At 39.7% G+C, this 57,353-nt stretch carries 55 protein-coding genes and 1 tRNA gene (1 of these 56 only partly in view); 27 read left to right on the forward strand and 29 right to left on the reverse strand.

Annotated elements, in window-relative coordinates; all coding sequences use genetic code 11:
- Positions 1-280: 280 nt before the first annotated feature.
- From ACM44_RS07140 to ACM44_RS07165, 6 genes are all read right to left on the reverse strand, one after another.
- Entirely contained in the window at positions 281-616 is a 336-nt protein-coding gene (locus tag ACM44_RS07140; protein WP_048499350.1) for a hypothetical protein, read from the reverse strand.
- Positions 617-790: 174 nt separating this feature from the next.
- On the reverse strand, positions 791-2,587 hold the full coding sequence (gene lepA, locus ACM44_RS07145) for a translation elongation factor 4 (RefSeq protein ID WP_048499351.1): 1,797 nt from the start codon (positions 2,585-2,587) through the stop codon (positions 791-793).
- Positions 2,588-2,648: 61 nt separating this feature from the next.
- Positions 2,649-3,650, reverse strand: coding sequence for a hypothetical protein (locus tag ACM44_RS07150; RefSeq protein ID WP_048499352.1), 1,002 nt, complete (start codon positions 3,648-3,650; stop codon positions 2,649-2,651).
- Positions 3,651-3,740: 90 nt separating this feature from the next.
- Positions 3,741-4,253: a hypothetical protein gene (locus ACM44_RS07155; RefSeq protein ID WP_048499353.1), complete on the reverse strand. Its 513-nt coding sequence runs from the start codon at positions 4,251-4,253 to the stop codon at positions 3,741-3,743.
- 12 nt (positions 4,254-4,265) lie between these two features.
- Positions 4,266-4,928 carry a hypothetical protein gene (locus ACM44_RS07160; protein WP_048499354.1) on the reverse strand — a complete coding sequence of 221 codons (663 nt, stop codon included), beginning with the start codon at positions 4,926-4,928 and terminating at the stop codon, positions 4,266-4,268.
- A gap of 27 nt (positions 4,929-4,955) precedes the next feature.
- On the reverse strand, positions 4,956-5,507 hold the full coding sequence (locus tag ACM44_RS07165; protein ID WP_048499355.1) for an RNA polymerase sigma factor: 552 nt from the start codon (positions 5,505-5,507) through the stop codon (positions 4,956-4,958).
- A gap of 91 nt (positions 5,508-5,598) precedes the next feature.
- Here ACM44_RS07165 and ACM44_RS07170 point away from each other — a divergent pair, with 91 nt between their 5' ends.
- From ACM44_RS07170 to porW, 4 genes are all read left to right on the forward strand, one after another.
- A complete protein-coding gene (locus ACM44_RS07170; RefSeq protein ID WP_048499356.1) occupies positions 5,599-6,351 on the forward strand; it encodes a Rossmann-like and DUF2520 domain-containing protein in 753 nt (250 codons plus the stop codon).
- Complete coding sequence (locus ACM44_RS07175) at positions 6,341-6,859, forward strand: KdsC family phosphatase (protein WP_048499357.1); 519 nt, start codon at positions 6,341-6,343, stop codon at positions 6,857-6,859. The genes ACM44_RS07170 and ACM44_RS07175 overlap by 11 nt, the downstream gene beginning before the upstream one ends.
- Positions 6,860-6,903: 44 nt before the next feature.
- The gene (locus ACM44_RS07180; RefSeq protein WP_048499406.1) at positions 6,904-7,461 is read left to right on the forward strand and encodes a Maf family nucleotide pyrophosphatase; all 558 of its coding nucleotides are present in this window, start codon (positions 6,904-6,906) and stop codon (positions 7,459-7,461) included.
- A gap of 92 nt (positions 7,462-7,553) precedes the next feature.
- Entirely contained in the window at positions 7,554-10,058 is a 2,505-nt protein-coding gene (porW, locus tag ACM44_RS07185; RefSeq protein WP_048499358.1) for a type IX secretion system periplasmic lipoprotein PorW/SprE, read from the forward strand.
- Positions 10,059-10,072: 14 nt separating this feature from the next.
- Here porW and tsaB read toward each other — a convergent pair whose 3' ends face one another.
- The 7 genes from tsaB to rpiB form a co-directional block, all read right to left on the reverse strand.
- Positions 10,073-10,753, reverse strand: coding sequence for a tRNA (adenosine(37)-N6)-threonylcarbamoyltransferase complex dimerization subunit type 1 TsaB (gene tsaB / locus ACM44_RS07190; RefSeq protein ID WP_048499359.1), 681 nt, complete (start codon positions 10,751-10,753; stop codon positions 10,073-10,075).
- 116 nt (positions 10,754-10,869) lie between these two features.
- Positions 10,870-11,622: an SDR family NAD(P)-dependent oxidoreductase gene (locus ACM44_RS07195; protein ID WP_048499360.1), complete on the reverse strand. Its 753-nt coding sequence runs from the start codon at positions 11,620-11,622 to the stop codon at positions 10,870-10,872.
- Positions 11,623-11,831: 209 nt separating this feature from the next.
- Positions 11,832-12,203, reverse strand: a complete 372-nt coding sequence (locus ACM44_RS07200) for a YraN family protein (protein ID WP_048499361.1) — start codon at positions 12,201-12,203, stop codon at positions 11,832-11,834.
- Between the two features lie 62 nt (positions 12,204-12,265).
- On the reverse strand, positions 12,266-13,192 hold the full coding sequence (locus ACM44_RS07205) for a S66 peptidase family protein (protein WP_048499362.1): 927 nt from the start codon (positions 13,190-13,192) through the stop codon (positions 12,266-12,268).
- Positions 13,192-13,872, reverse strand: coding sequence for a LysE family translocator (locus tag ACM44_RS07210; protein ID WP_048499363.1), 681 nt, complete (start codon positions 13,870-13,872; stop codon positions 13,192-13,194). Before ACM44_RS07210 ends, ACM44_RS07205 begins: the two co-directional genes overlap by 1 nt.
- 100 nt (positions 13,873-13,972) lie before the next feature.
- On the reverse strand, positions 13,973-16,126 hold the full coding sequence (gene rnr / locus ACM44_RS07215) for a ribonuclease R (RefSeq protein ID WP_048499364.1): 2,154 nt from the start codon (positions 16,124-16,126) through the stop codon (positions 13,973-13,975).
- 94 nt (positions 16,127-16,220) lie between these two features.
- Positions 16,221-16,652, reverse strand: a complete 432-nt coding sequence (gene rpiB, locus ACM44_RS07220) for a ribose 5-phosphate isomerase B (protein ID WP_048499365.1) — start codon at positions 16,650-16,652, stop codon at positions 16,221-16,223.
- Positions 16,653-17,319: 667 nt separating this feature from the next.
- On the opposite strand from rpiB, the gene ACM44_RS07225 reads away from it, so the two are divergent.
- Positions 17,320-18,510, forward strand: a complete 1,191-nt coding sequence (locus ACM44_RS07225; protein WP_048499366.1) for a phosphoglycerate kinase — start codon at positions 17,320-17,322, stop codon at positions 18,508-18,510.
- A 60-nt stretch (positions 18,511-18,570) separates the two neighbouring features.
- Here ACM44_RS07225 and ACM44_RS07230 read toward each other — a convergent pair whose 3' ends face one another.
- The 7 genes from ACM44_RS07230 to ACM44_RS07260 all read right to left on the reverse strand — a co-directional run bounded on the left by ACM44_RS07230 (position 18,571) and on the right by ACM44_RS07260 (position 28,269).
- Positions 18,571-19,662 carry an acyloxyacyl hydrolase gene (locus ACM44_RS07230; protein ID WP_048499367.1) on the reverse strand — a complete coding sequence of 364 codons (1,092 nt, stop codon included), beginning with the start codon at positions 19,660-19,662 and terminating at the stop codon, positions 18,571-18,573.
- Positions 19,663-19,718: 56 nt separating this feature from the next.
- Positions 19,719-20,537 (reverse strand): class I SAM-dependent methyltransferase, encoded by an 819-nt coding sequence (locus ACM44_RS07235; RefSeq protein WP_048499368.1) that lies wholly within the window; start codon positions 20,535-20,537, stop codon positions 19,719-19,721.
- A gap of 81 nt (positions 20,538-20,618) precedes the next feature.
- Positions 20,619-22,481, reverse strand: coding sequence for a tRNA uridine-5-carboxymethylaminomethyl(34) synthesis enzyme MnmG (mnmG, locus tag ACM44_RS07240; protein ID WP_048499369.1), 1,863 nt, complete (start codon positions 22,479-22,481; stop codon positions 20,619-20,621).
- Between the two features lie 187 nt (positions 22,482-22,668).
- Positions 22,669-23,076 carry an rRNA maturation RNase YbeY gene (ybeY, locus tag ACM44_RS07245; protein WP_048499370.1) on the reverse strand — a complete coding sequence of 136 codons (408 nt, stop codon included), beginning with the start codon at positions 23,074-23,076 and terminating at the stop codon, positions 22,669-22,671.
- 4 nt (positions 23,077-23,080) lie between these two features.
- Entirely contained in the window at positions 23,081-25,240 is a 2,160-nt protein-coding gene (locus ACM44_RS07250; protein ID WP_048499371.1) for a patatin-like phospholipase family protein, read from the reverse strand.
- On the reverse strand, positions 25,240-27,684 hold the full coding sequence (locus ACM44_RS07255; RefSeq protein WP_048499372.1) for a bifunctional UDP-N-acetylmuramoyl-tripeptide:D-alanyl-D-alanine ligase/alanine racemase: 2,445 nt from the start codon (positions 27,682-27,684) through the stop codon (positions 25,240-25,242). The genes ACM44_RS07250 and ACM44_RS07255 overlap by 1 nt, the downstream gene beginning before the upstream one ends.
- Positions 27,685-28,269 carry a thymidine kinase gene (locus tag ACM44_RS07260; protein ID WP_048499373.1) on the reverse strand — a complete coding sequence of 195 codons (585 nt, stop codon included), beginning with the start codon at positions 28,267-28,269 and terminating at the stop codon, positions 27,685-27,687. It abuts the gene before it with no gap.
- A gap of 57 nt (positions 28,270-28,326) precedes the next feature.
- Between ACM44_RS07260 and ACM44_RS07265 the strand changes: the two genes are divergently transcribed.
- Genes ACM44_RS07265 through ACM44_RS07285 form a run of 5 tightly spaced genes read left to right on the forward strand, consistent with a single transcriptional unit; the run spans position 28,327 to position 33,590 of the window.
- Positions 28,327-29,334: a hypothetical protein gene (locus ACM44_RS07265; protein ID WP_241477152.1), complete on the forward strand. Its 1,008-nt coding sequence runs from the start codon at positions 28,327-28,329 to the stop codon at positions 29,332-29,334.
- A gap of 25 nt (positions 29,335-29,359) precedes the next feature.
- Positions 29,360-30,736 (forward strand): UDP-N-acetylmuramate--L-alanine ligase, encoded by a 1,377-nt coding sequence (locus tag ACM44_RS07270; RefSeq protein ID WP_048499375.1) that lies wholly within the window; start codon positions 29,360-29,362, stop codon positions 30,734-30,736.
- Between the two features lie 37 nt (positions 30,737-30,773).
- Positions 30,774-31,508 carry a 16S rRNA (cytidine(1402)-2'-O)-methyltransferase gene (rsmI, locus tag ACM44_RS07275; RefSeq protein WP_048499376.1) on the forward strand — a complete coding sequence of 245 codons (735 nt, stop codon included), beginning with the start codon at positions 30,774-30,776 and terminating at the stop codon, positions 31,506-31,508.
- 11 nt (positions 31,509-31,519) lie between these two features.
- Positions 31,520-32,263 (forward strand): 3-oxoacyl-[acyl-carrier-protein] reductase, encoded by a 744-nt coding sequence (gene fabG, locus ACM44_RS07280; protein WP_048499377.1) that lies wholly within the window; start codon positions 31,520-31,522, stop codon positions 32,261-32,263.
- Position 32,264: 1 nt separating this feature from the next.
- Positions 32,265-33,590 carry a hypothetical protein gene (locus tag ACM44_RS07285; RefSeq protein ID WP_048499378.1) on the forward strand — a complete coding sequence of 442 codons (1,326 nt, stop codon included), beginning with the start codon at positions 32,265-32,267 and terminating at the stop codon, positions 33,588-33,590.
- A 41-nt stretch (positions 33,591-33,631) separates the two neighbouring features.
- Here the strand turns inward: ACM44_RS07285 and ACM44_RS07290 are convergent, their stop codons facing one another.
- A complete protein-coding gene (locus ACM44_RS07290) occupies positions 33,632-35,425 on the reverse strand; it encodes a DUF885 domain-containing protein (protein ID WP_048499379.1) in 1,794 nt (597 codons plus the stop codon).
- Between the two features lie 167 nt (positions 35,426-35,592).
- On the opposite strand from ACM44_RS07290, the gene ACM44_RS07295 reads away from it, so the two are divergent.
- The 11 genes from ACM44_RS07295 to ACM44_RS07345 all read left to right on the forward strand — a co-directional run bounded on the left by ACM44_RS07295 (position 35,593) and on the right by ACM44_RS07345 (position 42,812).
- Positions 35,593-36,054: a hypothetical protein gene (locus ACM44_RS07295; protein ID WP_048499380.1), complete on the forward strand. Its 462-nt coding sequence runs from the start codon at positions 35,593-35,595 to the stop codon at positions 36,052-36,054.
- A 195-nt stretch (positions 36,055-36,249) separates the two neighbouring features.
- A complete protein-coding gene (locus ACM44_RS07300; RefSeq protein WP_048499381.1) occupies positions 36,250-36,933 on the forward strand; it encodes a MotA/TolQ/ExbB proton channel family protein in 684 nt (227 codons plus the stop codon).
- A 3-nt stretch (positions 36,934-36,936) separates the two neighbouring features.
- Positions 36,937-37,335: an ExbD/TolR family protein gene (locus tag ACM44_RS07305; RefSeq protein ID WP_048499382.1), complete on the forward strand. Its 399-nt coding sequence runs from the start codon at positions 36,937-36,939 to the stop codon at positions 37,333-37,335.
- A 6-nt stretch (positions 37,336-37,341) separates the two neighbouring features.
- Complete coding sequence (locus ACM44_RS07310) at positions 37,342-38,217, forward strand: hypothetical protein (RefSeq protein ID WP_048499383.1); 876 nt, start codon at positions 37,342-37,344, stop codon at positions 38,215-38,217.
- Positions 38,217-39,488 carry a bifunctional folylpolyglutamate synthase/dihydrofolate synthase gene (locus tag ACM44_RS07315; protein WP_048499384.1) on the forward strand — a complete coding sequence of 424 codons (1,272 nt, stop codon included), beginning with the start codon at positions 38,217-38,219 and terminating at the stop codon, positions 39,486-39,488. The genes ACM44_RS07310 and ACM44_RS07315 overlap by 1 nt, the downstream gene beginning before the upstream one ends.
- A gap of 36 nt (positions 39,489-39,524) precedes the next feature.
- Positions 39,525-39,599, forward strand: a tRNA-Val gene (locus ACM44_RS07320).
- Positions 39,600-39,782: 183 nt separating this feature from the next.
- Entirely contained in the window at positions 39,783-40,079 is a 297-nt protein-coding gene (locus ACM44_RS07325; RefSeq protein ID WP_048499385.1) for a 2TM domain-containing protein, read from the forward strand.
- A gap of 37 nt (positions 40,080-40,116) precedes the next feature.
- The gene (locus tag ACM44_RS07330; RefSeq protein ID WP_048499386.1) at positions 40,117-41,442 is read left to right on the forward strand and encodes a 2TM domain-containing protein; all 1,326 of its coding nucleotides are present in this window, start codon (positions 40,117-40,119) and stop codon (positions 41,440-41,442) included.
- A gap of 7 nt (positions 41,443-41,449) precedes the next feature.
- Complete coding sequence (locus ACM44_RS07335) at positions 41,450-41,731, forward strand: 2TM domain-containing protein (RefSeq protein WP_048499387.1); 282 nt, start codon at positions 41,450-41,452, stop codon at positions 41,729-41,731.
- On the forward strand, positions 41,718-41,996 hold the full coding sequence (locus tag ACM44_RS07340; RefSeq protein WP_241477153.1) for a 2TM domain-containing protein: 279 nt from the start codon (positions 41,718-41,720) through the stop codon (positions 41,994-41,996). Before ACM44_RS07335 ends, ACM44_RS07340 begins: the two co-directional genes overlap by 14 nt.
- A gap of 72 nt (positions 41,997-42,068) precedes the next feature.
- A complete protein-coding gene (locus tag ACM44_RS07345; RefSeq protein ID WP_083993667.1) occupies positions 42,069-42,812 on the forward strand; it encodes a LytR/AlgR family response regulator transcription factor in 744 nt (247 codons plus the stop codon).
- 70 nt (positions 42,813-42,882) lie between these two features.
- On the opposite strand, the gene mnmA is transcribed toward ACM44_RS07345, so the two are convergent.
- Positions 42,883-44,070, reverse strand: coding sequence for a tRNA 2-thiouridine(34) synthase MnmA (gene mnmA / locus ACM44_RS07350; protein ID WP_048499388.1), 1,188 nt, complete (start codon positions 44,068-44,070; stop codon positions 42,883-42,885).
- Between the two features lie 127 nt (positions 44,071-44,197).
- Between mnmA and ACM44_RS07355 the strand changes: the two genes are divergently transcribed.
- Complete coding sequence (locus tag ACM44_RS07355; protein WP_048499389.1) at positions 44,198-44,737, forward strand: hypothetical protein; 540 nt, start codon at positions 44,198-44,200, stop codon at positions 44,735-44,737.
- Between the two features lie 143 nt (positions 44,738-44,880).
- Here ACM44_RS07355 and ACM44_RS07360 read toward each other — a convergent pair whose 3' ends face one another.
- Together ACM44_RS07360 and ACM44_RS07365 are read right to left on the reverse strand one after the other, a co-directional pair.
- Positions 44,881-45,522 (reverse strand): hypothetical protein, encoded by a 642-nt coding sequence (locus ACM44_RS07360; protein WP_048499390.1) that lies wholly within the window; start codon positions 45,520-45,522, stop codon positions 44,881-44,883.
- A 139-nt stretch (positions 45,523-45,661) separates the two neighbouring features.
- Complete coding sequence (locus tag ACM44_RS07365) at positions 45,662-47,866, reverse strand: TonB-dependent receptor (protein WP_048499391.1); 2,205 nt, start codon at positions 47,864-47,866, stop codon at positions 45,662-45,664.
- A gap of 149 nt (positions 47,867-48,015) precedes the next feature.
- Between ACM44_RS07365 and ACM44_RS07370 the strand changes: the two genes are divergently transcribed.
- Positions 48,016-48,519, forward strand: a complete 504-nt coding sequence (locus ACM44_RS07370; protein ID WP_048499392.1) for a superoxide dismutase family protein — start codon at positions 48,016-48,018, stop codon at positions 48,517-48,519.
- Positions 48,520-48,616: 97 nt separating this feature from the next.
- On the opposite strand, the gene ACM44_RS07375 is transcribed toward ACM44_RS07370, so the two are convergent.
- The gene (locus ACM44_RS07375; RefSeq protein ID WP_048499393.1) at positions 48,617-51,136 is read right to left on the reverse strand and encodes an ATP-dependent Clp protease ATP-binding subunit; all 2,520 of its coding nucleotides are present in this window, start codon (positions 51,134-51,136) and stop codon (positions 48,617-48,619) included.
- Positions 51,137-51,299: 163 nt separating this feature from the next.
- Between ACM44_RS07375 and ACM44_RS07380 the strand changes: the two genes are divergently transcribed.
- From ACM44_RS07380 to ACM44_RS07395, 4 genes are all read left to right on the forward strand, one after another.
- The gene (locus ACM44_RS07380) at positions 51,300-51,518 is read left to right on the forward strand and encodes a hypothetical protein (protein WP_048499394.1); all 219 of its coding nucleotides are present in this window, start codon (positions 51,300-51,302) and stop codon (positions 51,516-51,518) included.
- An 85-nt stretch (positions 51,519-51,603) separates the two neighbouring features.
- Complete coding sequence (locus ACM44_RS07385; protein ID WP_048499395.1) at positions 51,604-52,692, forward strand: glycosyltransferase family 4 protein; 1,089 nt, start codon at positions 51,604-51,606, stop codon at positions 52,690-52,692.
- A 53-nt stretch (positions 52,693-52,745) separates the two neighbouring features.
- The gene (locus ACM44_RS07390) at positions 52,746-53,165 is read left to right on the forward strand and encodes a SufE family protein (protein ID WP_048499396.1); all 420 of its coding nucleotides are present in this window, start codon (positions 52,746-52,748) and stop codon (positions 53,163-53,165) included.
- Complete coding sequence (locus tag ACM44_RS07395) at positions 53,162-54,127, forward strand: glycosyltransferase family 9 protein (protein WP_048499397.1); 966 nt, start codon at positions 53,162-53,164, stop codon at positions 54,125-54,127. The genes ACM44_RS07390 and ACM44_RS07395 overlap by 4 nt, the downstream gene beginning before the upstream one ends.
- 35 nt (positions 54,128-54,162) lie before the next feature.
- Here the strand turns inward: ACM44_RS07395 and ACM44_RS07400 are convergent, their stop codons facing one another.
- From ACM44_RS07400 to ACM44_RS07415, 4 genes are all read right to left on the reverse strand, one after another.
- The gene (locus ACM44_RS07400; protein ID WP_241477154.1) at positions 54,163-55,245 is read right to left on the reverse strand and encodes a mannose-1-phosphate guanylyltransferase; all 1,083 of its coding nucleotides are present in this window, start codon (positions 55,243-55,245) and stop codon (positions 54,163-54,165) included.
- A 2-nt stretch (positions 55,246-55,247) separates the two neighbouring features.
- Positions 55,248-55,838: a SprT-like domain-containing protein gene (locus ACM44_RS07405; RefSeq protein ID WP_083993668.1), complete on the reverse strand. Its 591-nt coding sequence runs from the start codon at positions 55,836-55,838 to the stop codon at positions 55,248-55,250.
- A gap of 110 nt (positions 55,839-55,948) precedes the next feature.
- Positions 55,949-57,298, reverse strand: a complete 1,350-nt coding sequence (locus ACM44_RS07410) for a TolC family protein (protein WP_048499398.1) — start codon at positions 57,296-57,298, stop codon at positions 55,949-55,951.
- A gap of 40 nt (positions 57,299-57,338) precedes the next feature.
- Positions 57,339-57,353, reverse strand: partial view of a hypothetical protein gene (locus ACM44_RS07415; protein WP_048499399.1) — the final stretch only. 378 nt of this gene lie beyond the right edge of the window; the window shows 15 of its 393 coding nt (coding positions 379-393); the start codon falls outside the window, past its right edge; its stop codon occupies positions 57,339-57,341.

Here is a 57,353-nt window from a genome sequence, read left to right on the forward strand (position 1 = left end):
ATTTTTTAGGATGCGGCAAAACTTTACGCAAATCAAATTCGAATTAAGCAAAACTGACGATCCCGAAAAATACATCAAAAAGGTCAAAAGCAAGTCAATGCGTCATTCACAGATTTACAATTCTGAAAATTTTGGCTCTCCAATAGCAATCGCTTCTCATTCTTTTAAAATGTCGTTCAAAGCATTGGAAATGTTAATTAGAAAAAAAATTTAAAAAAGACAATAAAAAATTCCCGAAAAAAATCGGGAATGATGATAAATTTACGCAGAAAAATAGGTCTTATTTTTTCTGATCACCTTTCTTCTTGCCTTCTGAGGATAAACTCAAAGCATTTCTTCCGTCCATTTCTCCCCTTTTATAGCCTGCAGAATATTCTTTTTTTACTTGCAATTCGTCGAGGTTGGTAAGCGTTTCGCCCCTTCTTTCATAACTTAAAAATTTGGTGTCCGTACTCAAATTGGTTGCACTCCAATTCAAATTTGTCGGAATGGATGTTGGTTTGGTTTTAGTCACTGAAAAATACCCTCTCACATAACCTTCTTCGAAGCCACCCATCATCTGGCTGAAAATAAGACCAGAGATGAGCAAAGTTCCTAATAACAATACTTTTTTCATAATTCGAAGTTTAAAATTAGATTGATAATTATTGGAAATCAGCTTATTGGAAATCCTATTTTCAAATATAGTAAAATAATCTCAATAAAATATAATTAAAAAAAAATCCCGAAAAATCTCGGGAATTTACTTTTTTTCAAGAGCAACGCGCAAAGTCGCATCTCTAAATTGGGGTTAATCATTCAGCTTCAGTACTGCCATAAATGCGGATTGCGGCACTTCTACCCTACCGATTTGCTTCATTTTTTTCTTACCTTCTTTCTGCTTTTCTAGGAGTTTTCGCTTTCTGGAAATATCTCCTCCATAACATTTTGCAGTCACGTCTTTTCTTAATGCTTTGATGGTTTCTCTCGCAATCACTTTAGCTCCTAAAGCCGCCTGTACAGCGATATCAAACTGCTGTCTCGGGATCAGTTCACGAAGTTTTTCGCACATTCTTTTTCCGATATAATAGGCATTGCTGTCGTGAATCAAAGAAGATAGTGCATCCACCATATCACCGTTGATCAGAATATCCATTTTAACGAGTTTGGACGGTCTGAAACCAATTGGGTGGTAATCGAAAGAAGCATAACCTTTGGAAATAGATTTCAAACGGTCGTAAAAATCGAAAACCACTTCTGCGAGCGGCATGTTGAAAACAAGTTCTACACGGTCTGCAGTCAGATAACTTTGGTTCACGATTTCGCCGCGTTTTTCGATACATAAAGTCATTACCGGACCCACGAAATCGGATTTGGTAATAATCGACGCTTTGATGTAAGGTTCCTCCACACGGTCGAGCAACACCGGATCTGTCATTTCCGATGGATTGTTAATGAGGATCATCTTGTCCGGATCCTTTTTGGAATAACCGTGGTAAGAAACGTTGGGAACCGTGGTAATCACATCCATATTAAATTCCCTGTCGAGTCTTTCCTGAACGATTTCCATGTGAAGCATTCCGAGGAATCCGCAACGGAAACCAAAACCCAGTGCTGCAGAACTTTCCGGTTCGAAAACCAAAGAAGCGTCATTCAGTCTCAGTTTTTCCAGTGAAAATCTAAGTTCTTCGAAATCCTCAGCTTCAATAGGATAAATTCCGGCAAAAACCATAGGCTTTACTTCTTCGAAACCTTCAATCGGAGCCTCAGCGCCGTTTTCAAAAGTCGTAATGGTATCTCCCACTTTTACTTCGCGGGCATCTTTAATCCCGGAAATAATATAGCCTACATCTCCGGTGAGAATTTCTTTTTTAGGTTGCTGTTTCAGCTTTAAAGTTCCCACCTCATCAGCTTCGTACATTTTCCCGGTCGCCATGAATTTGATTCGCTGGCCTTTTTTAATGCTTCCGTTCACGACCTTGAAATAGGCTTCAATTCCGCGGAATGGGTTGTAAACAGAGTCGAAAACTAAAGCCTGCAAAGGCGCTTCAGGATCCCCAACCGGAGCTGGAATTCTCTTGACAATCTCCTCTAAAAGCTCGTGAACACCTTCGCCGGTTTTTCCGGAAACGCGTAAAACGTCTTCGTATTCGCAGCCAATCAGGTTCATGATTTCGTCTGTAACTTCCTCGGGATTTGCTGAAGGCAAGTCGATTTTATTAAGGATTGGAATGATGGTTAAATCGTTTTCCAAAGCCAGGTAAAGGTTGCTTATCGTTTGTGCCTGAATACTTTGAGCGGCATCTACAATGAGAAGCGCACCTTCGCAGGCAGCAATGGAGCGGGAAACTTCGTAGGAAAAATCTACGTGCCCCGGAGTGTCGATAAGATTCAGTACATATTTTTCGCCGTTGAGTTCATAATCCATCTGGATGGCGTGAGACTTTATGGTAATTCCGCGTTCTTTTTCCAGATCCATATCGTCCAAAGTTTGAGATTGTAACTCTCTCTGTGTCACGGTATTGGTATATTCCAAGAGCCGATCTGCCAAAGTGGACTTACCATGGTCGATATGTGCGATGATGCAGAAGTTTCGTATGTTTTTCATTAAGATTTTTGATAGACTGCAAAGATAAAAAAAACAAGAGAATTTCTGTTTTCTTAAAAACTTACTTTGTAAAGCTGTAATCGCCGGTAAGGAAATCCAGATAAATCTTATTTTTAATACCTTCCGCGGCATTCTGGTGTTTGGCCGCTACTGTGATTCCAGCGGCAATTCCACCAACTGCCCCGAAAAAGAAAAAAACTGGCGAGACCTTTATTTCCTCAGGAAAAAGTGCAAGTCTATTTGACATGATAAAATATCCTCTGTCATCTTTTTCTAAAGGGAGAAACCCAATATTTGTATTCTTGAACGCTTTACCTTGATCTACGTAAATAAATATTTTTCTTTGAGCCAATTTTCCATTAGTTCCCACAGCTTCCACTTTTCCATTTTCTTTGGTATTTAATTGATAGCCTTCTAGCGGTTTCTGTGAGAAAAAGTCTTCGGAATTCAAATAAACACCATCATTTAAGGCATTTTCGGTGAAAGCCGGCTTTGAAATTTTCAGGATATTTTCATAATTTGCAAGTTCTTCTTTCGGAATACTTTGTTCAATGGACTTTGCCCGATAGGAATCGAAGAGGAGCTTCTGAATGACTTTCCCAATATTTTCTTCAAAAATACTGGAAATGTTTCCATAATCTTTGTTGCTGAGTCGCAGAATATTGTCATATCGGTCCAGGAAATAATAGCCGTTTCCGTCACTGACAAATGTGCTCACTTTAAAATCCAGCACACAGAAAATCTCATCGTTTTCCACTTCATCTTTAACTTTCAGTTTCTCAAGATAAAGAATCAAATCCCTTTTTCCCTTTTTTCTGTTTTTGTTAAACCTTTCAAACCAATTCTGTATGTCTTCCACAGGATCTTCCGTGGGAAAACGCAGCTGATAGGTTTGTCCTCTGGAAACGAACTGCCCGATGTTTTTATCCGGTCTTCCATCAATGACTTTAAGACTATTTGTGGTTCCGGAATAATCCTTCACCGGATAGTTTAATGAAATTTCCTTCCTGATTTGCCCGATGAAAATGAGGGGCAAAAACAGTAATGCTATTACTTTTTTCATATAATGCGAAGATAATAAAACAAAATTTCAAAAGAACGACCTCCACAAAAAAATCTGTAGAGGTCGCTCAAACATTAAAAAAATAAACTATTATGGTCGCCTGCGCTGCGGAACGGAATTACCCGATCCGTCTTGTTTTCGGTCCAAAATCTTGTTGCGGATCTTGCCTTCGGTTTGGTACATCTGCAACAGTTGTTGGGGGCTGATTACTTTCAGAAACTTTTGTGCATATGCTTTACGGTTGTCTAGTAGTTGCTGCCCCACTTCAAAACTCAGATTGAGTTGTTTTTTTGCCTCTTCATCGCTCATATTGTCGTACTCCTGATTAGAGTTGAATTTGCTTTTGATCTCATTTTGCTTGTCCTGATATTCAGCATAAAGCGTCTTGAATTCTGGCTGGTCACTTTGCGGCACATCAAGCTGGGAAACAATCATGTTTTCTCTGAACTGTTTCAGCAAAGACATCCTCTCCTGTGGACTCATCTTTTGGATGATCTGTTTCCGCTGGTCGGGTTTCATGGTTTTCCAGTCGTATTTTTGTTCTTGGGCAAATACGCTTTGTCCTGCAAAGATCGCTATCAGAAGTATGGTAATCTTTTTCATGCGCGGTTTTTCTTAATTATATAAGTCCAGATAAAGGTCTTGCTCTGCATTTCTGCCAACTGTTGCCAATTCAGACATGCTGAAATCTGACAGGATCTGATCCACCTGAAATTCTGGATTTTGATCCGCCATTGCAGGTTTTTGTGCTGCCAATCCGGCATGGTCTTGCGATGCAATCTTCGTAGGTTTAGCGGGCATTTCTGGTTTTTCATCAGGCACGGTTTTCATGTCCTGTTTCAAAACTTCGTATGCTACTGCCGCTTCCTTTTGTGGCCTATTCTCCTGAACCGCAGAACCGGAAGCTGTATTTTCTATATTTGCGATTGCCGTTTCATTTCCAATTATAGAGGTTCCCTCATTTTGATCAGTATTCACAAAATAAATCAACCCGAAGAATACCGTAATTGAAGCTGCCGCCGCATACATCCAATTCATCCGCACAAGCTTTCCACTTCTTTTGCCAATGCTCGGTGTTACTTGCTGCATCACATTTTGCTGCACCTCATCAAAGAAACCTGTTGGTGTGGCATAAATGTTCTTTCGTTCTAAATTTTCGATGTCTTGGGAAAAAGGTCCAATCTTCTGCAAGACATTTTCCTGCAGTTGGTCTAGAAATCCTTCCGGAGTTTTATAGACGTTTCTTCTTTCCAAATTTTCTATATCAAAATTTTTCATCAGCTTAATTCTTAATTTCCCGATTTGTCAATCCGAAAAATTTTCTTTTACATAACTTTCTACTTTTTGTTTGGCGTAGTGATAATTTGTTTTCAGTGTACCGACGGACATATCCAGGATTTTCGAAATCTCTTCGTAGGGAAGGTCTTCGTAATACCTCATCGTAAATACCAGTTTTTGCTTTTCGGGCAAAGTTTGAATTGCCTTTTGAAGCAGTATCTGGATTTCTTCGGCTTCGGTTTCCACGTTTTCTGCCACCAGATTTTGAAGATAAATTTCGGCATCCTGATCCGTTTTCTGCATTTTCTTCATCTTGTTCAGCTGCTGCAGTGATTCGTTCGTCGCAATTCGATACAGCCAGGTGTATAATTGGCTGTCCTGCTTGAACTGGTGGAAGTTTTGATAGGCTTTGATAAAAGTATCCTGCAAAACATCCTGTGCCAAATCATGATCTACAATCAATCTTCTGATATGCCAATACAACCTGCTCTGATAAGCATCCATCATCAACCGAACCCCGCTGTCGCGTGATTTTTCGCTGGACATCAGCTCGATAATTTCAGTTTCCTTGATTTTCATCCGGATGCTCAATGTTTTGATGGTAAATTTATTAAAAAGTTAAATAACAATTTCAATTTTCAGTCCAAACCTAAATCAATATCTTTGTTACATGAAAATCGTAATCATCGGTTCCGGAAATGTTGCCTATCATTTGGCAAAAGCTTTTCATCGAAATCAAATGGCGATTTCGCAGATTTTTGGTAGAAACGAAACTGATTTGAAATCGATTTCAGCTGAGCTCCAAATTCCGTTTTCCACCACAAGTTTAATGGATGCCGATTTGTACCTGATCTGCGTTAATGACGATTCCATCGGGGAAGTTTCCCAAATTATTTCTAAAGAAAACTGTTTGGTGGCGCACACTTCCGGTTCTTTGCCAAAAGAAGCATTAAGAGGAAAATTCCGAAAAGCAAGTTTTTATCCCTTACAGACTTTCTCAAAATCCAAAGCGTTGGACTATTCCAAAATACCTTTCTTCGTGGAAGCAGAAAATAGAGAAGACTCGGAACTCCTGAAAAATATCGCCCTTAAAATTTCAAAAAACGTAATGGAATCAGATTACGAAAAAAGAAAATATATCCATTTGACCGCGGTTTTCTCCTGTAATTTCGTGAATCACCTTTTTGCCAGAGCCAAAGAAGTTTCGGATTCGCAAAATATTCCTTTTGATTATTTTTTACCCTTGATAGACGAAACTGTTTCGAAAATCCACGAAATGGAACCAAAACTCGCTCAAACGGGACCTGCAGTGCGAAACGACGAACGGGTTTTGCAGATTCACGAAGCATTAATTAATGATGAGGAGCATTTGAAAATCTACCGAACCATGAACGAATCGATAAAAAAAATGTATGAGTTATAAATCGAATTTAAAAAATATAAAGGCGTTTGTCTTTGATGTGGACGGTGTTTTCACCGATGGAAGTGTTTACCTGATGCCGGACAAAAACATGTGCCGGGTGATGAACGTGCTCGATGGTTACGCGGTAGTAAAAGCCATCAAAGAAAATTACAAAATCTGCGTAATTACCGGCGGCGATGATCCCATGGTGAGAAACCGCATCAATTATTTGGGAATCACCGATTACTATGCAAAGATTTCAAACAAACTCGAAAAATTTGAAGAATTCAAACAAAAATACAATCTCGCAAACGAAGAAATTCTGACGATGGGAGATGATTTGCCAGATATTTCGATGATGAAAATATCCGGAATTTCAGCATGTCCCCAAAATTCGGTCGCGGAAGTGAAAGCATTGTCCGATTATATTTCGCCAATCCAAGGCGGAAAAGGTGCCGTTCGGGACGTGATCGAACAGGTAATGAAGGTGCAGGGAAAATGGATTTTGGATGACACGAAAAGCACTTGATTCATTTTGAATAAATCTTTTTTATGCTATTTTCTAAACAAAAAATGAAGATTTTACTCGCCTCCAATTCGCCAAGAAGAAAAGAATTGCTGCAGAATCTGGGTTTTGATTTTGATGTTATTTCTGTGGACTGCGAGGAGGTTTATCCCGATGATCTTCCGACTGAAAAAGTGGCGGAATACCTTTCGGAATTGAAAGCGAACTCTTTTAGAAATTTGGAAAAAGGAGAAGTCCTTATCACGGCAGATACCGTGGTTTCCATCGGTGATGAAATTTTAGGAAAGCCCGGAAATGCTAAAGAAGCCAAAGAAATGCTTCAAAAACTTTCGGGGAAAACACACCGGGTTTTCACCGGAATCACCATCAGGACTTTAGACAAAACCATCTCAAAGACTGATGTGGCAGAAGTGGAATTTGAAATCATAAACAGCTTGGAATCTGAATATTATGTAAAAAATTTCCGGCCGTTTGACAAAGCGGGAAGTTACGGTATCCAGGAATGGTTGGGAATGGCAAAAATCAAAAGCCTCCATGGCAGCTTTTACACCATCATGGGTTTGCCGACACATCTGGTTTACGCAATTTTAAAAGATTTGGAATAAGTCTCCATCCAATTTAAAAAATCATTATTTTTACGGAAAATAATCAAATCTTTTCTACAATAAAATGCAGATTTGAAAGTTATATTTGAATAATGAAAAAAGCTATATTTATCCTTTTGGCAATTACCGTTCTAAGTTCCTGTTCATCAAGGAAAAAAACGAACAATTCTACATTTCTAAAGGGATTTTTCACGTATTACAATACGCTTTTTAACAGCAAAGATGCCCTGCAAACCGAGCTTAAAAATCGGGACAGATCGCACAAAGATAATTTCTACGATCCCTATATTCCGCTGCTTACATACGAAGATCAACCACTGGGAACCGATTTGGGTTCAAGCGGGAGTTTCGGCAGTGAGGGCCGTGCAGGAACGGCGGGAAGTTTTGGTCCGGGAGTTCCGGGAGGCGGAGTGCGACCAACCGATAATGCGGGTAACAAAACCGGTGCAACTATTCTGGAAATTTCTGAAGCGAAAGCATTAAAAGCGATCGCAAAATATTCTGTGATGAAAGGCGGAGTAGAGAAAAATAAGGCGATGTTTGATGCCAATATTTTGTTGGCCCAATCCCGACTTTACCGCGGAAAAGCCCTGGAAGCTTTAGACGGCCTAAACTATATTTTTTCTAATATGCCGAAAGATAAAAGAATTCCTTTGGCGAAAATTTATCAGGGACTCGCCTACTCCAAAATGGGCGACTTTTCCCGTGCCGGAGAACTTTTTTCTGAATTGAAAAAAGATAAAATCAAGAAAGATTACCAGAAATTATTAAGCGTCTATTATTCCGAAATGTTACTTCAGGCAGGGAAAAAAGATCAGGCGGTAGATGAACTTTCAAACGCTTATGCATTAAACAAAAACAGGAAATTGCGAAGCAGAATCGCATTTCTGAGAGGACAAATTCTGAATAATCTGGGGAGAAGTGAGGAAGCAAGAGAAAGCTTCACAAGTGCATACAAAAATGCCAACGATTTCGAATTCGAGGTGAAATCCCAAATCGAAATCGCAAAAACCTTCAATGGAAAAGGGGACGATTACGAAGGTGCAAAAACATATCTGGAAAAAATTGGCAAGAAGGGAACTTATGCTTCCCGAAAAAATGAATTCCTTTATGCTTTAGGTTTAATGGCAAATAAAGCCGGGAAAAAAGACGAAGCTCAGGAATATTTTGCCCAATCCCTGAAAGAAAAAATGTCTGATCCCCAAATTCGCGGACTCGATTATTATGAAATCGGAAAAGGACATTTTGAAAAAAGCGATTACCTCGCAGCAGGTGCTTATTACGATTCTGCACTTTCTGTCATGACTTACGAACCATCTAAAATTTTATTGGAAGAACAGTCCAGGAACATCAAACAGGTTTCTGCCAATTATTTCCTGGTCAAGAAAAATGACAGCATCATCGCATTGACCAAGATGCCGGAAAACGAAAGAATCGCCTATTTTACTAAGGTCATCGATCGAATCAAAGAAAAGGAGGCAAGAGAGGAATTGATCCGAAAACAAGCCGAAAGGAATAAAGGATTTGATACCGGAGATTACGGCGCAAATTCTATTTTTGCCGGAAATACAGGTGGATTCCAAGATTTCACTGATCCCGGAAAAGGCGGTTTCTATTTTGCCAATATGAGCACGGTTTCCAAAGGGGAATCCACTTTTAAACAAATTTGGGGAAATCGTTCTTTAGCTGACAACTGGCGAACTTCGGCAAGAAGTACTTCCATCGAAGACCTGAAAAATGAAGCGATGGGAATTGCATCTGCTCCAGATCCCCGAAGACTGGAACCCAGTTTCTACATTGAAAAAATTCCAACCGACGCAGCAGATATTTTAGCCCTGAAAAAAGCACGAGACACCGCAAGTTTAGGATTGGGAAGAATGTATGACGCCTTTTTCTCTGACACGCCACTTGCCACAAAAACGCTATACGATTTGGTGGACAACAAACCTGTGGAAGAAGTGGAACTTCCTGCACTTTACCAGATTTTCGTGATGAATTATGAAAAAAATCCTGGTGCCGCAGAACGGGCAAAACAGAAAATTTTGACAGATTTCCCTTATACTTCTTACGCAGAATTTGTGAAAAATCCGAAAAACACTAAGTTTTCTGCATCCGCACCCGAAGTTGAAAAAGCTTATTCCGAAGCTTATGACCTCTATGCCGCCGAAAAATATGACCAAAGTAAAGCCTCCATAGAAACGTCATTGGGAAAATATCCAAATGATGCGCTGGTTCCCAAATTTGCATTGCTGAATGCTTTCAATACCGGGAAAACTGCCGGAAAGGAAATCATGATCCTGCAACTGGAACAAATTGCCCTGAATTACGCCAAAACGCCTGAAGGTGAAAAAGCAAAGGAAATGCTGAAATACCTGAAAAGCGAGCTGGAACTGCAAAAAACAGACGAAGAAGGAAATGTGATCAACGAAAATAAGGTGCAGACCGCAAAATCCACACCGGAACCTATTAGGAGTAATCCTAGACAGGAAGCGCCCGTGCAAATGTCCGCAGAACCAGCAGCTCCAGGTACGAATATTCCTCCGACAGTTCAAAAGGGCGAAGAACAAAAAGTAAAGGGCGAAATAAAAACTCATTAATGAAAAAGCGAAGATTATTCTTCGCTTTTCTTTTTCTTAACTCCTTGAAAATCCTTCAGATAAAACGGCTCGAAATAGGCGATATCCTCGAAATCCTTCTGATTGAATTTCTGGACTGATTTCCGGATCAAATATTTTGCAGAAGGAAAAACATCTTCCTTAAATTCAGCATTTTCCACTTGCAAGAGGTCTTTGGCTTTTTTTGCTCCGTCACCGATAAAGATGATTTTTTTACCAACAAAATCCCGGAAAGAACTTTCATCCAAAATTTTGGCTTCGGTTTCTGAAATCATTTCCCCCGAAATACCGTCGAAAACGGCGCAATAAACCTCCATTCTTCTTGCATCGACCAACGGAATGATCAAGTCGTAATTTTGATTTAAAAACGGCTCAATCATCGTTTCTAAGGAGTTCACCGCAATCATTGGAATTTTCAGTCCATAGCAAAATCCTTTCGCAGAAGCGGCTCCTATCCGAAGTCCGGTGTAGGAACCAGGTCCTTTGCCTACAGAAACGGCATCCAAATCGCCCAATGAAATTTCTGCACCTTGCAAAGCCCATTCCACAAAGGTGTGCAGCGATTCGGACTGTTTGTAATTTTCTGAAATTTCTTCGCAAAGACACAGCAGTTTTTCACCGTCTGAAATGGCGACAGAACAGTTTTTTGAGGAAGTTTCTAAGTGGAGGATTTTCATGATGTTGATGCGGTAATTGATTGATTGGCTATGGTACAGATTGGCAGCGAACGATAATTCACAATTTCTTTATTTTGCAAAGATAATCATCAGTACCTCAACGGATCAACTAATGATCAAACTTTCCGGTGGATTGTTCGCGGTTCGCTTTGTGCGCTCGGATAAATGGTGAGGTCGGAAATCGTGACATGACTCGGCGCGTTTACGCAATAGGCGATAGCATCTGCGATGTCTTCTGCTTTCAGCGGTTCATAACCAGCGTAAACAGTTTTTGCACGCTCTTCATCTCCTTTGAAACGGATTTTGGAGAAGTCGGTTTCCACAGCTCCGGGTTGAATGTTGGTGACTTTGATCCCAAATTCGGTGAGTTCCAAACGCATCCCTTCGGAAATTACATCTACAGCACGTTTTGAGGCGCAATACACCACACCATTCGCATAAGTTTGTCTTGCGGCAACCGAGGAAATATTCACGATATGACCGGATTTTCTTTCTTTCATTCCGGGGATGATCATTTTGGAGACGTAGAGCAGTCCTTTCACATTTCCGTCAATCATGGCGTCCCAATCATCGGTTTTTCCTTCGGATAAAGGTTCTAAACCGTGTGCATTTCCTGCGTTATTGATGAGGACATCGATGTTTTTCCAATTTTCTGGAAGGGAACTGATTGCATTTTCAACCTCTGCGAGATTCCTCACGTCGAAGTTTAAACTAAAGGTTTCGGTGAGCTTGGAGAGTTCTTTTTTCACTTGTTCCAAAACGTCTTTCCTTCTGCCGCAAACGATGATTCTGTACCCTTGATTTGCGAGTAATTCTGCGGTGGCTTTTCCGATTCCGGAAGTTGCGCCCGTGATGAGTGCTGTTTTCATGTTAATTTTAGAAATAAATCAATTCGTTGAGAAAACCATTGCCATATCTAAAAAACAACGAATTCTTCTGGTTCAAACTTTCTCTGACTTTTTGATAAATCGCCAGTAATATTTTGCAGAATTCATCTTGTTTCTTCAGTGATTTCTCTCATTTTAATTGGATCGTAAAATTACAAAAATTATCCCCTAAGAAAGCTTTTTTTAATTCATTATCCGCCATCAAAAACCTGAAACGCATCCTCAATATGTGTGATCTGCAAAACTCCAGCTTTATCGGGAAGCACGGTGATAATGTCGAAACGGACTTCTTTGTCGATTTCATTTTCGCTCATGAAAAAATCGGCACAGGTGATGATGGATTTAATCTTCTTTTTGGTTACGGCTTCTTGTGGCTCGATCAGCGTATCGTAACTTCTTGCTTTCACTTCGGTCACCACGATTAAATCCTCAAACTCAGAAACAATATCGATTTCCAACCGTTCGAAACGGAAGTTTCTTGCCAAAATCTTATGTCCTTTTTTAGCTAAAAAATCTGCAGATAAATCTTCCGCCAGTTTTCCTAAATCGTTGTGTTCAGCCATAACTACATTTGTTTGAAATTTCAGGTTTCAAGTTTCAAGTTTCAGGTTTCAAGTTTCCGGTTTTAAAATTCGATCTTAACCTTTTCCTTAATCTCAACCTTGATATTTCCACCAATAATCAGCGGTCGGTTGTCATAAATATGCCCATTCGGAAAGCCGAAAACAGTTGGAAAATCGTATTTCGCGATTCGCTCGGAAATGATTTTATACGCCAACTCATCAAAACTTTCTTCGTAGTTTTTGTTGTCTTTTTCATCGCCCATATTGGTCATTCCACCGATAACGAGTCCTTTAATTTTTCTGAAAACTCCCGCCAAATCCAGCGATTTCAACATTCGGTCTAAAGCATAAAAATGCTCGCCGATATCTTCAATGAATAGGATTTTATCTTTAAAATTAAAGGAGTAGGGGGTTCCCAAAAGTGCATAAATCAACGCCAGATTTCCGCCGACCAATTCACCTTCCGCTTTTCCGTTTTTGTTGAAATCGTTTTTAGCAATGCTGTATTTCGGAAGTTTTCCTTTCAGAATGTCGAAAGTCAAGTCATAGCTTTCATCGGTCACTCCAAAACTTGATGTCTTGATGGTTTGTCCATGAATGGAGGCAAAACCGTTTTTCAACAAAAAACTCTGAATCACCGTGTTGTCCGAATATCCGATATACCATTTCGGGTTTTTTCTGAACTTTGAAAGCTTCAAATGTCTAAGCAAATGCTGACAACCGTAACCTCCTCTTGAAGCCCAAATCGCGGATATTTCCTCATTATTTAAAGCCCAGTTCAGATCCGAAATTCTTTCTTTTTCGGTTCCGGCATAATTGTACCCGTTTGGAAATTTCGTGTAGAGATGTTTTCCCAGAACGGGTTCAAAACCTTTGGATTTGATCATTTCCAAGCCTTTCTGCAATTGGGATTCTTCCACAGCTCCCGCCGGAGAAATAATGGCGATTCGGTCGCCTTTTTTCAATGCTTTTGGAAATATGGGATTCATCAGTGCATTTGTTTTTGTTCGGTTTTTTCAGCCTGCTCCAGTTTCTTGTCGAATTGGTTAAATTTTTTGAAACTTTGAAGAAAAATAAAGATGCTGAACGCTACCAAAATAAAACCAACGCCTCTTCGAATGGTGTTTGCGATGCGTTGGTTGAGTTTATCGTGAAATTGTTTGGCAAGGGAAATTTTCAGGAAATCGATGAGTAAATAGGTTCCCACAACCAATCCCATATAAAGCAGAAAATCCCTAATATCCGGATAAGCATTTCTCACGGAAACCACGGTAACCAACCAAAAAAGTACCACTCCGATGTTTAAAATATTAAATAAGAAGCCATTCAAAAATGTTCTGCCATAATTTTGGCTGATGATTTTTTCTTCCCCGTGAAGATGCATTTTTGTGCGGGAAACCATCATATAAAGGGCATAAATAAAGATGATGAAAGCTGTAATTCTGTAAAATCCTGGATGTTTGTCAATAATTTCGACCAAATCAGCGCTGGCAAAATAGGAGGCGACAATACATAATATATCTGCTACAACCACGCCTAAATCAAGAGCAAGTGCATGTTTGGGACCTCGGGAAAAACTGGTTTCGATCAACAAGAAAAAAATGGGTCCGATGAAAACCAGACTCAGCATAATTCCCAAGCCAACAGAAGAGAATATAAGTTCAAACATATTGCAATAATTCTTAACGTATTTTGGACGAAGGCTTCATTTTACTCCGTGCAAATATACATTTTAAGATTTATCTGGAAATTTCAATGCGCAAAAATCCCTATTTCACGATCTTGAAATCCAGCTGTTTTTGAACCAGATTTGCCTTCATCACCTTGATTTTCACCTCATCTCCCAATTGATATTGATTACCGGATCTTGTTCCGTAAACCAGGTGATTTTTGGCGTCATACATATACGAATCATCCATTAAGTCGCGTAATTTGATCAGTCCTTCTGCGCCGTTTTCAGGAATTTGAACCCAGAAACCAAATTCGGCGACACCGGAAATCACACCGGTGAATTCTTCGCCCAAATGTTTTTCCATGAACTTCACTTGCATAAACTTGATGGAATCCCTTTCAGCATCAGCTGCAAGTCGCTCCATACTACTACAATGTTTACATTTTTCTTCGTATTCCTGTTTATTTACGGATTTTCCACCATCCAGATAATGTTGCAAAAGCCGGTGCGCAATCAAATCGGGATATCGGCGAATCGGTGAGGTGAAATGGGTATAAAATTCGAAACCAAGTCCATAATGTCCGATGGGATCTGTGGAATATATTGCTTTACTCATCGAGCGCATCGCCAAAGTTTCAATCATGTTTTCTTCTCCTTTTCCCTGCACGTCCTTCAACAGTTTATTTAGTGATTCCGCCACTTTTTTGGTATTTGCCAAATTCAGCTGGTAACCAAAAGTCCCGACAAATTCTCGCAATGCCTCCAATTTTTGCGGATCCGGATCATCGTGGATTCTGTATATAAATGTCAGGTTCGTTGGTTCGCCTTTTCCGCTCAATGAAACATATTCCGAAACTTTCCGGTTTGCCAGAAGCATAAATTCCTCGATCAGGTGGTTGGAATCTTTGCTCATTTTAAAATAAACTCCGATGGGTTCGTTGTTTTCATCCAAATTGAATCGTACTTCACTTCGGTCAAAAGTAATCGCACCTTTGTTGATTCGATCTCTTCGCAAAATCTTTGCAAGCCGGTCCAATGTGAGTATTTCTTCGCTCAAATCTCCATTTTTCGTCTCTATTCTTTCCTGTGCATCTTCATAGGAAAGCCTTCTGTCTGAATGGATTATGGTTCTACCAAACCACTGTTTCAATACATTTGCATTATCATCCAGTTCAAAAACTGCTGAAAACGTGTATTTATCCTCATTTGGACGAAGCGAGCAGACATCATTGCTCAACACTTCCGGCAGCATTGGAACCACTCTGTCAACCAAATAAACAGAGGTAGCGCGGTTGTATGCTTCTTCATCAATTATGGTTCCTGGAGTCACGTAATGGGAAACATCTGCGATGTGCACTCCAATTTCCCAGTTTCCGTTTTCTAATTTTTGGATGGAGAGGGCATCATCAAAATCTTTAGCATCTTTTGGATCGATGGTTAAAGTCAAGACATTTCGCATATCTCTTCTTTTTGCCACTTCATTATCGTTGATTTTGCGGTCGATCTCATTGGCTTCTCTTTCAACTTCTTCGGGAAAACTATAAGGTAATCCGTATTCTGCCAAGATCGAGTGGATTTCAGTTTCATGTTCTCCCGGAGCACCCAAAACATTGATAATTTCGCCTTCTGGATTTTTGGAATCGGAATCCCATTTCAGCATTCTTACCACCACTTTGTCTCCATCACGGGCATTAAGCATTTTTCCTTTTGGAACAAAAATATCGGTATTGAGGTGCTTTTTGTCGCTTACCACGAAACCAAAATCTTTGTGCTTGATGAGCTGAAAAGTTCCCACAAATTCCTGGCGGCTCCTTTCGATGACTTCTAAAACCGAACCTTCCAGCTTTTTTCCTTTGAAATGATAGGTCACAATCAGCACGGTATCACCTTGCAATGCATGTTTCACATTTTTGGCGTGAATGAAGATATCGTCCTCCAAACCTTCCACTTTCACATAGGCATTTCCGGTTTGATTAAAGTCGATAACTCCGGTCAAAGTACCTTCAATCTTAAGGTTTACGATGTATTTTCCCTGTTCCACTTCCTTAACTCTATCCTCTGCGCGAAGTCTGTGCAAAGCTTGAACAACCAGTTCTCTTTGGCGCGGATTCCGGTAATCGATTCCCTCTGCAATCTGCTTGTAGTTATAAATTTTAGTGGATTTCTCATTCATAAAACGCAGAATCAGACGACCCAATTCTTGCAGTTTATGGTTGTTTTTATGGGATATGAAATTTGATTTTTTTGGCATAAATGGTTGATGTTTTTGTTAAATTACAAAAATGAGGAACTCAACTCGAATAAATTCCCCGATATGATCTGATCAAGTGGATGGTAGCGGAGTGCTAAACACAGGAAATTTTTTCCACTCTCTTTTCATGTCTTCCCCCTTCAAAAGGTGTTTCCAAGAATTTCTCCACAATTTCGAGTGCGAGTTCTTTGGCAATAAATCTCGCCGGAATGGCCACCATATTGCAATTGTTGTGTTTTCTCGCAAGTGAGCCCAATTCCGGCATCCAACATAACGCACACCGAATTTTCTGGTGTTTGTTGGCAGTCAGCTGAACACCTTGTCCGCTGCCGCATATCAAAATTCCCAATTCATTTTCACCGTTCTCAACCGAAGTCGCGGCTGGATGAACAAAATCCGGATAATCCACAGAATCCAGGGAATTGGTTCCGAAATCCTGTATTTCATATTGGGAAGAAAGTTGATTTTTCAGGTATTCTTTATATTCGAAACCGGCATGGTCACAAGCGATAGCTATTTTTTTCATTTTATGGAGGGATTTGTGGGTGTGTTTACAAATTTAAGATTAATAAAATAAAAATGGATTGATTAAATTTTAAATATAAAACTGGTCATGCTAAAAATTTCCCTTCTTTGATCCTTATCAATTGATTTACTTAACTTTATCAACTAATTATTTAATAATTTCAAAAATTTTAGAAAGATAAAGCTCAAAAAATACCACTGTCTAAAATAGGTGCAAAATCTAGTGAAAGGATGTGGATAACTTTGTGAAAGAATTGTTTTTTTAATTCATATTTAATTCATATTGCAGAAAAATTCCAATTGGTTTCCGAAATAAGTTTGAAAAGTTTTGGTGTGGAAATGATGACGTTCTCCATATCGCGGTTCCAAGTAAATGCGCTGCAAAGGAATTATCAACAATTGTTAATAACAGTTAAAAACAGTTAAAAATCAAAGTGTTAAAATGTGTATTTAATATGAATTGAGTTTTAACTAAATGTTACGAAAAAAGAGAAAATTTCTTTTCCACAATATCCACATTTACAACAACAGCATTCATATTCTTATTTATAAAAAAAGAAAGTAATGTTGGGTAAATGAGATTTGCCAGTTTGTGGAATTTTATCCGTGATTTAATTTTTAGTCGTGGGATTAAATCTTAAATTTGTGAAACCAAAATCAAGCCATTTATGAAGACCATTCTAGATTTTAATTTTAGGGATCAAAAAGCGTTGGTACGTGTGGATTTCAATGTTCCGCAAAATGCAGATCTAAAAGTAACTGATAATACCAGAATTCAGGCAGTGAAGCCTACGGTTGACAAAATTTTGAGTGATGGTGGATCCGTCATCCTCATGACGCATTTGGGAAGACCAAAAGGAAAGTTTTCTGCGGAGTTTTCATTGAAGAACATTGTTCCTGAGATCGAGAAAGTTTTTGGCAAAGAGGTTAAGTTTTGTCCGGATTGTGTTGGAGAAGAAGCTGTGAATATGGCTAAAAATTTACAAGCGGGTGAGATTTTATTGCTGGAAAATTTAAGGTTTTATAATGAAGAGGAAAATGGCGACCAAGTTTTCGCTGAAAAATTGTCAAAGCTGGGTGATGCCTATGTAAATGATGCATTTGGAACTGCTCACAGAGCACATGCTTCCACGGCGGTGATTGCACAGTTTTTTCCTTCAACTAAATTTTTCGGTTTATTGATGGCTAAAGAACTTGATGCGATTGAAAAAGTCTTGAAAAAAGGTGAAAAACCAGTTACGGCGATTTTGGGAGGTTCCAAAGTCTCCACTAAAATCACTATTATTGAAAATATTTTGCCTGCAGTTGACAATCTTATTATTGGCGGTGGAATGGCATTTACCTTTATCAAAGCTTTGGGCGGACAAATTGGAAATTCGTTGATAGAAGTTGACAAACAACAACTTGCATTGGAAATTATAGAGAAGGCAAAAGCTGAAAATGTAAAGGTTTATTTGCCGGTGGATGCTGTAATTGCGGAAGAATTTAAAAATGATTCGCCAAATAGAGATTGCAATATTTACGATATTCCGGAAGGATGGATGGGATTAGATGCCGGTCCAAGAAGTCGGGATATTTTTAATGATGTGATTCTTAATTCCAGAACTATTCTGTGGAATGGTCCCATTGGAGTCTTCGAAATGTCCAATTTTGCTGCCGGTACTGTTTCATTAGGTGAAAGTATTGCAGAATCTACGAGATTGGGTGCTTTTTCGCTTGTAGGTGGTGGTGATTCAGTAGCATTTGTGAAACAATTTGGATATGATGACCAAGTAAGCTATGTTTCCACCGGAGGTGGAGCGATGTTAGAAAGTCTAGAAGGGAAGGAGCTTCCCGGAGTTTACGCAATCAATAATTAGTTAAACTAAATCTTTAGTTTTAAAAATAAAAATGAGTAAGATTACTTTGCTCATTTTTTTTTATAATCTTGCAAACAAGCCAAAACTAATGAAGTCTGCTTGAACTTGATGGGCGGTCATGATGGATTCTGCTCCAAGTTTTGGTGTGAAATAATACCGTAAACCTGCTTTCCAGTAGGTTTTTTGATTATATGGACTTTTGAAATAGAGGTAGTAACCGTAGTTTGCATTGAAGGAAACTTTATTCATTTTTATTTCTGTTCCAACGCTCGTTCCGATTCGCCAATGTTCCCACGATTTACCCCAATACGGTACACTGTCATCATAAACTTCCGGATTGAACACCTGATCGTAGTAAACCGCATCCAAACCGATCTTGAAACCAAGGGTATTATTTATAAAATAAGAATAGGCCGGTGAAATGGCAACCCTGTAAAATGCTTCCTTCACTTTATATTTTCCCCGTTGACCAACTCCGATCGCGATTTCTAATGCCTGCTTTTTGACCTGCGTTTCTGGTTGTTGATCCTGTTCAGTGTGCGTCGGTATATTAAAGTTCCTTTGAATGCCGATGGATGCGGAAATGGTGTTTACTCCTGCATTCGGTAGTTGTATGGCACCGTTGGAGAAATGCAGGAACGAGAGGCGAGAAGTCAAAGCATAATTTTTTGTGAGATCATACTGTATTCCTAAACCAGCGTCAAACATCGCATTCAGATGACTTCCAAAAAAGTAGGAATCAGGATCGGTATGGACCGTTTTGGTAATATAGGCAAGTCCTAGAGTGGGGGAGAAGAGTACTTCGAAATCTCTAAATTTCATCAGCCTGAAATCCACATTGGCGGATGCAGCGTAAACTTCTCCAAATCCATAATTTCTTCCCCACAGGTTATTTTGCATTTGGTCCAGGTCCAAATAGATCAGATTATATTTGATGTTTTTTGCCGAGAGAAATTTCACCCATTCCTCAGTTCGGTTTTCCAGATTGGTTCCAAATGTTAAAGAATGTCCGTAAATATTATTTTTGATGTCGCCTTTTATTTTTCCCACACTTTGTGCGGTGATGAAATTGTATCCAATAAAATGTTCAACAGAATTTTGGGATTGGAAGAGTAAAGGTATTGCTGTGAGTAAAAAATAGAATTTCTTCAATAGCGGTGAATTTTGGTGAAAAATTGACTTTCAGAAACGGCTCAAAAATACAAAAACTATTTTTTTCCGATCACATATATCAAACTGGAAAATTCGCCTGATTTTATAGCCTTAAAATTAGAAATTGCTCCGTAAATCATTCCTTTAATCCAAAAAAGGGGTGATTTTTTATATTTTTCGCTGAGCATTGAAATATAGAACGCATCCAAATGAAGTGGTTTTATTTTTTTCAAATTCCAGTTCTCGTTGTTCATTAATTTTTTCATTCCGGATTTTGAGAAGTGGAAAACGTGACGAGGTACATCGTACGCTGCCCAAAATTTTCCATAATGTTTCGCGTCGAAAGAGCTTTGGTTTGGAACTGCGATGATCAATAATCCATTGGTTTTCAGTTTTTTATAAAATTTATCAAGTATATATTGTTGATTTTCAATATGTTCTAAAACATGCCATAAAGTAATGGCATCTAAGCTTTCATCTTCGATGGTGCTTAAATCATGTAAGATTTTTGTTTTGGATAATTTTTTGATTGCGGCATTTTGTGCGGATTGATTCGGCTCAATTCCAAATGTAGTAAAATCATCTTCGATATATTTTAAAAATTCGCCGGCGCCACATCCGTAATCCAATACTTTTGCATGGAGGAAAAGTTCCTTCGCTAGAATATTTCTTTTATAATTCAAGTTGAATCCCTGAAGAAATTTATACAGCTTTTCTTTTAAAGTTCCCGAATCCTGATGGTGGGAAATATAGTCCTTGCTTTCGTAATATTTGTCCAAATTTTCTGGGAGTGGGGTAGTCTGCAGAACTCCTGGGATTTCTGTTTCCACGACTTCGAACTCTTCCTGTGTTAAGAAATGATCTTTGATTTTCATTTTTGCAATTTTCCTTTAAAGACGAAATGTAAGGATTTGATTATTTTGTATTCATAATGTTTCACGTGAAACATAGTTGTGTCATCGGCCTAGATAAATCAAAAGTACGTTGATGTCCGCTGGTGAAACACCGCTGATTCTTGATGCCTGTGCAATGGTTTTCGGTTGTATTTTTACAAATTTTTGTCTGGCTTCGGTGGAAAGGGAAGCTATTTTAGAAAAATCAAAATCTTCCGGAATTTTAATAGTCTCCAAACGGTTTAGTTTTGCTACATTTTCTTTTTCTTTTTCAATATAACCACGGTATTTGATATTGATTTCGGCCTGTTCACGAACTTCTTCACTATAATTTTTTGTAGTAGTTTTGATGAAATCAATTTCGTCTAATTTTTCTAAGGTCATATTCGGTCTGGTCAAGATCTGTGCTGCGCGATATGCTTGATCTACCGGTGCAGATTCAATTGTTTCTAAAATGGGATTGATGATTGTGGGTTTAAGAGAGGTGTCTTTTAAAAAGCCTTCTAGTTCAATGCTTTTTGAAATTTTTTCTTGCACTTTTTGAAGCCTTTCCAACTTGGCTAAACCTAAATTATATGATTTTTCGGTTAAACGGATATCGGCATTGTCTTGTCTTAAAAGTAGGCGGTATTCAGCTCTGGAGGTGAACATTCTATAAGGTTCTTCCGTACCTTTGGTGATCAGATCATCAATTAATACTCCGATGTAGGCTTCGTCTCGGTTCAACGTAAATTCCTCTTTTTCGTGAACCTTATTGTGTGCATTGATTCCCGCAATTAGTCCTTGTCCTGCAGCTTCTTCATATCCGGTTGTACCGTTTATTTGTCCTGCAAAATAAAGGTTTTGAATCAATTTTGTTTCCAAAGTGTGATTCAATTGGGTAGGAGGGAAGTAGTCGTATTCAATGGCGTACCCTGGTCGGAAAACTTTTACATTTTCGAATCCTGGGATATGTTTCATGGCCTTAATTTGGACCTCTTCCGGTAGTGAAGAGCTGAATCCGTTCACATAGATTTCTACAGTTCTCCAACCTTCTGGTTCCACAAACAGTTGATGACGGTTCCTTTCTGCGAATCGGTTGATTTTGTCCTCAATACTCGGACAATATCTTGGTCCGATACTTTGAATAGTACCGTTAAACATGGGACTCCTGTCAAATCCTTCCCTTAAAATTTCATGAACGGTTTCGTTAGTATAAACGATGTGGCAACTTAATTGTTTTTCAAGTTTTGGTGAATCCAGATAGGAGAATTTTCCAGGATTTTCGTCGCCTTTTTGTTCCTCCATTTTGGAATAATCCAAGCTTCTTCCGTCCACACGTGGAGGAGTTCCTGTTTTCATTCGACCCGCTTCAAAACCTAATGAAACCAGCTGTTCGGTAATTCCAAATGCTCTTGGTTCGCCCATTCTTCCGCCTCCTAATTGTTTGTCTCCCACATGAATTAGGCCATTTAAAAAAGTTCCGTTTGTTAAAACTACTGATTTTCCTCTGATTTGGATTCCCAATGAAGTTATCACGCCTGCGACTTTATCATTTTCAATGATTAGGCTTTTTACCATGTCCTGAAAAAAATCAAGATTTGGGGTATTTTCCAGTGCAAGTCGCCATTCTTGTGCGAATAACATTCTGTCGTTTTGAGTTCTGGGAGACCACATTGCCGGTCCCTTAGAGAGGTTCAGCATCTTAAACTGGATTGCGGATTTGTCTGCAATAATTCCAGAATAACCGCCCATTGCATCAATTTCTCGTACAATTTGACCCTTGGCAATCCCACCCATTGCAGGATTACAGCTCATCTGACCGATGGTCTGCATATTCATGGTGACCAATAAAGTTTTTGATCCCAAGTTTGCTGCAGCAGCAGCTGCTTCACAGCCAGCATGACCTGCTCCAACAACGATTACGTCATATATTTCGTTTATCATTTTATGAAAGATAAATGATGTTTTAAATTAACAATGTTTCACGTGAAACATTTAAAAAAAATATTGGCATTTTTTACCTTAACCAGACCCTACCGCAGTGTTTTCCCCGATACAAGCATTGGATATCGCGTCGGAGTGTGGAGTAGGGGTCCTGAATATCTGCACTGGGCAGCGCGGGAAATAGCCCCTAAAGAATATTTAAATAAAAATCTTCCTTTGCTCGCATTTCGGCGATTTCTTCGTCTGTTTTATCTTTGTATCCTATCAAATGAAGAATTCCATGTGCCAAAACCCTATGAAGTTCTGATTTAAAGTCTTTTGCCAAAGTTTTGGAGTTTTCTAAAATGCGCGGCAAAGATACAAAAATATCAGCGGATATGGTTTTGCCCTTTACGTAGTCGAAAGTAATGATATCGGTGTAGTAATCGTGATCCAGGAAATCTCGGTTTACTTTGAGCAGGTATTCATCATCGCAGAAAATGTAGGTAATCTCACCCAGTTTCCTGTTCTCAGAAATGATGAGTCCTTCCAGCCATTTTATGGTGTTTGGTGAAATTTCAATCTGGTCTATATTTTCAAAGAAAAACTGTATCATAAGCTTAAAACCAGTGTCCCAAAATGACACTTAATATTCCGTTACTGGTGGTAAATGAGCGGCTGTAATTTAGTTTGATTTGACCGAATGGCAACCTGTAGCCGGCCGTCAATCCGCCAGAAGTTTCCCCAATATGGAATACTTCCTTCACCTGTATTCGATCAAACAGATTGGCAAAATTGAGCTCCGCAGTAGCGAAATAGTTTTTTAAAATTTTAAATTGCACTGCATTTGTTGCGGTTAGTAAATTATTTGCATGGAGGTATCCGAATTCATATCCTGGAAACGGGATGAAATTATTCAGATTTTGTTCAAATATTCCCCCGATCTGATAATTGTAATAAGCATCTAAATTGTGTCCGACCGTAAACCCGCCGAAAAGATCCAGTTTATAGGTTAACCATGAGTTCACCGGAAAATTCATTTTGGTGGTTATTTTGGCTTGAAAAGGCTTTTCTTTCTTTTCCTTATCAAACAGGTCTATTATTTTTCCCTCCATGTTCAGATAAAATCCTCGTGTGCCGAAATTTTTCTCATCACGGGTATCGCTCTTGATAAAAAAGTAGGGATTGATGAAGTTCTTGCTTTCTATGGATGTCCCGGCGTTTGTCCTTGCTTCATAATAATCATGGCTAAAACCGCCTCCAATTGCATAGCGGTCCTTCCAGACCGACTGTATATATGCTTCAGTACGGAACCAGTTCCAGGTATCGCGGATATATCCTTTGAAATCTTTCAGGTCCAAGGTCATTCCGGAACCATAAATTCCAAATCCCGGAATATATCCGTTGTCAATGAAATAATTGAAGTAATATCTTGGTTTGTCCCCCACCACCACGTCGAGAGAAATAATCGCATTCCGGAACAGAAGCCTTTTTGCTGTGGCATTGAGCAGCAATCCAGTTTTGAAAATTTCATCATAATGCAGCCCAAATTTTAAGAAAAACCGGGTATCATCCTCCGTTACATCCAGCATCAAATAGTTCTTGTCATTCTTTGTGACGAGGTCATAATTGATCAATTTATAATTGTTGGTAGCATAAAGTTTGTCCACCATTTTGTTGATGGTGCCATAAGTTTGAATGGAAGGCAATTTCAGGTTCATTTTTCCTAAAATGTAGTTTTTTCCAAAGATATTGGCATTATCCAATTCTAGACTATCGATTTTGTAAACATTGGTATAAATGGTATTTGTAGGGGAACGCAGGAGCTGTTTTTCCCTTTTTGGCAAAAGCGATAAGACCTCTACATACTTTCTTGCTACCACAAATCCGGAATCCAGGATCGCTTTTTTGGCATCATAACTTGTAGCATTTAATCCTTTCAGATTGGGGTGGATATTAATGTCTGTGTAATTGGATTGGATTTTGGTTTCTTTTCTTATTCCGAAATCAATCACCTGATTCAAAATCGCAATAGCCGACTGCAATTCGTCACGATTAGCCAAAGGCTGACTCAAATCTACCCCGATGATAACATCTATTCCCTTGTCTTTTAATGGTTTAGATGGAAAATTAACGGTTATCGCACCATCGATGTAAATGGAGTCCCCAATTTTTACAGGATCCATCAATCCGGGAAAAGCAGAACTCGCCATGATTGAAGATACCAAATCACCTTTTTCGAAAATTTCCATCTTGCCACTTTCCAGGTTGGTTGCGACGCACATAAACGGAATCGGTAATTTTGAGAAATCATCAATGTTTGAAACGTTTTTAAAGAGTTCCTTTAATAGATAAATATTCTTTTGACCGGTTGAAATTGCTTTGGGTAAGAAATTAATTTTCCCTTTGGATACGGGTATGGTAAGAAGATATTTGTCAACCGATTTGCTGAAAAATGAAGTTTCCTGGCGCGTTTTTTCATTGGCAATTATCGTATAAAAATCGGTATCCATTACGATTTTTTCAATTTCATTTCCGGTGTATCCTGATGCATAAAGTCCGCCAACAATCGCACCCATACTGGTTCCCGAAATATAGTCAATTTTAACGCCCAGAGAATCAAGTACTTTCAGAACTCCAATATGGGCAAATCCTTTTGCGCCTCCCCCGGAAAGTGACAAACCGATCTTGGCATTTTCTGGAACTTTAAAGCCTTCTTTCACTTGTGCAAAGTGAAAAGTCGCAAAAAATAGCAGCAAGAAAGGAAGTACTTTTTTCATTAATCTTTGATGTAGATTCTTTTAACCCGTCGAGAGATTGACGTTAAAACTTCATAAGGTATTGTTTTGCAGTAATCTGCAAATTCCTCTAAACTTGGTTTGGAATTGAAAATCATTACTTCTTCGCCGTCTTTCACCGGAAAATCACCGATGTCTATCATCATCATGTCCATGCAAACGTTTCCTACAATCGGAAAGGTCCTATTCTGGATTCCGATATTTCCCACCTTATTTCCAATGAGTCTCGGTATTCCATCGGCGTAACCCACTGGAATTGTGGCAATTCTGGTTTTATTTTCTACCCTGAATCTTCTATTGTAGCCCACAGAATCACCTTCATTCACTTCTGAAATTTGTGAAATCACTGTTTTAAATCGAACGGCACTTTGCAATTTCTTCTTGATCTCCGGATCAGATGAAATTCCTACCATTCCAATCCCTATTCGCACCATATCAAATTGATAATCAGGATAATTAACTATTCCGGAGGTGTTTAAAATATGCCGAATTGGCTGATAATTTAATCCGGAAATTAATTTCTCCGAATTTTTCGTGAAAATATGGAACTGATCTAAAGTATATTTTTCTTCAGCGGGATCATCGGAAGAAGAAAGGTGGCTGAAAATACTTTTGACTTTCACATTCATCGATTTCAACTGATCAATTAAATCATCCAGTTCATCTCCTTTAAAGCCAAGTCGGTGCATTCCCGTTTCCAATTTAATGTGAATCGGATATTTCTGCTGAATTCCTTTGCGGATGAGTTGTTGGTTGAACAGTTCCAAAACCCGAAAACTGTATATTTCCGGCTCCAAATCATAATCAATAATGATATCGTAACTGTGCTGTTCGGGATTCATCACCATAATCGGTGTCGTAATTCCATTTTTGCGCAAATCCACTCCTTCATCGGCATAAGCAACTCCCAGATAATCAATATGGTGGTGTTGCAAAAATTCCGCAATTTCATATCCACCCAATCCATAAGAATATGCTTTCACCATCGCCATCATTTTGGTTTCGGATTTCAGCAATGATTTGTGGATGTTGATATTGTGAAGAATTGCGTTGAGATTTACTTCTAAAACGGTATCGTGTTTTTGAAGCTCGAGATGGTTTTTTACTTTTTCAATTTCGAATTTTCTGGCGCCTTTCAATAGAATCAGTTCATTTTCAATCTGATTAAACTGTTGATTGGCAATAAGTTCATGTGTGTTACTGAAAGTGAAACATTCAGAATTAAACAGACTTGAAAATTTTGAAATTTCGTCACCAACGAGGAAAATTTTGCTGAAGTTTTGCTGATTGGTCAGGTTGGCTACTGCTTGGTAAAGATGATTCGAGTTGAGGCCTTCTACAAAATCAGTCAGAACCAATGATTTTTTGGGCTTGTTGTATTCTTTGATGAATTGATAGGCAATTTTCAATGAATCAAGATCTAAGTTAAAAGAATCATTGATAATCAAATTGTTACGAACCCCATTCACGCTTTCCAAACGCATTTCGATCGATTTTAGGGCATTGAGCTTTTGGATGATTTTGGTATTGGAAAATCCAAACTCTTTTAAAACGGCAATGATGCACAATACATTGCTCAAAGTTGCTTCATCTCTTTGTGAAACCGGAACCACAAATTCTTCGTCAAAATATCGGATCAGCAGATCCTCATTCTTGTTATTCCAGTTATTTTTGATGAATATATTATTGACGCTTTTTAGTCCAAATGATATTAATTTTTTACTTGAGTAAAGGTCATTAAATTTGCGGTAAACCAAATCGTTATCGCCATTGAAAATGATGAGTTGAGAATCATTAAATAATGAGATTTTTTCATCGATCAGTTGCGATTCATTTTCGAAATTGGAAGCATGCGCGGAACCAATATGCGTTAAGATTCCTATCTGAGGCGGAAAGATTTCCGCCAATATTTTCATTTCGTTAGGTTTGGAAATTCCCACTTCAAAAATCCCGAGCTGATGATTTTGATCGATTTCAAGCAGAGAGATCGGAAGTCCAATCTGTGAATTAAAACTTTTGGGACTTTTCACGGTATTAAACTCGTCAAAAAGCGATTGATAAAGCCATTCCTTCACAATGGTTTTTCCATTACTTCCGGTAATTCCGATGGTTTTCAGCTCAAATTGTGCCAAATGAAATTTCGATAAATCCTGCAGAAATTTCACTGAATTTTCCGCAATAATCCACGTAACATTTGGAATATCATGGAGTTGATGTTCGGAAATGATAACAGAAATTCCTTTTTCAACGGCAGAATAAATATATTTTTCACCGGAATTTTTCGAAGTATTAATCGCAAGAAATGCAGTGTTCTGCACGGAAAATATATTTCTGCTGTCGAAGGCAATATTCTCAATGTGTATATTTTCATCACCAATCAATTGGCAGCGAGTGATCTCCGCAAGTTGCTTTGTAGTGTAGTTCATTTAGTTTTTCTTGGAAATTTCTTCATTAAAAACTTTTCTGCTCACCGCCTCGTAACTTTCGGTTTCGCCCAATTGCACCAAATCTGTACTCGCCGTGGTTCGCATAGAATAATTGGCAAGATTTCCCGTGCGTTTGCAGATGGCGTGAACTTTCGTCACATATTCGGCAGTAGCCATGAGATTGGGAATGGGTCCAAAAGGTCTGCCTAAAAAATCCATATCCAATCCGGCAATTACAACACGTATTCCGTTATTTGCCAATTGATTGGCAACTTCCACGATGCTTTCATCAAAGAATTGGGCTTCGTCAATTCCCACCACATCGCAGGTGGAACCGAGCAGCAGAATTTCGTTTGGACTTTCTACCGGTGTGCTTCGGATGGTGTTGCGATTATGGGAAACCACCTCCTCTTCGGCGTATCTTGTATCCAGTTTGGGTTTGAATATCTCCACATTTTGTCCGGCCATTTCTGCCCTTCGAAGTCGACGAATCAATTCCTCGGTTTTTCCGGAAAACATTGAGCCGCAGATTACTTCCATCCAGCCGCTTTGTTTGGCGTGATTTATTGTATTTTCTAAAAACATTTGTTAAATTAGCCGTAATATTTAAGATATCAAAAATAAGGAATTTTAATAGAATCTATGATGGAAAATATCCAGGAAATACAGGATAAAATTTTTTTTGAGGCTAAAAATGCGCTTGAATCCCTTTCAAAAATTACTTCAATTGACGAACTTTTAGCAAAGCAGGATTTGTTTTCTGAAGTTACTGACAGGATTGCCTTTCTAAGAATTTTGGAAAAGAACATAGATTTGCTTAATGTAGATTCACCAATTCAAACAGCTGATAATCAAGAATTAAACTTAAATTTTGATAATGAACCTGCGGTGAAACTTGACGAGAATATAGACGATGCTTCTGCAGATGATCATGAAATGGAAGAGGAGGTTCTTTTCACCAACGAACTAAATGATATTGAGGAGGAAGAACATCTAGTCGATCCGATTTCCGAAGTAATCACCGATGAAACTGGGAACGAGGAATTTGAAACCATTCCTGCCGAGGATCAGATAGGAGCTGAAGAATTGGATTCATCCAGTTATGAATCTCGTGTTGCACAGAAAGAACGCGAATTCAGAGAGTTGGAGGAAAGACGAAGAAAGATCGTGGATTTCAATAAAGAAGACGTGGTGCACGAACGGAAAGTAGAAGTGCCTCACGAAAATAAAGCCGAAGAGCATCATCATTCCGATAAAAAATTTAAACTTGCCAATATCAAAGGATTGAAAGCGGTTCAGAATTTATTCGATGAGGATCCGCTTCAGAAATTCAATGACGAAGAAGCAAGACATGAAGCAGCTGCTGAATCCGGAAGTCTCCTAAAAACCAATATTTCAACAGATTTTATGGAGGCTGAAAAGAAAAAGCCGGAATTCAAACTGGACTTGAATGATAAAGTAGCCTTCACTAAAATTTTGTTTAAAGGCAATGATGAAAAGTTGAAAGCAACTGTCGAAAAACTCAATTCATTCGATAATCTGGAAGACGCAAGGCAATATTTGAGCGATATTTATTACGAAAACGATTGGTCCAAAGCCGATGAATATGCGCAGAGATTGTGGAGTTTGGTGGAGAATAAATTTTTGTAAGTGCTTTCCTGTAGCCCATAAATACATGATAAACAAAATTGATCAGTTCCAAAACGTTTTCTTCATCGGAGTTGCCGGAGTTGGAATGAGCGCAATTGCGCAATACTTAAAGGGAATCGGAAAAGATGTTTCCGGAAGTGACCGGTATTTTCATCCCGATGAATACAACAAAACCAAAACGCAGCTGGAAGCCGAAGGAATCAAATGTTTTCTTCAGGACGGAAGTGGAATTGACGAAAATACTGATTTAGTAGTAGTTTCCACCGCAATTGAAGATACCGTTTACGAAGTTCAGAAAGCAAAGGAATTGGGAATATCGATTATCCGACGAAGCGAACTTTTGTCCATCATTGCGAAAAGCAAAAAAACGATTGCTGTTGCAGGAACCTCCGGAAAATCAACCACTTCAGCGATGCTTTACCAGATTTTGCTGGATGCCGGTTTCCAACCCAGTATTATTTCCGGTGCAGGTCTTACTTCCATCATCAAACAGGGAAAAATCGGAAATGCAGCGATCGGAAAAGGAGATTGGCTCATCATCGAAGCTGATGAAAGTGACGGTTCAGTAGTGCAATACGAACCGGAAATAGGTTTGCTTTTAAATATCGACAAAGATCATCAGGAAATCGAGGAATTGATTGATTTATTTACAATTTTTAAAAATAACACAAAGGGTTTATTTATTGTAAATCAGTCAAATACATTGGCTAAAACATTGTCTGCGGATCTGGAGTGTGATTTCGGTTTTGAAGATGAAAACGCTCGCTACAGCGTGACAGATTTTAGCCAAAATGGTTTTTATTTGTCTTTCCGAGTGCTTGGTCAAGCCGTGAATATGAACTCCATTGGGAGACATTCTGCGGAAAACGCGGCTGCAGCAATCGCAGTCGCCAATCAAATTGGAATTGATCTTGAAATTTGTGCCGATAGTTTGGAACATTATGAAGGGATTTACCGCCGCCACCAAATTCTGGGTCAGAAAAACGGAGTCTGGGTCATCGACGATTATGCGCATAATCCGGCTAAATGTGCTGCTTCCATAAAGGCTTGTCAACCTTTGGCAAAAAAACTGATTGCCTGGTTTCAGCCACACGGATATAAACCGACGAAGTTTTTGAGAAACGATTTTGTAGAAGAAATCTCGCATGCACTGCGACCACAGGACGAAATTTGGATGAGCGAAATTTTCTATGCCGGAGGAACCGCGGAGAAAGATATTTCCGCCAACGACCTGGTAAAAGATATCTCCGCAAATGGAAAAAAAGCTTTCTTTGTGGAAAACCGAAATGATTTGTTAGAAAAACTTCGACCGGAATTGACTGAAGGAACGGTTCTCTTGCTGATGGGAGCGCGCGATCCGAGTTTGGAGGAGTTTTGTAAGAAACTTTATGAGCAACTTTAAATGAAGTCTAAAAATCTTTGTAATCTATGAGAAGCTCATGAGCGGAATCCTATACTTCGTACCAACCCCCATCGGAAACCTGGAAGACATGACTTTCAGGGCGATCAACGTTTTGAAGGATGTGGACTACATTTTATGTGAAGACACCAGAACTTCTGGAGTTTTGCTGAAGCACTATGAAGTAGTTAAACCACTGAAAGCGTATCACTTACACAATGAACATCATAGCACGCGGAAAATCATAGAAGATTTAAAAAACGGGCAAAATGTAGCCATCATCACCGATGCGGGAACACCCGGAATTTCGGATCCCGGATATCTTTTGGCAAAAGCCTGCGCAGATGAACATATTGAAATGATCTGTTTGCCGGGAGCAACTGCTTTTGTTCCGGCTTTGGTGGTTTCCGGATTACCAAACCACGATTTTTATTTTGCGGGTTTTTTGCCCCAGAAAAAAGGAAGACAAACGAAATTGAAACAGTTGGCAGAAGAGAGGAAAACCATTGTTTTGTATGAAAGTCCGCACAAAATCAACACTACTTTGGAACAGATTAAGGAATTTTTCGGTGAACACACCAGGATCAGTTTGAGCAGAGAAATTTCCAAAAAGTTTGAGGAAACTAAAAGAGGGACTATCAATGAATTAATTGAATTCTCTAAAAGCAAGACTTTAAAAGGGGAGATCGTTTTGGTGGTGAATAATTCTGAAATTAAGGAGGAGGAAAATGAAAAGCCTTCTTCAAAAAATAAATATAAAAATATTCATAAATAACAACTTAATATATGAAGCTATTAGAAGGAAAAGTTGCCGTCATTACAGGTGCGACGAGAGGAATCGGAAAAGGTATTGCAGAGGTTTTTGCTAAAGAAGGAGCAAAAATTGCGTTCACCTATGCAGGATCCGTGGATAAAGCGAAGGAGCTAGAATCTGATTTAAGTAAAATTACCCAAATTAAAGGTTATCAATCTGATGCGTCGGATTTTGATGCAGCCCAAAGGTTGGTGGACGAAGTGATGGCCGAATTCGGGCAGATCGATATTCTCATCAACAATGCGGGAATCACGCGAGACAATTTGATGCTCAGAATGTCCAAAGAAGATTGGGACACCATCATCAAAGTGAATCTGGATTCTGTTTTTAATCTTACGAAAGCGGTGATCAAACCAATGATGAAGGCAAAATCGGGATCCATTATCAACATGACTTCTGTAGTTGGAGTCAAAGGAAACGCGGGTCAGGCGAATTACGCAGCGTCAAAAGCCGGAGTAATCGGATTTTCTAAATCAATCGCTTTGGAACTGGGTTCCAGAAATATCCGCTGCAATGCCATCGCACCAGGATTTATCGAAACTGAAATGACTGCCGCTTTGGACGAAAAAACGGTGCAGGGATGGAAAGATGCGATTCCATTAAAACGTGGCGGAACACCGGAAGACGTTGCAAATGCCTGTGTTTTCCTCGGTTCCCAAATGTCATCCTATATCACAGGACAGGTTCTGAATGTGGATGGCGGAATGTTGACTTAAAATGAGGTTTCTAGAGAACTCTCTTTTCATTTTCGCGATACTTATTTTCGTTGCGTTCGGATATTTCACTTTTTTTAATGTTTACCAAACCGACGACTATATTTTCTCGTTTTTTACCAGGAAATTTGGTTTTTTTGGTGCAGCTTGTGATCTGTATCTGCATTGGGGTGGAAGATATTTCGGCTATTCCCTAAATTTGCTGAATCCTGTCGCCCTGGATTCTGAAAACCTACTCCCGAAAATTTACCCGATGCTGTTGATGGTTTTATTTATCACGGTAGTTGCGGTAAATTTCCGGGAATTTTTTGGTTATTCGCTTGCAGATTCCTTTAAGAAGTCATTTTTGTTTTTCTTTTTTTACACCGTACTTTTGCTTAGCCTTCCCGAACATTTTTTCTGGATTACGGGTTCAAACATCTATTTCTTGCCGGTAATTTTTTCTGGAATTTTACTTTTTTGTTTAAAGAAATTCCACAGCGGCAAAGAAAAGGGATGGCTTTATATCTCTATGATCCTTATTGTTTTAACGATTGGAAATAACGAGATCATTGCTTTGATTCTTGAGGGATCATTACTGGTGAATTATTTTTACAGAAGGAACAAAGCCCATTTACTTTTAGCCATCGTTTCGACAGTTTGCCTCTTTGCCAGCTTTTTGGCTCCCGGAAATTTTGGCAGAATGGCAGAAAATAATGATGAGTTCATTATTTTATGGGCAAAACGGGCTGTTTTTTTGATCATGAATCTCTTTCATCTGACCTTAAAGTGCATTTTGATTTTACCTTTATTTATTAAGGTTTTCGAAAAGGAGCTGATGGAAATTAGTGCGAGATTTGATCGAAAGAATCTAATTGTTGTCTGGGTAATCTCATTCATTCCGATGATATTTCTAGCGTTTTTAATGAATAGAATCGGAAGACAGTTTGAAAACATACAGGTTTTTTATTTCCTCACGTCTGCTGTTTTGGTGGTTTCTTTTTTTAATGTGAAATTGAAAAAATTTTGGTGGATGAGCCTTTTGGTTTTAATACTTCCAAAAATTCACGTTTTTCCTGATAAATTTTCTGCTTTCGACTTCAATTTCAATATGTATGATATTGGGAATGAATTATTTAAAACAGATTTGGCAAAGTATGATGGGGAAATCGCTGACAGGATTGACCGAATTCGAACATCCCGAACAGATTCGGTGGTGGTTCCCAAAATATCGGAAGTTCCTAAAGTGCTCTATTTTGACGAATTATCAGCATTAGGCGAACCAAAATCTTATACCAACGATCAGCTGGAAAAATACTTCCAAAAAAAATCCATCACGGTAGAAAAATAATTCTTTCGTGATGGAAAATTATTTTGAAATCATAAGGAAATTTACTGTTTCTTAGCCCAGTTTTCCATTTTTCTGTCCAAAACATCCAGTGGAAGGCAGCCCTGGTTCAGCACTTCGTCATGAAATTTTGCCAGACTGAATTTCTGTCCCAGCTGCATTTGGTACTTGTCACGAAGTTCGCGGATTTTCAACGAACCGATTTTATAGCCTAAAGCTTGTCCAGGCATCGCCATATACCGCTCTATTTCTGCGGTCGCGCCTGCTTCGTCATAGGCTATATTGCTCAGAAAATATTTGATCGCCTCTTCTCGAGTCATTTTTCCGGTGTGAATTCCTGTATCCACCACGAGTCGGACCGCACGCAACATTTGGTCGCTCAAATAACCCATTTTTTGGTAAGGATCGGTATAAAGCCCGAATTCTGGACCCAAAGTTTCGCAATAATGCGCCCAACCTTCTCCATAAGCGCCGAACCATCCGAATCGCATGAACTTCGGAAGTTTTGTGTTCTCCTGCTGCAGGGAAATCTGGTAGTGATGACCCGGAATTGCCTCATGTAGAAAGAGTGATTCCATGCCGGAAGTCACATTGTATTTTTTCGGGTCTGGAAGAGGAATATAGAAGATTCCCGGTCTTTTTCCGTCTGGAGTTCCCTGGATGTATTCCGCACTTGCGGTTGCTTCGCGGAATTTTTCGGTTTGTCTAATTTCGAAAGGGGTCTTCGGCGTGACGGAAAACATCGTTTTCAGTTTTGGTGTGATTTTCGTCAAAACTGCATTGAAAGCGTCCAGAACTTCCTTGTTGGTTTTATAAGGCATCGCTTTCGGGTCTTCTTTCAAATGGTTGATGAATTGCTCCAAAGTCCCATTGAACCCCACTTGCTGTTTCACTTTTTCCATTTCGTTTCTCAACATTGCGACTTGCTCCAAACCGATTTGGTTGATTTCTTCGGGTGTTTTTCCAGTGGTGGTCCAGCTTTTCACATAGTATGCATAGATTTCATTTCCTTTCGGCAATGCGTTGATTCCATCTGTATCACGAGCTTTTGGCAAGTATTCGGTTTCCAGGAAATTACCCATTTTCTGATAACTTGGGATGATTTTTTTGGCGATTATGTCCTTAAATAGAACGGTGTATTTATCTTTTTGTTCTGCCGTAAAGTTTTTTGGAAAATGTTTGATGGGGCCAAAAAATATATTTTTGTTAAAGTCAGAAGTGTTGATTTCATCGGCCCTCATCTGTGTAATCATTTTTGCCACGAGTTTTTTCGGCAACACATAATTCGCCTTGATTCCGGCTCTGAAGTTTTCAATCGCCGCATCCATCCAGATTGGAAATTTTTCCACCCTTTTTAACCAATCATCGTAATCTTTCTCGGTTTTAAAGGGCTGGCTTCCCTCGCCACTTCCAAGCAAGGGAAAATCGAGCGGTAATCCACCAAATTGGGTAAAAGGGATGTATTCAGGATGATATGCGTACCGCTCTATTTTGTCTTTTAAAGTGTAATCTAAAACATCATAAACGGTTTTCTGGTCGTCAGTCAAATTGGTGTACTGTACATTTTTCAGTTGTTTTTGCACAGAGTTATAAAATGCAATTTCGCCGGAAATAAAATCTTTGTCAATATTGATCGGCAATTGGTCATTGTACCGCAAATCGCCTTGCGCAGTTGCTTCAAGCGGATAAAGCTTCAGGTATTGTTCATAATAATTGGCAGCGATCGAATCCAGCTGTACCGGTTGGACTTCTGCTAACGGTGTGTCGGATTTCTTGCAGCTTACCACCATTAATGCGAGAATGATAAATGGAATGCTTTTCAAAAAGACTTTCTTCATTTTAAAAATTTTGAAATGCTAAATTAGGAAAAGTTTCGAGATTCAGGTTACACCATGTGAGTTCCCGTAACTTGTCCCCAAAAAAAGTTTTGCACGTTCCACCAATTTTCTATCTTTGCTTAATAAGTTTAATTACCAATTAAATAACACAAATTTTTTCTTTAGAAATGAAAGGGATTTTAAAAATCTACCACCCCGAAGAAACCCTTAAATACAACATCAAAAGCACTTATTGCAAAGCGGTTTATACCAACAAAGAACATTTCCTGGAAGTTGAAATCATTACCGACGATTCTGTGGATCATGTGGATGATGACTCGCTACAGTATAATTTTCCGCAGCTTTCTCTGAATGTTTTTGATTTCCCAATCGATGATTCAGAAATTGCGGGGAAAACCTTTACAATTAATGATTCTGATGAGGAAACCTATACCGATGTGGACCTTTTTGATGACGAAGACGCCTATCTTTATGACAGCGAACTCTCCTTTGAAAAGGATGATGATGGCGAACTTCAGCTTTGTTGGAAGGGGAATATCGACGATTTCTACACCGGTTCCGAAGATCCCATTCCGTTTAAGTTAAAATGCAATTTCAAACAGGATGAAATTGTGGTGGAAGAGGACTAGTTGGTCAAATTTTGATCTGCGCTTTTTCCAAAGGATTTTCCTTCATTAAAGCTAATTTTAATGATGGGAATCCCATTTTTCTGAAAAAATAACCCGCCTTGAATTTACAAGCCATTTCATTGACCACCTTTAGCGTCCATGTTTTGCAATATAAAGAAGGTTATTCCGTTAGTTTTTAATAAAAAATAATTTTAAATGTTTCTACAAACCGCCGTTCAACCCATGAATCCTCAAGCACAGGAAACCGTTTTTTCTTTCTGGAAAATCATGTTTCATGGGAACCTTTTTGCAAACGTGGTGATGATCACTGTTCTCGCCTTAGGTGTTTTTGCTTTATACATCTTTTTCGAAAGACTATTTTACATCAATCGGATGCTTAAGATCAACGACATCAATTTGATGAACAATATTGCAGACATGCTTCAGGAGGGAAAAATCCAGGCTGCGGTGGATTATTGTGAAAGACAGAATACGCCGGAAGCGAGAATTTTGGAAAAAGGAATTACCAGAATCGGAAGACCGATTTCAGATATTGTGAGCGCGATGGAAAGCCAGGGGCAGATTGAGGTTTCTAAATTGGAAAAAAATCTGAACTTATTGGCTTCGGTTCCGAGTTTGGCACCGATGTTGGGACTTTTGGGTACAGTAATCGGAATCATCATGACTTTCTTTGCCATGTCCAATGCTGAAGGGTCATTTTCCCCCAAAACTTTATCAGAAGGGATTTATACAGCTTTGGGTCAAACTGCGACCGGTTTGGCGGTGGCGATTCCTTCCAACTTTTTTTACAACTTGCTATTGACCAAAATCGATAAGTTTGTCCTGAAAATCCAGCACCTTTCTACTGATTTCCTGGACATTATCAATAAGCCCGCCTAAAAAATGAACTTTAAAAGAAGAAATAAAGCAAATCCTGATTTCAGTCTTGCCGCAATGGTGGACGTAATTCTATTGTTGCTCATCTTTTTTATGGTGACCTCTTCTGTGGCGAATCAAAGCGCGATTGATGTGAAATTACCGAAAGGCGACGTGCAAAACCCAAACATACCTAATGAAATGGTGGTCTCCATTAAGGAAGACGGTACTTATTTTGTAGATGATCAACCGGTGAAAAAGGAAGATTTGGAATCAGTGGTGGTGAAAAACATGCAAAATGCTAAAAATAAATCATTTACGATTCGTGCGGACAAAAATTCACTTCACAAAGACGTGGTTTTTGTGATGGAGATTGCGGAAAAGCACAAGCTGAATATAGCAATTGCCACCTCCCGCGAAGAATAAGAAAGAATGACCAGTTACAATTATTACGATAAAGATGACAGCAAGGATCAGCTGAAAAGTGCCATAATCACTGGAATTATTTGGGCACTGATTCTCCTTTTTGTCTTTACCTATACCATTAGGCAGCATATTCCCGAGAAGAAGGAAGTGGTCACCACTATGCTCATCAACTTCGGTGACAATCGAAACGGAAATGGCGAAGAAGAACCCGCTTCACAAGATGGGAGTCTGGCTGCAAAAAGCGATGAAACCGTTGCTGAACCAGTTGCCGAACCCACTCCCAATACAAAACTGGAACCCGCTCCAGAACCTGCGAAACCCGCCAAAGAAAAGATTATAACCGGAGACAACGCCAAAGTTTCCGCCCCTAAAATTGAAAAAGCCACGGAAATAAAAACAGTCGCAAAAGCATCTCCAAAGAAAGAGACCTCTGCTAAAACTCCGGGTACGAAAGCTTCTGCGGCAAACTCCGGCACAGGAACAGGGGATGGAAAAGGAACTGCCGCAATAGGAAACTTGATCAAGGGAAGAGGAACAAAGCCCGGAACTCAAGGAAAAGACGGCATTGCAGGAAATGCAGGCGATCCACTTGGCGGTGATGGAAACGGGGACAGCAAAATCGGTGTGGATCGAAAACTCGTCGGATTTATTCCCGGAACCATGGGAAGAGGCGGCGCACAACCGTCGCACAACTGTTCGGCAAGCGGAACTATCAATATTGCTTATACCGTGGATAAAGCCGGAAATGTGATTTCCGCAAAACGTGCAAGCGGCGTTTCAGATCAATGTGTGGTGAATACGTCCGTGGATTGGGTGAAACGATATGTGAAGGCGGAAAAAGCAAGCTCTGCTTCCACAGGAACTTACAGGATTACTTTTTAATGAGCGACCAGAACCTCATACCCCAGTCCTCCGACTTTAAACAAAGTTATCAAGAATCCATCGAATGGCTTTTCGTGCAGATGCCGAATTACCAAACAGACGGACAAAAAGCCTACAAACCTGGGCTTGACAATATCACCAGACTTTGCGCCTATTTCGGAAACCCGCAAGATAAAATCAAAACCATACACATAGGCGGAACTAATGGAAAAGGTTCCACGAGCAACATGCTGGCTTCGGTTTTGCGGGAATCGGGATATAAAGTCGGGTTGTACAATTCTCCGCATCTGATTGATTTTACAGAGAGAATCAAAGTTAATGGCGAGAATTGCGACAAGGAATTTGTCTATGACTTTATCCAAAAACTCAGGAAACTGCCCGAAGAAATTCGTCCGTCTTTTTTTGAATTTACCACGATTATGGCGTTTGAATATTTTTACCAACAAAAAGTGGATTATGCCATCATTGAAGTCGGTTTGGGCGGAAGACTGGATTCCACGAATATCATCCATCCTTTGGTTTCTGCAATCACAAATGTGCAGCTCGATCATCAGAATATTTTAGGGAACACGATCGAAGAAATTGCAAAAGAAAAAGCGGGTATCATCAAGGAGAATGTTCCGATTATTTCAGGAGACGAAAATGATACGGTAAAAAATATAATTTCTGAGACCGCTAGAAAAAGAAATACCTCATTCATTGATGCGACCTTAATTACACCCAATTTTAAGTCCGATTTGAAGGGAAATTACCAGAAAAAAAATATCCGGGTCGTTTTGGCTTTGGTGGAAGAATTGAGAAAACAGGGTTTGGAAATTTCCAATGAAAATGTAATGAACGGCTTAATGAATGTTCACCGTAACACCAATTTCATCGGTCGCTGGTTTGAATTTTCAGATAATCCACTTACCATTTGTGATACCGCACATAACCAGGCCGGATTGGAGATGGTTTTCGAGCAACTAAATGCGATTTCTCGATTTAAGCATATTGTTTTAGGTTTTGTGAACGATAAAAAAATCGATGAGGTTTTGCAGATTCTTCCGGGAAATTCCACCTTTTATTTTGTGAAACCGGCGATCAGCCGTGGTCGACATCCGTCAGATTATGAAAACTTGCTCAAGAATTCTAAAATAAACTACAAAATTTTTGACGATGTGGAAAGTGGGTATCTTTCTGCAAGACAAGCTATTAAAAAAGGCGAAATGATATTTATCGGCGGAAGTAACTTTGTAGTGGGAGAATTTTTAGAAAAAAATTTGTCAAAATAAAAAAACCTTGTATATTTGCCGAACCAAAAACGGAAAGGGTTCTTAGCTCAGTTGGTTCAGAGCATCTGGTTTACACCCAGAGGGTCGGGGGTTCGAATCCCTCAGGACCCACTTTCAAAACAAAATCTCACAGCAATGTGAGATTTTTTTGTTTTTCCACTATCCTTTTTCTATCAGTTCCCATTCGGTTTCCAAAATCTACCCTTCGGTAAGAAAATGTTTGAATGCAGCGAAAACCGAAATACCTTTACGCCATTAAAAATCAAAGGGATTTTCCCATAAAAAAGTGAAAAAATGAGAACATACAGCAATAGCGCCGCAGAACACCAAAAGTTCTTAAATGCCCAACGAAAAGTAAGAAAAATAAGAGGATTTTATATTCACTCGGCGGTTTACGTGCTTGTAAATTGCACAATTATCTTTGGGAACCTTTATGAAAATGCTGCAAATCTTTTTAATTTCGATACCTATGCGACTGCATTTTTCTGGGGAATCGGATTGCTTGCACATGGACTCTCCGTTTTCGGGGCAGACCGGATTTTTGGTAAAGCCTGGGAAGAAAGAAAAATTCAGGAGTATTTGAAGAAATAATTTCCACAGGAACTCAAAAATTTCATAATTTTAGAAAATGACTAGAAAAGAAACCATCACGCTGCTTTGGGTTTCCGGCATCACCGGATTGTTTTTCTTCCTGTTTTTCTCGGATGAAAAATCTCTGCAGAACCTGGTAATCAGCTTTTTGGTCGCATCGCTTTACAGTTTCCTGATCGGTGGCGGAAATGGTTTGGTCAATAGTTTTCTGAGCAAGAAATACTCATGGATCGACCAGACCAGAACGCGGACTGTATTAGGCATGATCGCTATTTTGCTGGTGAATGTGGTGCTGGTTTTGTTTTGTAATTATGTCAATTTTGTCCTGATTCAGGGAATATCCCCGGCTGGTTTTTTTAAAGGATCCATAGGATTTGTAAACTGGCTGATTATCAATATCGCTTTGCTGATTTCCACGTTCCTGCATGCGAGAAGTTTCATGAACGAGTGGAAAAAGGCATCCCGAAAGGAAGTGGTGGAACAGAAACTCATCGCCAAATCTGCAAACGCGCAGTTTGAATCTTTGAAAAACCAACTCGATCCGCATTTTCTTTTTAATTCGCTGAATGTTTTAAGTGCTTTGATTGATGAAAACCCCAATCAAGCACAAAGCTTTACCTCGGCAATGTCCAAGATTTATAGATATGTTTTGGAGCAAAAGGATAAAGACCTGGTCACCGTGGAGGAAGAGATCGATTTTGCGAAAACCTACTGCGATCTGTTGAAAACTAGATTTGAGGACAGCGTGAGTTTTGAATTTCTGGTGAATGATGGAGACAGAAAGGGATTTGTGGTTCCGCTTTCGCTGCAATTGTTGTTGGAAAACTGCATAAAGCACAATTATGCGACTTCCGCAAAACCATTGACCATTAAAATTTATTCTGAGAACGGGAATCTCATCATCGAAAACAACCTTCAGGCGAGAGAACAGGTGAAAGAAAGCGCAGGAATCGGACTTGCAAATATCGTTCAACGCTATTCTTTAATGACGAAAAGGAATGTCTTTATTGAAAAATCTGAAAGCCATTTCAAAGTAAAAATTCCAATTCTAACTGAAAAAATCACAGAAATGAATACCCAAAACACCATCGAAATGGCGGCCTATGAGAAAGCCGCAAAAAGAGTAGAGGAGCTCAAAGGATTTTATGGAAACCTGATCTCTTACTGTATTTTCATCCCGTTTTTGTTCCTGATCAACTGGAAAACTTCACCCCATTATTGGTGGGCATTTTGGCCGATGTTCGGTTGGGGAATCGGGGTGATTTCTCATGCAATTAAAACGTTTGGAATTGGCAATAACTGGGAAGAAAAGCAGATCCGCAAACTGATGGAAAAAGAGCAGAATTCCGGAAACTGGAAATAATTTTGAAATGGAAAATTCTAACGAAAACTTAAAGTATCTTCGTGCCCAAAGGAGATTGAAGCAACTGAAAGGGTTTTATATCCATCTAGCAGTTTATTTAATCATCAATCCGGTCATTATTTTTGCGAACAGCAAAAAACATGGGTTTGCAGATGTGATGACCTATTCCACTGCGATTTTGTGGGGATTGGTAATCATCATTCATTTGGTAAGCGTATTTTTCTTTCGGAATTGGGAAGAAAAAAAGATGGACGAACTCCTGAAAAAATATCATAATGATGGAAAATAACATTCAATATCAAAGGGCGAAAAAACGGGTGAAAGAGATGAAAGGATTCTATATCCATGTTACCGTTTTCGTCATGGTGAACCTGCTTTTGTTCGGCCTAAATTTCAGCAAAGGATCAGAGATTGCATATTGGAGTTTTCTCACCCCTTTACTTTGGGGGATTGGGTTGCTTGCTCATGCGCTGTCTGTCTTTCTACCGAATTTTATTTTCGGAAAAGATTGGGAAGAAAGGAAAATTAGGCAGTTTATGCAGAAGAATCGGTAATTTCAATACAGCAATAGATTACTGGATATTTCTTAAACAACCTTCAACAATTAAACTTTTTCAAAAAAAATTATGATCCGCATCGCCATCATCGAAGATGAAAAACCCGCCGCAAGAAAACTCGAAAGATTATTGGGTTTATTTGCTGATTTAGAATTAGTTGCAACGATAAATTCCGTGGAAGAAGGAATTGAGTGGTTTTCAGAAAATCAGCATCCGGATCTGATCTTTTCGGACATTGTTTTGGGCGACGGACTGTCTTTTGACATCTTTGAAAAAGTTCCCACCAAAAGTTTCATTATTTATACCACCGCTTTTGACCAATATACTTTGAAAGCATTCAAACTCAATTCCATCGATTATCTTTTAAAACCCATTATGGAAGAAGATTTGAAAAATGCCATTGAAAAGTATAAAAGTTTCTTACCCACTGCAAGTCCTCCTAATTCACACGAAATCAAAGATTTAATTAAAAGTGATAAACAACAGCTTTCGCGGATTTTAGTTAAGATCGGCTATAATTTGAAAATCGTTCAGACTGATGAGGTTTCCTGTTTTTTCAGCGAAAACAAAATTGTTTATCTGCAAACAAAAGAACGGACTTTCCCCACGGATTTCACTTTGGATGAATTGCAGGAAGTTCTGGACGAAAAGAAATTTTTCCGTGTGAACCGACAGTTTATCCTCAACTCGGATTATATCAAAAATATCCACACTTCGCCTTATTACAAAGTCGAACTCCATTTTCAGCCGGAGGAAGAAATCACGGTAAGCCGAGATCGCGTGAAGGATTTCAAGGATTGGTTGAGCAGATAAGCTGATTAATCGAAACAGATCCAAGAAGTCTGAAAAAAATAGATTTTCCCTGATTTGGTCTTCCGGTTTTCTAAGAAATCACGCCGCTTCCCAACAATTCATCCCCCAAATACCAAGCGGCAAACTGTCCTTCGGCAATCGCGGATTGCGGATTTTCAAACTCGATGAAAAAACCGTCTTCAAACTGATAAAGTGTAGCATTTTCCAAAGGTTGCCGGTATCGGATTCTTGCCTGTACTTTCATAGATTCTCCATTTTTTAGGCGCAGATCTTCCCGAACCCAATGAACTTCGGTGTTTTCTATTTTTAAGGCTTTGCGGAAAAGTCCGGGGAAATTTTTTCCTTCGCCCACAAAAAGCAGATTGTTTTGCATGTCGCGATGGATAATGAAGCAAGATTCTTTATGTCCGCCAATTCCCAAACCTTTGCTTTGACCGATGGTGAAGTAATGTGCACCTTGATGTTTTCCGATCACTTTTCCGTCCGTTTTTCGGTAATCTATCTTTTTTGAGAGAAACTGCAATTCATCCAATTTTGATGAAAATGCGGGCTTTTCTTGATGAAATTCAAAGAAATCATCAAAAATTTCTACAATTTCGCCCTCTTTTGGTTCCAGTTGTTGTTGAAGAAATGTGGGCAAACTCACTTTGCCGATAAAGCACAGCCCTTGCGAATCTTTTTTATCTGCAGTTACCAATCCGATTTCTTTTGCGATTTCGCGAACTTCGGGTTTGGTCAGTTCACCGATTGGGAACAATGCTTTCGAAAGCTGCTCCTGATTCAGTTGACACAAAAAATATGACTGATCTTTATTGTGGTCTTTTCCGGCCAGCAAATGGAAAACCTCCTGACCATTTTCGTCAAAAGTGGAATCAACTCTTGCATAATGTCCGGTTGCGACTTTATCTGCACCTAAAGAAAGTGCGGTTTTCAAAAAAACATCGAATTTCACTTCTCGGTTGCAGAGCACATCCGGATTTGGGGTTCTGCCTTTTTGGTATTCGGCGAACATATAATCCACGATTTTTTCTTTGTAAAGTTCGCTCATATCGATGACCTGGAAAGGGATTCCCAGTTTCTGGGCAACCATCAAAGCATCGTTGCTGTCCTCGATCCACGGACATTCGTCCTCCAAAGTGACGGATGCATCGTTCCAGTTTCGCATGAAAAGTGCAATCACTTCATGCCCTTGCTGTTGTAAAAGATAGGCGGCTACAGAAGAATCGACACCGCCGGAAAGTCCTACTACTATTTTCATAAAAATGCTACGCTTTCGTCAAGGGAAAGTTTGGCGGCGCAAATTTACGATTTTAAATACTATCGATACTTTATTGAAATAAATAATATAAATTTGGATCATAGAAATTGCTATTGAAACAGTTATGATGAAAAAAATACTTTTATTTTCCTTGATGTTTTTTGGGTTGATGTGGAATGCGCAAATCAGTGGTTCATCCAAAATCGGAGATGGTGACTCGAAATGGACTTTCGGCGGATATGCCGGTTTAGGGGGATCCTTCGGTAGCGGCGGCGGTGGAACCACGGTTTACATCACACCGAGAGTTGGATACAGAATCACAGATGATTTCGAGGCTGGAGTTGCCGGAAGTTTCTCCTGGAGCAATTCTTCTTATTATTCCTCCACCATGATTGGGGTTGGTCCTTTTGTGAATTACTATTTTTCCAGAAGTTTCTTTTTGGGTGGAATGTTCCAGGAATATTTCATAAACCAAACCAATAAATCGACCGATCAAAAATACTCTGGAAATGAAGCTGCGCTCTATCTCGGCGGCGGCTATATGCAGCAATTGGGCAATAGAACCTATATTCAGATTGGCGGAATGTATAATGTGCTTTACCAAAAAGAAAAATCCGTTTTTGGTGGTGGATTTGTTCCACAGGTGGGGATTGTGTATGGATTATGATATTTTTTTCGTTCCGCTGATTTCACAAATATCGCAGCTTGCAGAAACTTAAAGTTGATCTGCTAAATCCCACGAAATACGAGGGGAATTAAACAAAAAAATCTCCCGAATTTTCAGGAGATTTCGTCATTATTAAAATTAAGTTACGGTTTATTGGCCAGAAAATATTCCGCTTCCGCTTTTCCCCAGTTTGGGTCGAGTGAAGTTTTGGTTTTGTAAACATTAAACTGGTCCAAAGATTTCTGGAACAATTCCAATCCCCTGGTTTTGCTGCCGCCAAACTGTTCCGGAGTGAAATAGGTGTCTTCTGCCTTCATCAAGGTGATTCGCGGATTTTCGGAATCTAATTTTTCAGCCTTGCTTAGCGCTTCTGCAGCCAACATTCCTTCGCTCATAAAACGTTGCTGTGGATTCACCATCATTTTCAGGCCATGAACCATTTTTTGCAGAATCAGGATTTCCGGATTGTCTTTGCTTAGTTCTGATGCCTTGTCCAAATTTTTTTGCGCCTCGTCCGCAATTGGATCTAAATCTGCGGTTCTTCCTTCGCGCATCGCGATTCTCCCTTTTTGGATCGAGGAAAACGCGGCGTAATAATAGGGAAGCCATTGTGTTTTCTCCTTGTCGCCGATTCTGGTAAAATCATTGGAAAGCGCGGTGAAATCGTCTGCCGAAAGATGGCTTTCCACTTTGGCTACTTTTTCGCTCATCGCCTTTTCATAAGCGGTTTGTGCAAATGCGGTAACTCCTATGAACAGCACAGTTGCTAAGAATAGTTTTCTCATTTTATTGGAATTTAATTGTTGTTGTTTTGATGAATCAAAGGTATTTCAAAAGTTTATTACTGAAAATTAATTTTTTCTGATGGGTTGAAATGGGTTGCTGAATTGCATTTTCGTCACTCTAATTTCGAAGTTCACATTTCTAAAGATTATTATTGATTGCATCATTCGTCTTATCCACTCCAAAACTGATGAAAGCGCCTACAAAAACAAACGTATTCACCGGCGGCAATACCGCAGAGCTTCTCAATCCGTCATTCGAAAACTGGTATCCATAGATATTTTTATTTCCTAAGATATTGGACACGCTTAAAACAAATACCGTAAACGCTTTGGAATCCTTTTTACCCAAATTCGGCAGGTAATTCAGGCTGAAATTTAATCCGCTGTAATCTTTCACGGTTCCTTCCTGCCGAAGAATATTGGTTCCGTTTTGCGAAACGATGTCATAATACGGTCTTCCGGAAGCATAAGTGTAGGAAAGGTTGAAACCCGTTTTCCAGTCGGTCACGAATTTCTTCGCCACTATGGAAAGCGTATGTTTTGCGGCAAAGCTTGGCGTGAGCGAAACAGGATAGTTCATAAAGTCTCTTTTGGTGTCTAATAATGAATAAGAAATCCAGTAGTCGATGTTTTTAAAGGTCTTTTTGTCTCGCCAAAAAATTTCTGCACCTTTGGCAATTCCGTTTCCATCATTGTTAATAGCGGTTTGAACGTATTGATCTCCAATGGTTTTGGTCAGTTTTTGATAATCCTTGTAAAATGCTTCTAGCCGGAAACTTCTTCCTTCAGAGGTTTTCTGCACCTGGAAAATGTAGTGTTCCGCTTTTTGGAAAGTTAATGGCGCTTCGGAATTCAAATATTTGCTTTCAGGATTTTGGTAGAAAATTCCGTAAGCCAGTGAAGAGGTCCAATCTTTTGCCAGTCGATAAGCCAAAGCCAATCTGGGAGCAAAATTGGTTTTATTCAAATAGGAAGAATGCTCTACCCTTAAACCGACTTTTGCCGAAAGATTATTGCTGAATCCCATATCAGTTTCTGCAAATCCCGAAGAAATCAAATCGGTGTAGTTTTTCCCAAAATTATTGGTTTCATGGGCATTATTGAATTCAAATCCGCCACGAACGGCACTGATTCTGTTAATTTTCCGTTCCATAACCGTTTTAAGGTTGAAATAATTTCCCTTGTTGTTGAAATCGGTTTGAGGCGTTTCTAATTCATTTTTAAAGGTTGAAAAATGAAGTTTGGAATCATTTAATGAATAAGATGTACCAACATTCAGCAAATAGCTGCCTAATTTTTGCCTAAATGAAAAGTTGTGATACATATTGGCGGCATTCAAATCTACTTTGGTCTGATCATATTCCGGTTCCAGACTCAATGATTTTACAGCCATTTGGTTCTTGTCAAAATTCATGTAATATTTCAGCATGCCACCGGATTTGGTCTTTATCCTAAAATTGGCATCGCCTCCAAAACCTTGCGCGGGTTTGGTAAAATTGGTATTGTATTTGAAAATTTTTTGAATCAAATCCAGGTTGAAATAACTCAAACTCGTTCCAAATGAATAGGTTTTTCGGTCGGAAAGTTTCTGGTAACTTCCGCTCGCGAAAAGGGGAGAAATCCCAAAATCGTAAGAAGTGGTAGAGGGCAGATCCACACTTTCTAAAATCAAAACTCCGGAAAGCGCCTGTCCGTAGATCGCGGAATAACCGCCACTTGAAAAGATATTTCCTCTGAACAAAGAGGTGTTGAAGCGGTCTCTTCCGGCAATTCCCGGAACCGAATTTGAAAAATAGTTGTTGATTAAACTTCCGTCCATAAAGATTTTGGTTTCTGCACCGGTTCCGCCCCGAACGAAAAGTCCTTCGCTTTCTCCTACTTTCTGAACCCCCGGAAGATAGTTTAGTGCCGATGAAATTTGTCCATCTGCTCCCGCGGTGGTGTAAATGTCGATTGGAGTGAGCAGCGCGGTTGCTCTTTTTTTGTCACTTGCTTCGATGGCACCTGCGGAGATTGTCACCGCCGCAATTTCTGAAATCTGTTCTTTAAGATCTGCATTCGCGGTTAACGGTTCATCGCCGATGGAGATGGATTTTTCAACCTCCTCAAATTTCGGATTGGAAAAAACCAGGGTTTGATTTCCTTTTTCCGTGGTTTGAAAGGAATAATTTCCCTTTTCATCAGTGGTGGCTCCGTCATAAGTGTCTTTTAAGGTCACGGAAATATCTTTGACGCCCTTGTTCTTGAAGTTGACTTTTCCGGAAATGGTAATTTGCGCATTCAGCATAAAGCTTAAAGTGGTGAAAAGCAGGATGGTAAGATTTTTGATGCTTTTGTGTTTCATGGAATTTGATTTTTACGGTTCAAAAGTAAAGTCAAATATTTTGCTGTAAAAGTAATTTATTCTGAAACGTCAAAAATTGGGACTGAAAGGTTTTTTTGGAAAACTTTCCTTAAATTGGAAACATCATAAACAATTAAAAAAATACTATTATGAACGCCACAAAACTATCATTGCTTGCATTGAGCGGAGTTTTGGCTGTATCTTGCACTACTACAAGAAATTACGCCATCGACGCAAAAAGCGGAACCAATACCCAGGGAACCGTGAAGTTTGTACAAACGGGAAAAACCGTGAAAATGGATTTGAATGTCTATAAATTAACCCCGGGAATTCACGCGGTCCACATCCATGAAAAAGGGGATTGCTCCGCAGCAGATGCTAGTTCCGCAGGTGGCCACTGGAATCCGACCTCTCATCAACACGGAAGATGGGGAACCGGCGAGTTCCATATTGGCGATATTGGAAATTTGAATGCGGACCAAGACGGAACTGCCAGAAAAGTTTTCAGCACAGACAAATGGTGCATCGGCTGCAAAGATGAGTCCAAAAACATCCTCGGTAAAACCTTGATCATCCATGCCAAAGAAGATGATTTCCATACCCAACCGACCGGAAATGCCGGAGGAAGAGTGGGTTGCGTGGAAATTAAATGAGGTGGTTTTAATTCAAGCAATTTTTCGAACGATTTGCTACCCAATAAAAAACACCCTGTCAATTTTGACAAGGTGTTTTTCTATTTATTTTGATAGGTTACTTCGCGGTTTCCTTTTTCTTCGCGGCTTCTCCTTCCAGCGCATCTTTTGCTTCGTTCAGTTTCAAGACTACCGTTTCTCCTTCTGAAAGTTGCTTGTTTACCAACATTTCTGCCAATAAGTCTTCGATGTATTTTTGGATGGCACGTTTCAGTGGTCTTGCTCCAAAATCTTTGTCCCAACCTTTTTCCGCGATAAAGTTTTTGGCGTCTTCGGTCAGTTCCACATGATAGTTGAGTTTTTCGAGACGTTTGTACAATTTGCCCAATTCCAGATCGATGATTTTCGAAATATCTTCTTTTTCTAGGTTGTTGAAAATCACAATGTCGTCAATTCTGTTCAGGAATTCCGGAGCAAATGCTTTTTTCAAGGCATTTTCAATCGTACTTCTCGCTCTTGCATCAGATGTGGATTTCTTCGCAGAAGTGCCAAATCCGACTCCATCACCGAAGTCTTTCAGATCTCTGGTACCGATATTGGAAGTCAAAATCACAATCGTATTTCTGAAGTCGATTTTTCTTCCCAAAGAATCGGTGACGAAACCTTCATCCAAAATCTGCAGCAAAATGTTGAACACATCCGGATGCGCTTTTTCAATTTCGTCTAAAAGCACCACCGCATAAGGTTTTCTGCGAACCGCTTCGGTCAACTGACCGCCTTCTTCATAACCCACATATCCCGGAGGCGCACCAACCAATCTGGAAACGGCGAATTTTTCCATGTATTCGCTCATGTCGATCCGGATTAATGCATCGTCGGAATCGAAGAGTTCTCTTGCCATGACTTTCGCCAATTCGGTTTTTCCTACGCCGGTTGTTCCAAGGAAGATAAAAGTGCCGATTGGTCGGTTCGGATCTTTCAGTCCGGCGCGGTTTCTTTGAATGGCTTTCACCACTTTTTTCACCGCATCTTCCTGTCCGATTACTTTCCCGTTCAGCATCTTGTCCATTTGGGCCAGTTTGTCGAGTTCGTTTTTGCCTACTTTCGTTACAGGGATTCCACTCATCATGGAAACCACTTCTGCCACGTTTTCTTCGGTGACGACTTCTTTTTTCTCTTTCACGCTTTTGTCCCAGGTTTCCTGAGCCAAATTCAATTCTATCTGCAATCTTTCCTCTTCGTCCTTCAGTTTTCGGGCTTCCAGGTAATCCTGTGCTTTAACTGCTTTCTGTTTTTGTTCCTTGATTTCCTCAATTTTCTTTTCGTGTTCGATGATTTCAGTCGGAACCTTCATGTTTTTGATATATACCCTTGAACCTGCTTCGTCTAAAGCATCGATGGCTTTATCCGGCAAAAACCGGTCGGTTATATATCTCGCTGTTAAATTAACACATGCGTGAATGGCTTCATCGGTGTAAATAACGTTGTGATGATCTTCGTACTTGTCTTTAATTTGATTTAAAATCTGCACCGTTTCCTCAATCGTGGTGGGTTCCACCATTACTTTTTGGAAGCGTCTTTCCAGTGCGCCATCTTTTTCGATATACTGTCGGTATTCATCCAAAGTAGTGGCACCGATGCATTGGATTTCCCCTCTCGCCAGAGCTGGTTTGAACATGTTTGATGCGTCCAGACTTCCGGTGGAACTTCCTGCTCCCACGATGGTGTGCAGTTCGTCGATAAACAAAATCACGTCGCGGTTTTTTTCAAGCTCGGTCATGATGGCTTTCATTCTTTCTTCGAACTGGCCACGGTATTTTGTTCCGGCCACCAAACTCGCCAAATCTAGGGTAATCACTCGCTTTCCGAAGAGCACCCGGGAAACTTTTTTCTGTTGAATCCGCAAAGCCAATCCTTCTGCAATTGCTGATTTTCCGACACCCGGTTCACCAATTAAAAGGGGATTATTCTTTTTTCTTCGGGACAAAATTTGGGAGACCCGTTCGATTTCCTTTTCACGGCCAATCACGGGATCCAGTTTTCCGTCTCTTGCGAGTGAAGTGAGATCTCGTCCGAAATTATCCAAAGTCGGGGTTTTGCTTTTTCCTGTGCCGATATTTCCGGTCGGTTTCCTCATTTGCCCGAATTCTTCCCTTTCCTCATCGTCGTCATAGGCGCTCATTTTCGGATTTTGCCCTGAGTTTTTGAGCATGTTTTGGTATTCACGGGAAACCCTTTCATAGTCAATATCATAAGAGCTTAAGATATTGGTGCTGGGATCTTCAGATTTGTACAGGATTCCCAAAAGGAGGTGTACTGTGTTGATTTCGGTTCCCTGGTATTGTCTGCATTCCAGTTCCGAACGTTTCACGGCCTGATCCGCCATTTTGGTAAATGAAATCTTGTCGCTGTCCATTGAAAAAGGATTCAGGCTTGCCACGGCCATTGTTTCAATCTTTCTTCTAATCTGTGTTAAATCCGCCCCTAAGTTTTGAAGGATTTCTTTCGCTGAATTTTCGGTTTTAATGATTCCTAGCAGGAAGTGCTCGGTATTCAGAAATTCGCTCTGTAAACGCCGTGCTTCGTTTTTGCTTTGTTTGAACACCTGGTCCAAACCGCTGGAAAATTTATGATCCATAATATATTCGTCTCAATCTAATTATTAAAGATAAAAAATAATCTTTAAGTCTATTTCAAAGTTACAAATACTTTACCAAAAATAAATAATGACTTTATGGCAGAAAATATTTTCACATATCGCTGGAAATGACTAGGTTTGTCACCCCAAAATTTTAGATATTATGAGTCCGGAAATTACTAATTTCGTAGGTTATGGAGCATCATTTTTCGTGGTATTGAGTTTTATTTTGAAAGACCTGCGAAAAATCAGAATTGTGAATCTCGTCGGTTGTATGTTGTTTGTAATCTATGGGATTTATAGCAATTATCTATGGCCAATTATTATTCCAAATGCGATTTTATGCGGGATTCAGGTTTTTCATTTGGTAAAGAAGAGTTAGATTTGCTTTAGGGCATTTCTTTTTCACGGATGCATGATTTTTTCTTGAAATCGCGGCAATCCAATATTTTCTTTAAATTTCAGCAATGAAAGTTATAGTAAGCGTTTTCAACAATCTATTGACAGACCAACGTGTAGAAAAGGTTTGCAGGACTTTGCATGAAAACGGCTTCCAGATTGAACTGATCGGCAACGATTGGGGTGGACTTCCCGACATGGAGCGGCCTTATTCTTTCTCCAGAATCCCCTTAAAGTCCAATTCTTTAAAGCTCGCCTATCCTGAATTTAACTGGAAACTCCACAATATCCTTTCGAAAAGGGCCGATAAGGACACGATTCTCCTCTCCAATGATCTGGATACGCTTTTGGCTAATTATTTGGTTTCCAAAAAATTAGGAATTCCTTTGGTTTTTGACAGCCACGAAATTTTTACAGAAATGCCTTCGCTCAACGGCCGGTTTACCCAGAGAATATGGCGAACATTGGAACAAGCCATCGTTCCAAAACTTGAGTTTATGATGACCGCCAGTGAAAGTTATGCCGATTGGTTTGCAAAAACATACGGAATTGAGAGACCGGTGGTCGTTCAGAATTTCCCGGCGAAGATGGAGAATCCGCAAAATTATTCGGAGATCAATTTCAAGAAAATCATTCTTTACCAAGGAGTTATCAATCCTTCAAGAGGTTTGGACAAAATGATTCCAGCGATGAAAATGATTGAGGATGCGGAATTTTGGGTTTGTGGAGATGGCCCCAGAAAACAGGAATATTTGGCTTTGACCCAATCTTTAGCGCTGGAAGAAAAAGTGAAGTTTTTGGGCAAGCTTTTACCGGAAAAGCTGCGTGAAATAACCCGGAAAGCGGATGTGGGATTAAGTATTGAAGAGAACAATGGGCTCAGCTATTTTTATTCCATGCCGAATAAAGTTTCTGACTATATCCAGTCCAGAGTTCCGGTGGTGGTTTCTAATTTTCCGGAAATGGGAAAAGTCATTGATCGCTTTCAGGTGGGTGAAAAATTAAACAGTCATGAGGAACTCGCCGAAAAAATAAATATCGTTTTGGAAAACGGGAAAAAATTTTACGAAGATGCTTTAAACAAAGCCTCCGAAGAACTTTGTTGGGAGAAAGAGTCACCGAAAATCATTTCGCTTTTTAAAAAATTATTGAAATAAGGGAGTCTCGTTTAAACACCCTTCAAACCTCCAACTTTTCTTATCTTTGCATCATGACCATCAAAGAAAAACAACAGCAGCTTGTTGACGAATTTGCCTTTTTAGACGACTGGGAGCAGAAGTACGAATACATCATCGATTTAGGAAAAGAGTTGAAGGGACTTCCGGAAGATAAAAAGACCCCGGAAAACCTGATCAAAGGTTGTCAGTCGCAGGTATGGATTGATGCCGAGTTCAAGGAGGGCAAACTGTTTTTCAATGCCGACTCCGACGGGATTTTACCTAAAGGCATCGTCTCACTTTTGGTTTCGGTTTACAGTGGCCATACCACCGCCGAAATTCTGGATTCGGACTTTAAATTCATTGAGGAAATCGGATTGCAGGAATTTCTTTCGCCTTCCAGAGCAAATGGTTTGATGGCAATGACCAAACAGATCAAATTTTACGCAGTTGCTTTCCAATTAAAGAAATGACACAGATTTTAGCATATCGGTTTTCCGCTTTTGGCGATGTGGCCATGACGGTTCCCGTATTTACAGAATTTCTGGAACAGCATCCGGAGGTACAAATCGTGATGGTTTCCCGCAAAAATTTCAAGGATCTGTATGAAGGGATTCCAAATCTGATTTTCAAAGGCGTGGATTTGGAGGATTACAAGGGATTTTTCGGAATGTGGAAACTTTCAAAGGAATTGCTCAAAGAATTTCAGTTTGAATATGTTGCAGACCTGCATGATGTCATTCGGGCCAAAATTCTGGACCGGATTTTTAAGTTGAAGGGAAAACAGGTATTCAAAATCGACAAAGGGAAAAGCGAGAAAGAAAAACTCACCGATATCTGGAATCTCCAGAAAACACCACTTAAACTTACCACTGAAAGGTATGCCGATGTTTTTCGCGAAATGGGATTCAAGGTGGAGCTTTCGCATGAGTTGAGGCCAAAAAGCGTGCAGAAATCGGGAATTGGAATTGCTCCTTTTGCACAGCATCATGGAAAAATGCTGCCCACCGAAAAGACTTTCGAAGTCGCAAAAATCCTTTCAAAGCAACATAAGGTCTATTTTTTTGGAGGTGGAAAAAGTGAAATGGAAACTTTAAACAGCTGGCAGCAGCAAATCCCAAACTCCGAAAATCTAGCCGGAAAACTCACTTTAAATAAGGAACTCGAGAAAATCTCAGAACTCGAGCTGATGATTTCCATGGATTCCGCGAACATGCATTTGGCCAGTTTGGTCGGAACAAGATGTGTGTCGATTTGGGGTTCCACGCATCCTTTCGCGGGATTTCTCGGTTATGGGCAAAGTGAAAAGGATGTGGTACAAATCAACGATTTGACTTGCAGGCCTTGCTCGGTTTTTGGAGACAAAGAATGTTACCGAGGCGATTGGGCCTGTTTGGAGGAAATTAAGGTTCAGCAGATTATTGCTAAAATCTAAAAAAAAATCCACTCAGTTCTGAATGGATTATTTGTTTACATGAATTTTTCGCCTTTTTTCAGGGTCCGCAAATCCTGGACATATTCCTTGATTAGCTGATCATTATCCAGCGGACAAATCAGCAGCGCTTTGTCGGTGTCCACAATGATGTAGTTCTTCAATCCATCAATGATTGCCGCCTTGTTCTTGCTTTTAAACCGAATGATGTTTCCCTTCGAATTGTAGGTCATGATGTGTTTCGATTTGATGGCGTTTTTGGATTCATCTTTTTCCGCGTTTTCATAGACGGAAGTCCAGGTTCCCAAATCGCTCCAACCCAAATCGGCAGGAATCACGTATACATTTTGGGCTTTCTCCAGAATTCCGTTGTCAATCGAAATCTTGTTGACTTTCGGATAAATCAGATCGATGCAGGCGGATTCGCCTTTTGCATTGTATTCGCAACTTTGAAAATGCTGAGACATTTCCTCCAAATAGACATCGAAAGCCGCGAGAATAGATTTCACATTCCAAACAAAAATCCCAGCATTCCACAAGAAATCGCCGCTTTCTAAAAAGGTTTTGGCAATTTCCAGGTCCGGTTTTTCGGTGAAGGTCTTCACCTTAAAATATTCGGAACCCTTTTTTTCTACAAACTGAATGTAGCCATAACCGGTATCTGGACGTGTCGGCTTGATTCCCAAAGTGATGAGGTAGTCATTTTTTTCTGCAAGATTAAATGCGAGTTCCACTTTTTGCAGGAAGATGTTTTCCTTTAAAATCAAATGGTCTGCAGGAAGCACGATCATATTTGCATTCGGGTTCAGATCGGCAATTTTTTTCGCCATGTAGATATTGCAGGCGGCGGTATTCTTCATCATCGGTTCCCCCACGATATTTTCGGGGTTTAATTCGGGCAGCTGACTCGCGGTGAGCGAAACGTATTCCCTGTTGGTGATGACGAAGATGTTTTCTTTTGGAACCACTTGGCTGATTCGGTCATAGGTTTGCTGAATCATCGTTCTGCCGGTTCCCAAAATGTCCTGAAACTGTTTTGGATATTTTTGGGTGCTCATCGGCCAGAATCTGCTGCCAATTCCTCCTGCCATGATGACGCAGTAATTATTTGATAATGTCATGATTAATTCAATTTTTCCACTCTTGCTAATGGTTTGAAAATATAAATTTTCCCGGTATCGAGGTTTTTGCAAAGATAGTTAATTTTACGCTTTTCCTGGATGATGTAGGTGTGTTTGCGATAAAGGAAGCGGTCGCCGATATTCAGGTCTTCAATATAGGAGCTTTCATCGTGGAAGTCTTCGATGTGGAAGTATTTCACCAGCTCCGGACTCGCCATGAAGTTGGCTTTTGGTGATCGGGAAAACTTTAGGATCATGGGTTTCAGATCTTCCGCATAGACTGAAATACTTTCCAAAAGCATCTCGCGGAAGGTGTGCTTCCATTCCGCGCCATGGGGAAAAATTTTGCGGCCGAATTGTTCGAAAGCGATCAAATGGGCCAGTTCGTGAGTGAGCACAAAAAAGAAAAGTTGCGGCTGAAGCGTGGAATTGATCGTGATCTGGTGGGACTTGTCGGGCATTTTCCGGTAATCGCCCAGCTTGGAGTTTCTGCCTCTGGTTATTTTGATGTGGATATAGTATTCGCCGAACCACTTCCGAAGAAAAGGCAGTGCGTTTTCGGGCAGATATTTTTCTAAAGAAGAGACAGACACCTGAAATACAAAATATAGATTACGAAGGGTGAAAATAGGACTAATAGTTGCAACTTCAAAATTAATTTGCAAATTCTGTTTCCACTTCTGCCATCTTTAGCTTTCGTCTTTTATAGGCTCAATGGAATTCCCGCATAGAAATTCAGCAGCTTCATGCTGAAGAGGTAGTTGTATTTCGCCTGTGCAACCGAACCTTGCGCATTGGCGTAATTGTTTCTGGCAATATTCAGGTCATAGATGGTGGTTCGGCCGGCTTCGTAACTCTTTTCCGCGAAATCCAGGGCTAGTTTTGAACTTTTTTCTGCTTCCATTGCTGCGAGGTAAGCCTGATAATTGCTTTCTGCATCAAACTGTGCTTTTTGCACATTCTGCAAGACCTCCTGTTTTTGCTGCTGCAGGGTGGTTTTGGCGATCTCTTCGTTGATTTTTGATTGCTCCACATTCAGGCGGGTGATTCCCTTGTTGAAAATGGGAATGCTCGCAGACAAGCCCAGTTGCTGGCCGAAGTTGTCTTTGTACTGTTTGAAAAAACTGCTTTCCTTGATTGGGTTTCCATTGATGTCTATCCCCGCGGTATTGGTAACCAGAGAATTGAAGTAGGAAGTCCCGATTCCGGCGGATGCAGAAACAGTCGGCCAGAATGCGGTTTTGGTAATTTCGGTTTGGGCTTCGGCAGATTTTATTCTGGTTTCCGCAGCCTTAATTTGCGGCTGATTTTCAAAGGCCTGAGTGATGATGTTTTCTGCGGAGTATAACGGTGCGTCTAAAGCAGAAGTGACAGGAACATCCTGGATGTCAAAGCTTTTGTAATCTGGCAGCTGAAGCAGCATTGCCAGGGAAAAAAGACTTCTTTTCGTATTGATTTGTGCGGTTTTCACATTTTGTTTTTCTCTAGCCAAAGCGGCTTCCGCTTCCGCCAAAACAGTTTGAGAGGTGGTTCCTACTTCAGTGGTTATTTTTGCCCTTTGGTAGAGTTTTTCGGCGTTTTCAAGTGCGCTGCTGGAAATTTTGGTGATTTCTCGGTTGAGCAGCACGGACAGATATTGCTGTGCGATTTGGAGGGAGATATCGTTTTTCACGCGGTCCAGGTCAAACTGACTTGCTTGCACGTCATATTCGGATTTTCTGATGTTTTTTTCCAGTCTGCCGTGGTTGAAAACCAGAATGTCTGCACCTACCCCCGCACTGTTGGTGAAATTATCATTTCTGTTGCTGTTTCCAAAAACATCTCTTCCCTGCCCGAAATTCACATTATTATTGATATTTCCCGAAACTGTTGGGAGGTACTGTTTTTTTGAAACCTGCAGGTTGTTATCTGAGATTTTTCTTGAAAACTGGTTCTGCATGACCTGCAGGTTATTTTCAACCGCATAGTTCACACATTCCTGCAGCGTCCATTTCTTTTGGGAAAACGCAAGAACCGAAAGGAAAGTAAAAACGAAAAGTGCCGACTTTTTCATTAAGGATTTTAGTGGATAAGACGAAAAAACCCTGATTTTGTTACAGTGAATTTTT

The sequence above is a fragment of the Chryseobacterium koreense CCUG 49689 genome (assembly GCF_001045435.1).
Classification (GTDB): Bacteria; Bacteroidota; Bacteroidia; order Flavobacteriales; family Weeksellaceae; genus Kaistella; species Kaistella koreensis.

What these genes read in the sequence shown, in the direction of transcription:
- ACM44_RS07140 (WP_048499350.1), bottom strand. Translation starts at nt 616, where the DNA reads ATGAAAAAAGTATTGTTATTAGGAACTTTGCTCATCTCTGGTCTTATT.
- lepA (WP_048499351.1), bottom strand. Translation starts at nt 2,587, where the DNA reads ATGAAAAACATACGAAACTTCTGCATCATCGCACATATCGACCATGGT.
- ACM44_RS07150 (WP_048499352.1), bottom strand. Translation starts at nt 3,650, where the DNA reads ATGAAAAAAGTAATAGCATTACTGTTTTTGCCCCTCATTTTCATCGGG.
- ACM44_RS07155 (WP_048499353.1), bottom strand. Translation starts at nt 4,253, where the DNA reads ATGAAAAAGATTACCATACTTCTGATAGCGATCTTTGCAGGACAAAGC.
- ACM44_RS07160 (WP_048499354.1), bottom strand. Translation starts at nt 4,928, where the DNA reads ATGAAAAATTTTGATATAGAAAATTTGGAAAGAAGAAACGTCTATAAA.
- ACM44_RS07165 (WP_048499355.1), bottom strand. Translation starts at nt 5,507, where the DNA reads ATGAAAATCAAGGAAACTGAAATTATCGAGCTGATGTCCAGCGAAAAA.
- ACM44_RS07170 (WP_048499356.1), top strand. Translation starts at nt 5,599, where the DNA reads ATGAAAATCGTAATCATCGGTTCCGGAAATGTTGCCTATCATTTGGCA.
- ACM44_RS07175 (WP_048499357.1), top strand. Translation starts at nt 6,341, where the DNA reads ATGAGTTATAAATCGAATTTAAAAAATATAAAGGCGTTTGTCTTTGAT.
- ACM44_RS07180 (WP_048499406.1), top strand. Translation starts at nt 6,904, where the DNA reads ATGAAGATTTTACTCGCCTCCAATTCGCCAAGAAGAAAAGAATTGCTG.
- porW (WP_048499358.1), top strand. Translation starts at nt 7,554, where the DNA reads ATGAAAAAAGCTATATTTATCCTTTTGGCAATTACCGTTCTAAGTTCC.
- tsaB (WP_048499359.1), bottom strand. Translation starts at nt 10,753, where the DNA reads ATGAAAATCCTCCACTTAGAAACTTCCTCAAAAAACTGTTCTGTCGCC.
- ACM44_RS07195 (WP_048499360.1), bottom strand. Translation starts at nt 11,622, where the DNA reads ATGAAAACAGCACTCATCACGGGCGCAACTTCCGGAATCGGAAAAGCC.
- ACM44_RS07200 (WP_048499361.1), bottom strand. Translation starts at nt 12,203, where the DNA reads ATGGCTGAACACAACGATTTAGGAAAACTGGCGGAAGATTTATCTGCA.
- ACM44_RS07205 (WP_048499362.1), bottom strand. Translation starts at nt 13,192, where the DNA reads ATGAATCCCATATTTCCAAAAGCATTGAAAAAAGGCGACCGAATCGCC.
- ACM44_RS07210 (WP_048499363.1), bottom strand. Translation starts at nt 13,872, where the DNA reads ATGTTTGAACTTATATTCTCTTCTGTTGGCTTGGGAATTATGCTGAGT.
- rnr (WP_048499364.1), bottom strand. Translation starts at nt 16,126, where the DNA reads ATGCCAAAAAAATCAAATTTCATATCCCATAAAAACAACCATAAACTG.
- rpiB (WP_048499365.1), bottom strand. Translation starts at nt 16,652, where the DNA reads ATGAAAAAAATAGCTATCGCTTGTGACCATGCCGGTTTCGAATATAAA.
- ACM44_RS07225 (WP_048499366.1), top strand. Translation starts at nt 17,320, where the DNA reads ATGAAGACCATTCTAGATTTTAATTTTAGGGATCAAAAAGCGTTGGTA.
- ACM44_RS07235 (WP_048499368.1), bottom strand. Translation starts at nt 20,537, where the DNA reads ATGAAAATCAAAGATCATTTCTTAACACAGGAAGAGTTCGAAGTCGTG.
- mnmG (WP_048499369.1), bottom strand. Translation starts at nt 22,481, where the DNA reads ATGATAAACGAAATATATGACGTAATCGTTGTTGGAGCAGGTCATGCT.
- ybeY (WP_048499370.1), bottom strand. Translation starts at nt 23,076, where the DNA reads ATGATACAGTTTTTCTTTGAAAATATAGACCAGATTGAAATTTCACCA.
- ACM44_RS07250 (WP_048499371.1), bottom strand. Translation starts at nt 25,240, where the DNA reads ATGAAAAAAGTACTTCCTTTCTTGCTGCTATTTTTTGCGACTTTTCAC.
- ACM44_RS07255 (WP_048499372.1), bottom strand. Translation starts at nt 27,684, where the DNA reads ATGAACTACACTACAAAGCAACTTGCGGAGATCACTCGCTGCCAATTG.
- ACM44_RS07260 (WP_048499373.1), bottom strand. Translation starts at nt 28,269, where the DNA reads ATGTTTTTAGAAAATACAATAAATCACGCCAAACAAAGCGGCTGGATG.
- ACM44_RS07265 (WP_241477152.1), top strand. Translation starts at nt 28,327, where the DNA reads ATGATGGAAAATATCCAGGAAATACAGGATAAAATTTTTTTTGAGGCT.
- ACM44_RS07270 (WP_048499375.1), top strand. Translation starts at nt 29,360, where the DNA reads ATGATAAACAAAATTGATCAGTTCCAAAACGTTTTCTTCATCGGAGTT.
- rsmI (WP_048499376.1), top strand. Translation starts at nt 30,774, where the DNA reads ATGAGCGGAATCCTATACTTCGTACCAACCCCCATCGGAAACCTGGAA.
- fabG (WP_048499377.1), top strand. Translation starts at nt 31,520, where the DNA reads ATGAAGCTATTAGAAGGAAAAGTTGCCGTCATTACAGGTGCGACGAGA.
- ACM44_RS07285 (WP_048499378.1), top strand. Translation starts at nt 32,265, where the DNA reads ATGAGGTTTCTAGAGAACTCTCTTTTCATTTTCGCGATACTTATTTTC.
- ACM44_RS07290 (WP_048499379.1), bottom strand. Translation starts at nt 35,425, where the DNA reads ATGAAGAAAGTCTTTTTGAAAAGCATTCCATTTATCATTCTCGCATTA.
- ACM44_RS07295 (WP_048499380.1), top strand. Translation starts at nt 35,593, where the DNA reads ATGAAAGGGATTTTAAAAATCTACCACCCCGAAGAAACCCTTAAATAC.
- ACM44_RS07300 (WP_048499381.1), top strand. Translation starts at nt 36,250, where the DNA reads ATGTTTCTACAAACCGCCGTTCAACCCATGAATCCTCAAGCACAGGAA.
- ACM44_RS07305 (WP_048499382.1), top strand. Translation starts at nt 36,937, where the DNA reads ATGAACTTTAAAAGAAGAAATAAAGCAAATCCTGATTTCAGTCTTGCC.
- ACM44_RS07310 (WP_048499383.1), top strand. Translation starts at nt 37,342, where the DNA reads ATGACCAGTTACAATTATTACGATAAAGATGACAGCAAGGATCAGCTG.
- ACM44_RS07315 (WP_048499384.1), top strand. Translation starts at nt 38,217, where the DNA reads ATGAGCGACCAGAACCTCATACCCCAGTCCTCCGACTTTAAACAAAGT.
- ACM44_RS07325 (WP_048499385.1), top strand. Translation starts at nt 39,783, where the DNA reads ATGAGAACATACAGCAATAGCGCCGCAGAACACCAAAAGTTCTTAAAT.
- ACM44_RS07330 (WP_048499386.1), top strand. Translation starts at nt 40,117, where the DNA reads ATGACTAGAAAAGAAACCATCACGCTGCTTTGGGTTTCCGGCATCACC.
- ACM44_RS07335 (WP_048499387.1), top strand. Translation starts at nt 41,450, where the DNA reads ATGGAAAATTCTAACGAAAACTTAAAGTATCTTCGTGCCCAAAGGAGA.
- ACM44_RS07340 (WP_241477153.1), top strand. Translation starts at nt 41,718, where the DNA reads ATGATGGAAAATAACATTCAATATCAAAGGGCGAAAAAACGGGTGAAA.
- ACM44_RS07345 (WP_083993667.1), top strand. Translation starts at nt 42,069, where the DNA reads ATGATCCGCATCGCCATCATCGAAGATGAAAAACCCGCCGCAAGAAAA.
- mnmA (WP_048499388.1), bottom strand. Translation starts at nt 44,070, where the DNA reads ATGAAAATAGTAGTAGGACTTTCCGGCGGTGTCGATTCTTCTGTAGCC.
- ACM44_RS07355 (WP_048499389.1), top strand. Translation starts at nt 44,198, where the DNA reads ATGAAAAAAATACTTTTATTTTCCTTGATGTTTTTTGGGTTGATGTGG.
- ACM44_RS07360 (WP_048499390.1), bottom strand. Translation starts at nt 45,522, where the DNA reads ATGAGAAAACTATTCTTAGCAACTGTGCTGTTCATAGGAGTTACCGCA.
- ACM44_RS07365 (WP_048499391.1), bottom strand. Translation starts at nt 47,866, where the DNA reads ATGAAACACAAAAGCATCAAAAATCTTACCATCCTGCTTTTCACCACT.
- ACM44_RS07370 (WP_048499392.1), top strand. Translation starts at nt 48,016, where the DNA reads ATGAACGCCACAAAACTATCATTGCTTGCATTGAGCGGAGTTTTGGCT.
- ACM44_RS07375 (WP_048499393.1), bottom strand. Translation starts at nt 51,136, where the DNA reads ATGGATCATAAATTTTCCAGCGGTTTGGACCAGGTGTTCAAACAAAGC.
- ACM44_RS07380 (WP_048499394.1), top strand. Translation starts at nt 51,300, where the DNA reads ATGAGTCCGGAAATTACTAATTTCGTAGGTTATGGAGCATCATTTTTC.
- ACM44_RS07385 (WP_048499395.1), top strand. Translation starts at nt 51,604, where the DNA reads ATGAAAGTTATAGTAAGCGTTTTCAACAATCTATTGACAGACCAACGT.
- ACM44_RS07390 (WP_048499396.1), top strand. Translation starts at nt 52,746, where the DNA reads ATGACCATCAAAGAAAAACAACAGCAGCTTGTTGACGAATTTGCCTTT.
- ACM44_RS07395 (WP_048499397.1), top strand. Translation starts at nt 53,162, where the DNA reads ATGACACAGATTTTAGCATATCGGTTTTCCGCTTTTGGCGATGTGGCC.
- ACM44_RS07400 (WP_241477154.1), bottom strand. Translation starts at nt 55,245, where the DNA reads ATGACATTATCAAATAATTACTGCGTCATCATGGCAGGAGGAATTGGC.
- ACM44_RS07410 (WP_048499398.1), bottom strand. Translation starts at nt 57,298, where the DNA reads ATGAAAAAGTCGGCACTTTTCGTTTTTACTTTCCTTTCGGTTCTTGCG.